The sequence below is a fragment of the Methylomicrobium sp. Wu6 genome (genome assembly GCF_035916875.1).
GTDB lineage: Bacteria > Pseudomonadota > Gammaproteobacteria > Methylococcales > Methylomonadaceae > Methylomicrobium.
In genome coordinates this window covers 1-57671 of record NZ_JAXUHN010000077.1, presented here as the reverse complement: position 1 = coordinate 57671, position 57671 = coordinate 1, and the positions used below count along the sequence as shown (strand labels likewise).

Here is a 57671-nt window from a genome sequence, read left to right as displayed (position 1 = left end):
TTCTGGATCTCGATAAAAACCTGACGCGAATGGTATTTGCTGTAAATCGCAGCTAGCGCCGACGCAAGCAGCAGCGCGAATAACGCGCCCATTGCCAAATTTTTGAATGCCGCCACTTATTACACCCTCTCCGCCGTCCGCATCACCGCGCTACGCGCTCTGGGATTTTGTCCGATCTCTTGTGCACCGGCCTTGATCGAAGCGCCGATTTTTTTCAATGCGCCTTTTTCGATTTCGCTCTCCCTGATCGGCAACTTGCCGGGATCGTATTTGCTGCCCGACTCTCGGCGAATAAATCGCTTCACGATCCGGTCTTCCAGCGAATGAAACGAGATCACGACCAAGCGCCCGCCAGGTTTCAATACCTGCACCGCCTGCCGCAACACCGCCTGCAATTCGTCCAGCTCATGATTGATTTCGATCCGTATCGCCTGAAACGCGCGGGTCGCGGAATGTTTGTGCCGCTCCGTGGACGGCGACGCCTCGGCAATCAACTCGGCCAGTTGCCGAGTCGTTTTGATCGGACTTTCTTGCCGGCGGGCCACGATCGCCTTCGCAATCCGCCGCGCATGACGTTCCTCGCCATATTCGAATAACACCCGCACCAATTCTTTTTCGGAGACCGTCGCGATCCAGTCCGCCGCAGAAGGGCCGATGCTGCTGTTCATCCGCATATCCAGGGGACCGTCCTTCATGAAACTGAAGCCTCGATCCGGATTGTCCAGTTGCGGCGATGAAACGCCGAGATCCAGCAAAACGCCGTCGATCTGCCCGGCCAAGCCTTCCTGCTCGACAATCGCAGTCAATTCCGAAAAGCAACCGTGAAACAATCGAAAACGGCCATCCCGCAACAACTCCTGCGCAGCGCTAGACTCGACCGCTTCCCGGTCTCGATCGATGGCCAAGAGACGCCCTTTCGCATCCAACCTCTGCATCAACGCACGACTATGCCCGCCGCGCCCAAACGTACAATCCAAATAAATCCCGTGACGCTTGACCGCCAATTGCGCAAGCGCCTCTTCCAGCATGACCGGTAAATGCGACACCGCTTTTCTCTTTAAAATGATAACGCGCCGAGCTCGTCCAATCCGTCGTTATCATCGCCGGCCAGCCATTCAGCTTCCTTGGACGTCCAGGCGTCTTCATTCCAGATTTCGAATTTGTTCAACTGTCCGACTAAAACGATCTTCTTTTCCATGTTGGCAAAACGTCTAAGTTTTTCAGGCAGCAATAACCTGCCCTGTGCGTCCATTTCACATTCCGAGGCGTTACCGATCAGAAAGCGCCGCAATTTGCCGGCCATCTTGTTCAGCGTCGGCAATTTACTGATCGTTTGTTCGAGTTTTTCCCATTCGGGCATGGGATAGAGCCAGAGGCAGCCGGCTTCGCCGACGCACAGTTCGTTGACCGCGACGGTTACGACCAGTTGACGATCGCAACACTCCTGCAATTCGTCCCGATAACGGGTCGGAATCGCCAGGCGTCCCTTATCGTCAAGATTGAGCGAACTAATGCCCCGAAACAAGCCCCCCCCCCAAAAAACTAAAAAAAAACCAAAATTTTCCACTCTCTCCCACTTAGGCTCCACTATAGATTTCTAGTGAACCAGAGTCAAGAGCCTTTACAACAAATTTCTTTCTTTTTTGACAATGACTTAGACAGGCATCGCTCGGACGCCTAAAATCAAAAAATGACAGACATACCAACAACATTGGATTTCATGAGGTTATAACAAACTAATGACAAATTACTTTAATAGCGCCCCAGAATCGGGCCGACAGGAGAAATCGCAAACAGGAAGGAAGAAAAATACAGGGGAAACGATTGACGCAACAAAAAAGATAAAGACTAGACGTTTGGCACGACCAAACAACCGAAAGCAAGGAACGTAAAAAACTGAAAGAGCCAGCCTGTAAGCCGGGTTCTGTCTTGAACAGCCATTCATCTAGGTTGCAAGTTACCTTGCAACTCAAGCAATCTACCCAGGAACCGCGCGGGCCGCGCGTTTGTTCCTCTATTTGATCTTGCTCCGGGCGGGGTTTTCCATGCCGCCTCTGTTACCAGAGACGCGGTGCGCTCTTACCGCACCTTTTCACCCTTACCCAGCCCCTAAATTTCCTGAAGACTTGACATCGATCACGCATCGGTCAAACTTTCAGGAAATTTAGGAGATGGGCGGTATATTTTCTGTGGCACTTTCCGTAGACTCGCGCCTCCCAGGCGTTACCTGGCGCCCTGCCCTATGGAGCCCGGACTTTCCTCCATTTTATCATTACGATAAAACAGCGACTGCTCAGCCGACTCTTTCGACGCGAAGTATATCACAGTTTTGTCATAATCGCCGATCGGAATCTATTAGCGCCTATTTTCATTCACTTTTCGCAGACCCAAGAACCAACGCCGCAGGATAAAGCGCTTTCTTGCGCGCGCCGGTTAGCTGCACCGCCAGTGCAACAGCGGTTGAAATCGAACATTCTTTCAGCAAAATTCGGAGTATTTTTTCCTGCTCATCCGTAATCTCCACCGGATGAACTCCTTTCGGCGCGCCCTCGACGATAATCACAAACTCGCCCTTCTGCATGTTGTGATCGGATTCGACCAAAACCAGCGCCTCGGCCAGCGATGTTTTGACGATTGTTTCATGCAGCTTGGTCAATTCCCGGGCAATCACGACCTGCCGATCCGGCAGCATTGTCTCACTCAAATCCCGCAGAGACGCCAGCACCCGGTGGCAAGACTCATAAAAGATCCATGTGTCGGGGGATGCTGCTTTTGCCTTGAAAAAAGATTTTCTTTCCGCCGACGCTCTTGGCGCGAAACCTTCGAATGAAAACCGCGCGGTCGGCAAGCCTGCCGCCGACAAGGCCGCAATCAGCGCACAGGCGCCCGGCAGCGGCGAAACCTCGATGCCTGCCTCTTTAACCATCCGCACCAGCGGCATGCCGGGATCGCTGACCAGCGGTGTCCCCGCGTCCGACACCAACGCAATCGACAGGCCCGCGCGCAATTTTTCCAGTAACTCCGCCGATGCGCGTTCTTCATTATGCTGATGCAACGAGATGACTTTCTGATTGATGCCATAATGCTGCAACAAGGTTTTGATATGGCGAGTATCCTCGGCGGCAATCAGATCAACCTGCCGTAGCGTCTCCACCGCCCGATAACTGATGTCGCCGAGATTCCCTATCGGAGTTGCTACCACATACAATTTACCGCGTTCATTCATCATGCATCCGCCCTAAGCAAGCTTTCATCAAGACAGACCGGAAAAACTGTGCCAAAATCATTCCACCTGCCTGAAATGCCTGTTAATCGTCAAAGCCCTCGATTATAACCCGGCGGAACCGCAAAAATCCTACCCGATATGAAGAATGATAAACCCTCCCTCTTGACTCTGCTGACCGGCATACCCTTTAGGGCGCCCCACCTATTGCGCGGCGACGACGCGGAAGAAAAAGCCCGGAAATTTCTGCGCAACAAGGGCCTGGTACTGGTCCGCAGGAATTTCCGCTGTAAACAGGGCGAGCTTGATCTGGTCATGAAGGACGGCCGGACCCTGGTAATCGTCGAAGTCAGATTCCGTCAATCAAACCGACACGGCAGCGCCTTGGAAAGCATTACCCGCGCCAAGCAATCGCGTATAATAGCCGCGACCCAGGTCTATTTATCCAAGCAAAAACTTGACTGCCCGCTCCGTTTCGACGTGGTGGCAATCAGCGGCGACGGCGGCATCGAGTGGATAACCAATGCCTTTTCATCGCAAAACTAGGACATGAGTTTACAAGAACGCGTCATCATCCATTTCACGAACAGCATAGATATCCAGCGGGAAGCGATGGACAATCTGTCCGAGTTGATCGGCTTCGCCTCGCAACGCCTCGTTCATGCACTGCTCAACGACAAGAAAATCATGACCTGCGGCAATGGCGGATCGGCCAACAACGCGCAGTTGCTGGCCGCCTCGCTGGTCAATCGTTATGAACGCGACCGCCCCTCACTGCCCGCCATTGCGCTTGGCAGCAGCATGACCATGCTGACCGCGATCGCGAACGACATGCAATACGACGACATTTTCGCCAAACCGCTACGGGCACTCGGACACAGCGGCGACATTCTGGTCGTATATACGATCGGCGGCCATTCCGCGAACACGCTGAAGGCGGTCAACAGCGCGCACGACAAGGGCATTTCGGTAATCGCGCTAACCGGCCAGGACGGCGGCAGCATTGCGCCGCTGCTGCATGAAAACGATCTGGAACTGCGCGTGCCGTCGAACTCCGCCGCGCATGTCTTGGAAACCCACCTGATGATCACGCACTGCCTATGCGACCTGATCGACTATCAAATTTTCGGCGGCTGAGCCGCCAGCATGACTAATCGACCCAAATTGGCGGCCGGCTTTTTATCCGGGCTCCGATCAATTCTGCCGCCGATGGCCATTCTGACCGATCCCGAAGACTGCTGGGCCTATGGCTATGATAACAGCCGCCGCCATTCCCTGCCGCAAGCTGTCGCGTTTCCGACCAGTCATGAACAAGTCGTCCAGATAGTTAACGCCTGCAACCAACACCAGACTCCCCTGACCGCGCGCGGACGCGGCACCAACACCGTCGGCGCGACCGTTCCGCTGCAGGGCGGACTGGTCGTCTCGCTCGAACGGATGCAAAAAATAATCGAATTTTCGCCCGAAAACCGTTTACTCATCGTCGAACCGGGGCTGACCAATCAGGAAATCCAAACGCTTGCCGGCAGCCGAGGCTTTTTCTGGCCTCCCGACCCGACCAGCGCTGCCTATTGCAGTCTCGGCGGCAATCTGGCCTGTAATGCGGCGGGACCGCGCGCGGTCAAATACGGCACACCGAGAGAGAATACGCTGGGACTGCGTGCCGTGACCGGCGCAGGCCGGGAAATCCGCACCGGTGTCCGCACCAGCAAGGGCGTGGTCGGCTATGACCTGACGCGTTTGCTATTGGGCTCGGAAGGCACGCTCGCGATCATAACCGAAGCGACATTGAAACTGACGCCGCTGCCGGAAGCGGTCCAAACCCTCAGGGCCATCTACCGTAGCGTGCTGGATGCGGCAATAGCCATCTCAACGATCATGGCGCAGCCGATCGTGCCGTGCGCACTCGAATTCATCGACGGCAACGCAATTGAAATGATCCGGCATCATTCCGCCTGTGACCTGCCCGCACAAGCCGGCGCACTGTTGATGATCGAAGTCGATGGCCCTCGCGAAGGCCTGAAAAGCATAGCAGCCAAGGTCGCCGATGCCGCTCGCAATGATGGACTGCTCGACATTCGCATTGCTAATACCGCGCAGGAAGTCGACGCGCTCTGGCAAACCCGCAAGGCCTTGGCCCCGGCCCTGCGCAGGGCCGCGCCAAAAAAAATCAATGAAGATGTAGTGGTGCCGGTGACCGCGATTCCTGATCTAATTGAGGGCCTCGACCGGCTGTCGGTCAAATACGACTTGCCGATCATCAACTTCGGCCATGCCGGCAACGGCAATATTCATGTGAACTTACTGCTAAATCCCGACACGCCCGGTCAAAGCCAAAAAGCGCAAAACTGTATGGATGAAGTGTTCACGATGGTGCTTAATCTCGGAGGCACCTTGTCCGGCGAACACGGAGTCGGTCTGGAAAAGAGGGATTTCATCGACCGCGAACTGGATGCAAATGTACTGGAACTGATGCGCGCGATCAAAAGACAATTCGATCCGAACGGGATATTGAATCCCGGAAAACTATTGCCGCCGGATTGACGCCAATGCGACTATAGAGTGAGTATTGCTTCGTAAAAGAAAACTGCCTACAAGTAGAAGAGAGCGATCAACAGGCCGATTTTCTTTGTTTGGAAAGATTGGCGACTGCAAAATCACCGAGTCCCAAACACCACGATCGTCTTGCCGTGCGCGGTAATCAATTGTTTTTCTTCTAATTCCTTTAACACGCGCCCGGCCATTTCCCGAGAACAGCCGACCAAGCGGCCGATTTCCTGGCGGGTAATATGCAACTGCATCCCGTCCGGATGCGTAATCGCATCGGGCTGCCTGCTCAGATCGAGCAAAGCCCTTGCAATCCGCCCTTCGACATCCATGAAAGCCAGATCGCAAAATTTGCGACTGGTCAGCAATAACCGTGACGCCAATTGATCGCCCAGCATATAAAGCAGGTCTGGTGCAAAGTCCAACAGCTCTTTTTTGAGCGCCTGTTTGAAACGCTCATAGCCGATCTCGGCCAAATGGCAAGCACTGCGCGTTCTCACGCTCACTTTGCGCACCTCGCTGCCCTTAAAAACACCGACTTCGCCGATGAACTCATTTTTGTTCAGATAGGCAAGGATGATTTCCTGACTGCCCTCTTCGTCTTCGGCGCAGATACTGACAGAGCCTTCGATAATGAAATACAGCCGGTCGCCGACATCGCCGGGCCTAATCACGGTCGCTTTGGCCGGATATTTTTTTTTATGGCATAAGTGCAAAAATGCGCTCAGTGCGCCTTGATTCAACGGCGTTGTGTTTTTTAACATGATGCTCCCGTCCACTGCGATCCCTCCTGACAATTGATTTCTACTCTATCGAGTTTAGCAAAAACTGCGCCCGCCAGGACAAAACATGAATATTTTTCTACGTGGTATATCGATTTTCCGAAAGGCACCGAACGCACAACATCCCGGATACCTGCATTTTCCACACCTGCCGCAGCGGCAAGCGCGGAAGAGCGGTTAATACCCTCTGGCCAAACTTGCAACCGCAACCGCCGGCGCGCAATCGGCGGCAGTCATGCCGTTTACATTTGTCATTGCAGGGAATAACTCCGAGAAATCGAGATAAGGATAGCCGATCGAATCAGCCAAGCACTTGACTAGAAAACGTCCTACCCCGGCACCGACGAAAGGTATCGATACAGCAAGACTCCCGCGCGCCAATTGTTTTTCACAGCCGCGGCGAATTTTTTGCAATTGCCTCGCGCGCAGATTTTCAGCCAATCTTTGCCACCGCGGCAATTCGACGGGATCGAAATCGCAGCCGACCATCCGCGACAAGCGCCTGGCACTCGCGAACACGGTTTTTTCGGCGCCGTCGGCCGTATCGGCCTGATCGTGAGCCTCGTTCAATTCTCCGGTCAGCCGGTACACATCCGCCATCGTCGCGAAGTATTCGGCCATCAGACCCACTTCACCGTCCCGGTCCTCGACGCACTCCGCAATCGCCATCACCGCAGTTCTGACGATGCCGGTATAGATCAACTCCTGAGTCACCAGGCGTTCATAATCGCTGTAGCCTTCGGCCTTCACCCTGCCTTTATCGAGCAGCAAAATATCGGTCGTCGTACTGCCGATATCGATAAACAGGCCGCGGCCGATTTTCTGCGCGGCATAACTTGCGCTTGCCAACCAGTTTGCCGAGGCGATCGATTCATAATGGCGGCTATCAAGCTTCGACGCATTCAAAAATCCCAGTTTACCGGCATAAATCAATAGATCGGCGCCCGGCAAAAGCCCAATCATCGTCTCGATGATCGTTTTGACGCCGTCATCGCGGCCCGCAAACAAATCGACCAGTTCGCCGGTCATCGTTATAGCATGACGATAAGGCGCGGACGGCAATTCGTGCATAATCGAATCAACCGCAGACCGGAGTTTGTCGAGGCCTTGCCACAACGGGCATGGTTTCTGCCTGATCGCGGTCAATTCGCCCCGCGCGTTCAACACGGCGGCTTTGATATGCGCACCACCGATGTCCCATCCGATTATTTCAATCGCCATCTATTTTCTGTTTGATCTGAACGGTTACCATTTTATTCATCGTGCGGTGAATAACTGGATCGCCATGCAATAACTGCAGTACCAGCGCGGCGGCATTAACTCCCAGGGCCGCATTCAGCCCCGCGAAGGAAGACGTTAAGCGGGGGTTGATTTCCAAAACCAGGGCTTGCGCGGGCGTTTCGATCAGGTCGATGCCGACGCAGCCCCATAAGCCGGGCACCGCCTTAGCAATGCCGGCAACCAAATCCTGATAAAGACTGCAATCGAAGCGATGATTGACCCGAATTGCGGAAAGTTGATACTGGTTGTTAACAATCTCGAATTGCTGCAAATTGACGGACAAAATCCAGCCCCGACCGTTTCTGAATAAACAGGACAGACTGGTTTTCTCGCCGCTCAGATGAGGCTGAATGATAAAGCGACCCGCACCCTGCCGGCACGCCGCGAGCCTGTCAAAATCAACCGAGTCCCGCACGAGATAGCTATCGCCACAGCCCGCTCCGTCTATCGGTTTGACGATACTCTCGCCCGGGAAAGAAGGGCAATCGGCGAAAAGTCGGGTCGCAACGGTCGGAATCTGCCGGCCTACCAAGCATTGGAAAGTCTTGAATTTGTCCGCAGTCAGCCGCACCGCTGCCGAAGCGGGCGCCAGCAAAGTTTTGCCAAGCCGCTCGACTACCCGGCACAACTTGAATAAAATCGCATCGAACTCCGGCGCAATAGGCCAGATCGCATCGTGCTGTTCGACCAGTTGTTCAAAACGCTCGAAACAGTCGTCTTGCGGGCCGATCAAGGCTATCTCGATAGCTGGCGACTCAACTTGAGCCGAAAGACGCGCATCGAGCATCACTGTAACGTCCAATTCCGGAATCTCGTTCAGCCCACCCAGCAACGCTTTAAGCATCAATAGACCTTCGCCGGCCAGTGACGCTGGCAACTCGTCTCGATTGAAGCCGCCGCCGCTAATGTATTCGAACACCAGAATTTTCATTGCGCGTCCATTATCATGCGTTTTTTCACCGCCTCATCGAAAGAGCATCGATGCAATCAAACGGAATATTGTATCATTGCTGTAACACGCTTTTGGATGAAGTCACTAAATCATGCAAGTTATTCCCGTAATCGATTTGAAAGACGGTTTAGTCGTACACGCCAGGCAGGGTAGGCGCGATTCTTATTTGCCGATTCATACCGCCTTATGCTTATCCGCAGATATTTTCGACGTGATCGACGCTTATCTGAATTTATATGATTTTCAGACTTTTTATATCGCCGACCTGAATTCTCTGGAGCAAAAAGGAGAGCATCAGAACTTGATCAACGCGGCGGCAGAGCGTTTTCCAGAACGCACCTTCTGGCTTGATAGCGGCTTCCCCCCCCCGCCGTCGCACAACAATACGCTTAAAAACATTAAAACGGTGCTCGGCAGCGAATCTTTTCGGGATGATACCGTGAATCTACTTGAAAGTTGCGCGAAGGATTTTATTTTGTCGCTGGACTCTGTCGGCACAAAACGCCTGGGAGCCGATAGCCTCTTTACGACACCCGGCTATTGGCCGAACGATATTATCATCATGACACTGGAGCGCGTCGGCAGCGATTCAGGACCCGATTTGGAAAGATTGGCGGCGTTTTATGGAAATTATCCCGACAAAAATTTTATTGCTGCCGGAGGCATCAGAAACTTGGAAGACTTGCTGGCGTTAAAAAAAGTCGGCATCGCACAGGCGCTGATTGCCAGCGCGCTGCATTCGGGTGCGATCGGACGCGCCGAACTCGCCGCGCTTTAGGCAAAAAAATACCCCAACGAGTGGGGTATTTTTTTGCTCCTAAAAAGCTAAAAGCTGATTAGTTGGCAGCGAATGGGTGTTTCGCAGTGCCTTTGGCGGCAACAACTTCAGCAGCGGTAGGAGAACCGGCAACAGCGCGAGCGATTGCTTCTTTGGTTGCTTTATAGTTGTATTCTTGGATTTTTGCGTCGTCTTCAGCAGCCCAGTGGATGAAAACGCCAACGCTGATGAACAGGTCATCGGCTTCGTCGGCTGGGATGGTGCCGTCTTCAACGCTGTCAGCAACAGCCATCGCGACGCCGCGTTGCGCTGGGCCAAACATTTGCACGGCTTGTTTTGCACCTTTGATGGTTACTTTATTGAACAAAATAGTTGCAGGCTTAACCATCAGGTTAGGCGCAACAACCGCCAACAAAGTAGAAAAACCGTCTTTGTTATTTGTCAAGGCGATAGCGAATGCGCTTTCAGCAGCCGAACCTCTTGGTCCGATGATCAGGTCGATGTGCGCAACTTCGTTGCCTTCGCCAACTAAAGATTCACCAACGCACAATTTATTGATTTTAGCCATGCTTGTTTTTCCCCTGTGAAGAAAAAAGTTAAAAAAAATGATTCCAGTTTAATATCGACTGTCGACTTATATCCGTGCTTGGCAACTCGCCGCTGTAGCGCTCGCCTCGCTCAAAACATCTTCCAACAATACGGTAAAAAGTGTTGCCACGGTTAGATCGGCCGTCGTACCGGGATTAATGCCCTTGGACTTGAATTCCTGATCTATTTGATAAAGCAACGGCAACATTTGCTCGGGACTTTCTGCTTTCAAAAGCGCATCACCAAGCCCAGCCATCCTGGCCGCTACCATCCCGGTGAATTGATCACCATACTTCCTTTCGATATGGCTATCGGGAAACCGGCTCAGCAATCCGGCATAAACCATTAGAGCCGCCCAATTACGACCAATCCTTCCACTTATAACATTGTAATACAATTTTGTGGAGAAATCGAATATATCTTGATAATTTGAGCTATATTGAAAGGCTATGCGGTCTCTCGAGGCCGCCAAACGCATCGCTTCGAGCAGGTTAACGGTCGCTTGTTGATGCACATCCTGCTCGCTCGCGCTGCCGAGTCCGCCGGGAGCGGCCAGCGTGATCGCCTTGAAAACCCAGTCCGCATCGTCGATCGTGGTCGAAGACAACACCCGCCTCAAAGCCTGCCGCAATGGCTCACCCAGCACCTGATACGCCGCCTGCACCAGCGGCGCGCACAGCAATATAATTCCGAGGTTCGTATTGCAGCCGACCGCCTCGCGCGTCGCCTTGACCGCGTAATAGATTTTCTCACCGAGGGAATAAGCGGGATTGCACAACGGCCCGGCGCTGGCTTCGGCGCTGCGTCGAAAGTCGGCTACCGTCATGTCGTGCCCGTCCGCATAGACGCTGATATTGCCCGGCTTGAACGCCTGCAATTCGATTTCGCAGGCTTCACGAAACAGCGCTTCGAGTGTTGACGGCGCTATCATGAAATTTCGGCGGGCGCCCCGGAGCGGGTCAATCCCAGATAGCGCCCGACCAAATCCTCGACCAGCAGCGCCGCGACATTCACGTCACAAACGCTTTCGAGCCCCTTCCAGGCAGGCACGCTGTTCACCTCGATCACCGTGTAATGACCGTCCCGATCGAGCATGATGTCGACGCCCGCATAATCCATCTCGAGCGTTTGGGTCGCCTTGATCGCCAGCTCGGCCAACTCACTGCTCGCATCGATCCATTCGCAGTCCGCACCCTGCGCGACATTATTCAACCACGATTTTCCGCGCCGCCGCATCGCGGCGACAGCACAGCCGTCGATTACGAACACGCGGTGATCGTGGTACCCCTCTCCGGCCGCGTGCACGAAGCGTTGCAGATAATAAACGCCGCGGCTCGAGGTCAACCAGAACAGATCGGTCATTTTTTCGATCCGGCGAATGCCTTCGCCCTGCGAGCCGAACAGAGGCTTGCTGATCAGCAAATGACCGTTTTGCAATTCGCTCCCGGCGATCCGCTGCGCCTCATCGGGATCGCGCAGCACCCAGGTCGGCGGGGTCGGCAAGCCCGCGCGCTGCAACAGAAAGCTGGTCATGCCCTTGTCGACACTGCGCTCGATCGCGCGGCCGTCGTTATAAACCGGAACACCCAAGAACTTCAAAGCATGCAGAATATCCAGATACAAGACGACTTCTTCGAGCGAACCGCCCGGCACGCCGCGTACAAACACGGCATCGGGAAGCACCTGTTCAAATCCCGGAATCCATATCGGCAGCCTGCCGGACGCCAGCGTAAGCCGGCATTCGGCCAGCGAAACGAATTCCGCGCTATAGCCGAACTCGGCAAACGCCAGGCTGAGCTGTTTGCCGTGCCACCCAGGATCGTCGGTAAAAATTGCAACGCGGCGCACGAATGCCTTTTACGCGCCGAAAGACTGATCCAGCAACGCATTGTCGAGCTTGCCCGCGCGGAAGCTCTTGCCCGACTCGACCGCGGTAACAATCACGCTGGCCGGACTGAACAGCATCGGATCGATCTTGAAGAAATCGTATTCGTATTGCTTGAAAATATCCGCAAACGGCTTGCCGTAATCTTTAGATGTCGAACTCGGCAATTCTTTCGCAAGCTTTTCGGCCGCCTCGTCGCTGCCCTTCACGAATAAATGCACCTGACCCGCGAATAGAATCGCGTCATTCGTGCGCCCCATAGCCTTCACGAAGTTCGGATGCGGCGGGCAAACCGGCGCGCTGCCGGAACCGTCGATGATGTTTTCAAGCGGAAAATGCAACGCGTGCGCCTTGTGCATAGCAACCTCGAGCACACGGGCAACGACCTGCAAACCGCCAGCCAGCGAACTGGTCGGCGTCACAATGATCGTCAGTTTGGACGGCTCGACCTTGCAGGCGCCGGCGACTCTTTCAACGATTTCCAGCGGCGGAATAGCATCGTTTTCGATCACCAGCGCGGTCGAATCAAAGCTGTCGCGGTAACCCAGTTCCTTATACAATTCCTCGACCGACTCCTCGCGACCCTCCTTCATCTTGGTCGCCAGCGCGCGCGCCGGGCCCGAGCCGAGCGCGTAATATTTCTCGTGCGACAGGCTCCAGCCCGCATACTGGCTGCCGAGGCAACCCAGTACCGGATTGCCGGTATGCACATTCACCGTCAATGGCCAGTTCGCGGTGTAAGGGCTGTGGCTCAGCGTGACCGTGCCCATGCCGCCGAGACAGATCTCGGCGATGATACGGCCGGCTTCGAGTCCGCCCGGCACCTTGATGCCGGCATCGATGATCGTGCAACCGTTATCGAGAGTCTCGACCGCCACCCGCAGTTTGTCCGCATTCGCGATCAAATGCCGTACCAGGGGCTGGGTCAATTTATTCACACTCGCTTGATATTCCATCTCACTGAACCTTAATTAATTGATTGAAAATTTGTTGCTGCCTGGCCGCAAGCGCCGCCAACACTTGCCGCGGCTCACTCCGGCGGGCGATGATGCTGCACACGGGCTGCCCCGGGCGACAAACAGCACCGGGTTCCGACCTGTCCCGAGCCCAATCGGGCCAGTGGAAAGCATCGGGAATCCGAAGGTCCGCATCAGCGTAAACGACTCGGAAGCCTGCAAAACTTTTTTGCTTCGGCAACGCATCCGGCAAGCTGCCTCGGCAGACTTCGATATGACGAGTCAGCAAATGGCCGTATAACTGCATGCTAGCGGACGGACGCGGATTGATCTCCAAAACATGGACTTGCTCGCCGTGTTGTATGAAATCGAGCGAATTCAGGCCTTTCAACGCAAACGCCTGGACGCATCGCGTCAACCAGCCGGAAATCAGCGCTTTCTGCCTGCGGGATAAAGTTGAATGATTAATAAGGCCGGAAAACGCGAATTCAAGGCCGGTGTTTAATTTGGCCGTAAATTGCGTGTTGAAACCGATCACACGCGCGCCTCTCGTGTCGGCCAAAAACAGCACGGAACCTGCCGTTCCAAGCTGGAATTTTTGCCAATAAGCGCATGAATCGATTACGCAATTCGCGTTATGACGGCGAATCCCCAAGCCGCCCTGTCCTTGCATCGGCTTGACCAGCCAGTCACAACCCGTATCAGGCGCGGTAAATGAGACTTCTGGAAAAGGAATGTTTAACGCGCCGAGGGTTGCAAAAAACTCGACCTTGTTTTGGAGCCCGCGAAAAACCGCAGGCGTGTTGCCCAGAATCGTGACGTGATGATTGAGGTAATCCAGGGTTTCCGGATGTGCTTCAAGGCCGCTGCCGTAAATGACTTGAGCGACTCCGTATCGCTCGATCAAATCATCCAGAACTGGCGCGACATGTCCGATCGCCAATGACGGCACCCGGAAGAACTCAACAGCATGAAGCCGGGTATCCAGGTCGGCATAAAGATCCAGCACCAATACCCGAAAACCGGCTTGGCGCGCGGCTTCGGCCAGCATACGACCGGAACCGGCGATGATCAGCAACATTTCGGAACGATTCGCCGGCACATGCACGGACACGCGGTCGGAGCCCGTCTAATCGATTATTCCACGACAACCAGGCCGCCGCTGTTGCGGGCGCTCGCACTGATAAACGTCAACGTATCGCCGGCCGCGAATTTATGCCTGGCCTGCTCGACCAGAACAGCCGCCCGCTCGATTCCATTCACCATGCAAAACCCGGTCGGCCCCCAGGAGGTTTGCCCCACCGCGACCGCGCCCTGCTCGGCCAGCCATTGCATCGCCGTGGCCACCTCGGGACTGGTATAAATGCCGCCTTGCACCGCCGCGAAATGCTCGCCGACCGCACGCTGCAAACGCGTAATCACTTCTCCAAACCTGACGATGTCATTCTCGGCTAGCGCCGGCAGCGCTTGCATCAACAGCAGATAACTCAATTGCTCTGCCTCGCGCCGGGGAAACGGCGGCAGCTCCTGAAACGCCTGAATCTCCTGCAAACCGTGCAGGCCCTGGCCGCGCTTGTCGAACACCAAAATAAAACGCCAAGCCTCAGGAATCGCCATTCGCGCCAACAACGGCGGCGTAATCGTATGTTCGCCGCGCCCGCCGTCCACAACCAGACCGCCCTGCTCGAACACACCGATGCCGATGCCGGAGCGCTGTCCCCTGACCATCACCTTCGCAATGTCGCGTATCGTCAAACCCAAATCATAAAACGCATTCAGAGCCGCCCCGATCGCGAGCGACATCTGTGTGCCCGACCCCAGACCGACATGCTCGGGTATCGCGCTTTCGATATTGATTCGGAGGTTATCCGGAATGTTAAATGCTTCGCACAACATCGTCAGACATTTTTCCGCGCGCACAACGGACGGCCCCGAAATACTGCGCCGGTCCGCGCCTGCAACCGTCAAACAAGTCGCCTGCTCGTTCAGCGCCACGCCGATGCTGCCGAAATGCCGGCCCAGGGAGCCGCTCAAATCGATAAACCCCATATGCAGCCGGGCCGGCGCGGTCACCGATACTTTCTGATGTCGAAATTGCAATGGATTATTGTCAAAGACTGCCTTGAAAAACGGCCGATTATACACGATCGGTTTGACAGCGGCGATCTAGCAGTTCATCACGCCCAACAACTCGCCCAAATCATTCAGCACGAACTTGCAGCGTGCAACCGTTGCCGCATCCACCGGCAAGGCCGACGGCGCCATCACCGGCAAAGCTCCCGCATTAAATGCCGCCTCGATGCCGGCGGACGAGTCTTCCAACACAATGCAGCGGTCGATCGAAACGCCAAGCGCGGCCGCGGCTTTCAAAAAAATATCGGGCGCCGGCTTGCCGCGTTCGACTTGGTCGCGCGTGATAATCGTCGAAAAGACGCCGCCGAGGCCGGCCAATTGCAGGCATTCTTCCGCATTGGCCGCCGCGCTGTTGGTCGCGAGACAATAAGGGATGCCTTCCCGATCCAGATAATCCCGAAGCGAATGGAAGCCGCGCTTGACCTCGATGCCGCGCGCCGCCACATAATCACGCCAACATGCCGCGCTCAAGCGATTGAATTCACTTGGATCGAAACCGGGGCCGCAAAAGCCTTCGATCGTCCGCAGAACCGCATCCATCGACAACCCGGACAACGCCTCCAGGAATACATCCGGTAAGTCTTGATGCATCGCCCGCCCGGCTTCGCGCCAGGCCATCCGGTAAGTCTTTTCGGTATCGAGCACCAAGCCGTCCATGTCGAAGATGACCGCCGCCACATCGGCCCATCTAAGCATCGATCACCTTAATATGTTCGCCGTGCGCCTCCCGACTGGAGCCGACCACGATCTGTTGCACGCCTTGCGCGTTCTGTTCGAGCATGCCCGACACTTCGACCCTTTCGCCATTGAACGCCTGACCCGCATAAGTTGCAGTAAAGCAAACGATCGCGGCGATCGAATCATGATCGATTCGATAAACGGACGGATAATCGAACGCACGCGTATCATCCGCGATCCGGCAGATCAGCGTAATCGGACCAAGCTTTTGATAGACGGCCTTTCGGCCCGGTTCTTCCTGCTCGATCAGACTCAGGTCGAATTTGCGGCCATTCACCAGAGCCTTGTTGAATTTACGCTTCTCGTGCCGGACATATTCGTCATAACTCAACGAACAGTTCCGGCGCTGATACGATTCCCGCCAATCACTGTCGGCCAGATCTTGCAGGTGGTTCTGTTCGATCAGAGTCCTCACGCCGGCACGGCAATGATGAAACGACCCGCGCCCGTAGCTGACCAGATCAATATCCGAACTGTCTTTTTGTGCTCCGACCAGTATCGATCCGGTAATGCCGACCGTATCCAAATCCACACCTTGCTGCATCAGCAATACGCCGAGCGCAACCACATCGCGCTCGATCGGATCATGATCATGGCTTTGCATGATATGACGCAAGCGATGCCGCGGCTGGTGGCATCTGACGATCCGCTCGACTTCAACCGCATGCAAATACGCATCCAACACAGGCGAATAATGCAGATAATCGGGATGATGCCGCCGCAAATATGCATTCGCCTCGGCGGTCGCCTGCTTGCGCCACTCCCCGCCGTCTTTCACATAACGCAAAAAACACAACGCCTTGCCCTGCTCCAGACCGGGGTTGACGACCGCAAACAACAGACCTTCGGCGGTTTCGATAAAGTCTTTGGGGAAAAACATGAATAGATGCGAAGTAAAAAACAGAAAAAACAAGGGCGGCAACTTTTGACGATATTAAAGCATCGCCCTTCAACTGACTTCATTGAAGAAACAATCAGAGGAATTTATAAAATTCTTATATATCAGCCCAGATTTTACCGGGCATGAGCCAACTTGTCTAATCGATTGATTGGCAACCCGGAACAACCATGCGCCTCATTTATTTCATTTATCCGCGTATTGTCGTAGACCTGCTTGGCCGCCATTCAAAACGTCGAACGACATCCCGCGACTACTCGCCGAAATAGACCACGGCGTTTTGGGCAATCGTAGGAGTTGTCCACGAAGATCTTCTCGCATTAAATTCGGCAGACTGCTCGGCATAGATAATCGCCTTCCTTGGCAAATATCTCAGAACTACCGGCTCGTATCGCGCGGCACCGGTATTAGAGCAATCCCAACAATCTCTGCGCCTCGTCGTGGTTATGTTGGGAACCATTTTTTCCATCCGGCGCCTTGATCTTGTTCCAAATCAGTTTCTCGCTGTCTTTCGACAGCACCCAACCCAGCGCGGGCGGATTCTCGCCCTTGTTCAAATCGATACGGAAATGAAAAAATTCCGGCTTGGCGCTCTCCGATAAATGACAACCCTGCGGCCAGCGGCCGCACTCATCGACCCAGGCGATCAGGTTCTTCACGCCGGCTATCCCATGGCCTTCGCGCGAGTTCAGAATACCCAGGATCGGCCCCAGCGTTTCATTCGCGCCATTATTATCGGTCAGGCGGGTGAATTTACCGTTGAAATCGGTTACCGCCGGCTGTGCATCGGCCACTTCCGGTTGCGGCTTTATCCACACATCCTTAGGACATTTGACCAAACCGTCGTCGCCTTTGCCGCAAACCAGTTGATTGTCATTCGTGATCACCACGACGATCGGCTTGATCGCATAGCGTTCAAAAAAGGATTTCCCATCGCCGCCTTTCAGAGTCTCCAGTGCTTGCAGCAACTCTTGCAACGTGATCGCGCCATTGTTTTCAAAATAACCGCCGTCGAGCACATGCCCATTATCCTCGCGCATCTCGAACCAGCCACCGTCATAAGGCAGCGTGCCGGGCGGGCTAACATAAGTAAAGCGCGCGCTATTGCCGGCCGCCACCGACAGCGGCATATCGCTCCCCTCAAGCAACTCGATCAAATCGACATCGTCCGCGAAGGTTGTTGAATCGAGCGGAAAAGGGCTGGTAATCATCTTTCTGCCGGTTTCCATATGCGTATTGTTCAGCAGCAGTAAGGGCAGCCATTTGTTCGCGCCGCCGGGCTTGTTCCAGGTACTCGAATAGGGCTCCGCCATACCCGCGCTACCGTCGAACGCCCTCGACCAGGCTTTCTCCCACCCGGTTTCCAACGCTTTTTGCCGGTCGGGCAAAATGCCGAAAGGTAAAAAGCGCTGCAATAGATCATTAAAGAGCAGCGCGGAAATGGTCGGTCCCAGGAAATCGTGAGACAGCATATCGCGCGCGCGGCTTTGCAGACAATCCTTGCCATCGGCTTTCGCGCAATCGATGTTTTGTTTCAGCAATGCACTGTAAAATGCCGCCCCGACGCTGCCTCCGGATACGCCGCTGATCGCAAACACCGACTCGGCAAATTTCGGATTGTTGTCGGCCAAATACGTCAGCACTGCCGCGGTCCAATGCGATGCGCGAATGCCGCCGCCAGCCGCCGCGACGAAAATCATCGGCCTGACCTGGTTTGCCCCGGGCTGATTGCGCTGAGCCCATTGCTCGGCAAACGCTTCCAGTTTGGGCCGTTGCGGCATAGGGTCCAGCAGGCGAAGCCCGTGGTTATCGTTAAAGAAACTGAACACGGCCGCGACAATGAATAATATCGATAGCACCGGAAACTGCGTCGCCTCCCCATAATCCAAGTGGCTGTTGCGGGTGACAATGCTGCGGATGATGAAATTGCCGGAGGCGGTCAGCGATCCGAAGCCCAGCACCGCAATGCCGGCGGCGCCGAAAGTGAAGCCCAGCCAGACCGGCGCGAAGGTAGCCAATATCAACAGGACCAGCACATAAACGATCGTAAAAGCGCCGGACGACGCATGCAAGTTGTCCAACTGCGCCCAATGCTCCTCGATGCGAATGCCTTTTTTTGCGCACACTGCTTGAATCCATTTACGCCGGCCCATCGTCAGCGCGTAAAACAAAATCGCCAGGCCGAAGTCCGCTGCGATCAAGAGTCCGTGCGGCGAGAAAAACGCGATCCGGCCGTGCTTGACAGGCATCCATAACGCCAACAGGGAAACCAAAAAAACCAACATGCCTAGAATTCTCGGCCAATGCTCGACCCAGCCCGATTCAGACTCCATCGCCTTCGCGCAGCAATTCTTGCCTTTAGTCAGACGGCCGAGCCATGTTTTTTCCTGCAGCGCCGCGCTGAGATAATGCCAGCCGCTTAATTGCTCGCCGGTCGGATCGACGCGCTTCTCGACCATTTCAAGCACCTTGCGGGTCCCGATCCAGGCTTGGAATGCCCACAAGAACACGCCAAAAAGAAAAACCAGCGCATGACCCAGGCTGGTGCTGAGACGAATGGTCAATTCAGCCCCCTGGCTGTTGGGCAGAAACAAAAAGACCGCGGCGAAAGCCAGAATGAATAAGGTGACCCGGCTGCACTTTATCAAATCGAAGAAAAAATCATATTTTTGCCAGATTCCGGACAGTTTGGCCAGCCAGGCGCCAAATACGAGAATCCCTTCATTAATACATGCCCAAAACGGCAACGGATTGCCCGGCGCCGGAAGCAAGCATTGCTTGAGCCTCGGCAACAGGTTTTTGATGAACTGTAGCTGCATGAATCCCCCCAATAGACTAGATGAACAGGCGCGATGCCTGCCGTCAATAAATCCGGCGGAGATGCCATCACAGAGAAAATGAAGTTGATCCGCCGTATCTGGCCGCCATTATTCCCGGCGGCCTCGCGTTCATGCTCCCTGCGACTTTCAGAAACCTGCCGAAAAAAATCAGCGGTTCAGGCTGCCGAACATAGACTAACAAAATTTACAAGTCAATATCTCATTACGACGATTCACACATTTTAAAAAAAGCCCGTCACAATAGATTGCGACGGGGTTGGCCTGGCCGCATTAGACGCCTGATCTTAGACAACTTGAAAGTCATCTTGTCAGGGAGCGCCAGCACACCCTGACCTACACGACCGCCAAAATAGAATTAAGTTACAATTAAGTATGACTTAATGAAAACACTAGATAATATTTTTACCAAAATCCATAAGGTTTTAGCCCATGCAAAAAACCGTCAAGCTGATTTCTCTGGCACCAGAAAGCCATCAGGGCTCCGTGACCCTCATATTGCAACGGCTGGGTTTTGATTTCACAATCATCGATCCTGTCGTCTGGCTGCAACAAAAATTTCAGGAACACGGCACGCGCATCATTCTGCTTTTACCCGAAACCGATTTTCCGATCGAAAAGATCGCCAGGGCTATCCTGTCCACCCCCAATTCCGCTTATCTGCTGATTTATTCGTCGCCACTGACCGCTGAACTTAACCCGATCCTGCAGGCATGCGGCGATTGTTGCCGGTGGCCTTGCAGCCCCTTCGAACTGGATTTCCGTTTGCAGCGGTTGCCGACTGGACAAAGCACGGCACTCGATTTGAACTCACTGGATTTGGAAGCGGCGGCATGGAAGAATTTGAACCTGATTGGCCAATCGACGTTATTTCTGAATACCCTGGCTTTCATCAAGAAAGCATCTCATTGCGACGCGCCGGTGCTGATCGAAGGCGAAACCGGTTGCGGCAAGGAAGTCGCCGCGCGGGCAATTCATTATCTGGGCAACCGCAAGGATTATCCATTCGTACCGATGAATTGCGGCGCGATACCCGATCATCTGTTTGAAAACGAACTCTTCGGCCACGAAAAAGGCGCCTATACCGACGCCAAACAAAGCCAGCAGGGCCTAACCGAGCAGGCGCACCGCGGCACGCTTTTTCTGGATGAAATCGAAGCGTTGCCGGCCAAGGGGCAAGTTACCTTGTTGCGCTTCATCGAAGACAAAATGATTCGACCGTTAGGGTCGAAAACGAGTAAGAAGGTCGATGTCAAAGTCATTGCGGCCAGCAATCTCAACTTGTCCGAACTGGTCGCCAAAGGCCTGTTCCGCCAGGATTTGCTGTTTCGTCTGAATCTCTTGCATTTGCAACTACCGCCGCTCCGGGAACGCAAGAGCGACATTCCGTACCTGGCCGAACATTTCATCGAAAAATATCGCCGCCAGTACCAACAACCGTTGAAACGCCTGCATCCCGAAACGCTGGCCTGGATGATCGCGCACCACTGGCCCGGAAACGTCCGTGAACTGGAAAATTTTGTGCACCGATCTTTCTTGCTATCGCAGGATGCGGACATCATTCTTAGCGAAGCGTCGCGCCCTGACAAGCAGGCGGAAGAGCGCCGAAAATTATTTGAACGTCGCCAACATTTCGACTTCGACGCGCCTTTCAACGAAGCCAAGAACCATGCGATCGATCACTTCGAACAACGCTATCTGACCTGGCTGATCTCCAGCGCCAAAGGCAATGTCACACAGGCCGCCGGCATTGCGCAAAAAGAACGCCGTGCCCTGGGCAAACTGCTCAAAAAGCATGCAATCAACCCCATTTTATATCGCGGCATCTGAAGCGGTCATTTCTTCAAGCCCTGATAGATGTCGCCGACCGCTCGCAACTACGCGTGCGTTGCTTTATCTTCCGATCCATAAATAGCTTACTTCTTGCAAAGCTTAACGGCGTAGTTATGGGTCAAATTTAACCCATAGCACTGCTTCCCTGCCGAAATAAAACTCATTTGTTTTTCATAGGGATAAGTAGTTTTAAACGGAATAGACCGGGTCAAATTTTACCCTGCGCCACTGTCTGTCAGTTTTTTATTGATAATTATCAGTCAGATAAGAATTGGCACGCATATTGTTGCCGCATGGACAAGATTCAAGGCGAGGCAGAATATGCCCGACACAAACGATTCCGAGGTCCGGCGGATAGCCGAGAAGATTGCGTGCTATCTGCGCGCCCATCCTTATGCGGCGGATACAATCGAGGGCGTTGCGGAATGGTGGCTGCCGAGCAAAGGAATTGAAGTATCGGCATCGACGATTCAGCAGGCGCTGGATGATTTATGCGCGCAATCGGTCGTTGTCTGTCATGCCCATCCCAACGGCAACAACATTTATTCAAGTCAGCAAGCGCAAGACGAATAGTCAGCAAACAGGAGACTCAACATGCCAGTATCACCCACTTACCCCGGTGTCTATATCGAGGAAATCCCAAGCGGCGTGCGCACCATTACGGGCGTCGCCACGTCGATTACCGCCTTCATCGGCAGAGCCAAGCGGGGGCCGGTCAACAAAGCCACCGTGATCAACAGCTACGCGGATTACGAGCGGATTTTCGGCGGTCTGGATTTGAATAGCGCGATGAGCTACGCGGTCAGGGATTTCTATCTTAACGGCGGCGGTCAAGCCATCATCGGCCGGCTTTTTCAAATCAATGTGGGTGAGGAGCCGCTGGCTGTCGTCACGGTAGGGACATTGTTATTGGCTGCGGCGAATGAAGGCTCATGGGGCAATAAACTCAGAGTCCGGGTGGATCATAATGTTTCTGCCGATGTCGCTGCCGCACAAGGTCTGACTGTAAACGATCTGTTCAATATCACGATCCGTGACACCGGCACGGGCGCGACCGAAACTTATTTGAACGTATCGGTTGCTAACGGCCCAAGGCGCATCGACAGCGTTCTCGAAAACCAATCCCGGCTGGTCCGGGTGCAAGGTGCGTTACCCATGGCCCGACCGGCTCCCAGTGCCGACCCGATGCCGGGCCAGGACCCGTTCGGCATCAATGTTCCGGCTACCAACTATCCCGCCACAACCAATGCGATCGATAGCCAGGCACTGGCGATAGCCTCTTACACCGGCGCCGGTCTCAGCGACGCCAAGCAGGGGCTTTATTTATTGAAGCAAGCCGATCTGTTCAACCTGCTGTGCCTGCCTGTCGAAGGAACGGCGAATTATCCGGCCGGTTTATTGTCCGCAGCGACCGCCTTGTGCGAGCAATGCCGAGCACTGCTTCTGGTCGATCCGGACAGCACCTGGACAAACAAGGATGCCGCGCGTGACGGCGTCAGCACCTATATCGGCACGAGAAGCCGGAATGCCGCTTTATTTTTTCCGCGACTGCAGCAACCGAATCCGCTCCGCGATAATCAGATCGAAGAATTCGTGCCCTGCGGCGCGGTGGCCGGCGTGTTTGCCCGCACCGATGCGACGCGCGGCGTCTGGAAGGCGCCTGCCGGCATCGAAGCGACGTTGAATGGCCTGTCCGGCTTGTCGGTCAATTTGAACGATGCCGAAAACGGCGAACTGAATCCGTTGGGCATCAATTGTCTGCGCAATTTTCCGGTGATCGGCAAAATCGTCTGGGGCTCGCGGACCTTGCGCGGCGCGGACATTCTGGCCGACGAATGGAAATATGTCCCGGTGCGCCGACTGGCGCTGTATATCGAAGAAAGCCTGTTCCGCGGCACGCAATGGGTCGTTTTCGAGCCGAACGACGAGCCGTTGTGGGCGCAAATCCGGCTGAACGTCGGCGCGTTCATGAATACGCTGTTCCGCCAAGGCGCGTTTCAGGGCACCACCGCGCGGCAGGCTTATTTCGTCAAATGCGACAGCGAAACCACGACTCAGAACGACATCGACCGCGGCATCGTAAATATCGTGGTCGGCTTCGCGCCGTTGAAACCGGCCGAATTCGTGATCATCAAACTCCAGCAAATCGCTGGCGAACTGCAAGTTTAACAGGAGAAAATCATGGCTCAGTTTAGTGTCAACCCGCAACGATTTGATCCTTACAAAAACTTCAAATTCCGCATCAAGTGGGATGGCCGCTTCGTCGCCGGCGTCAGCAAAATCGGCGCGCTGAAGCGTAGCACCGAACTGGTCGAACACCGCGAAGGCGGCGATCCGAGTTCCTCGCGCAAATCGCCCGGCCGCACCAAATTCGATGCGATCACGCTGGAGCGTGGCGTCACCCACGACACCGAATTCGAAAAATGGGCGAACAAGGTGTGGAATTTCGGTTCCGGCCTGGGCGCGGAAGTGTCGCTGCAAGACTTCAGAAAAGACATCATCATCGAGGTCTATAACGAAGCCGGCCAACTGGCGATTGCCTACAAGGTTTATCGCTGCTGGGTTTCCGAATACCAGGCGCTGCCGGAACTGGACGCGAATGCGAATGCGGTCGCGATTCAAACGATCAAGCTCGAAAACGAGGGCTGGGAGCGCGATTTGGATGTGACCGAGCCCAGCGAGCCGCAATTTACCGAGCCCGCGTGATTCCTGATGAAAGACCTGAGTGCCGCAGAGATGTTGACTGTCTGGGAGCAAGGCTTGAACCGTCCGCTGTCGCAGAAATCGCTGATGCTGCTGGCGGCCGCCTACCCCGAATTGGCGGTCGGCACGATTGCGGAGCTTAGCATCGGCGCACGCGATACCTGTCTGTTGTTTATACGCGAACGCCTGTTCGGACCGCGTCTGGTCAATAACGCGGCCTGCCCGAATTGCAGCTCACGCATCGAATGGGAACAAAACATTGCCGATTTGCACGTTGCTGGCGGCTGCGAAGCGCCGGCGGAGCAAGCGTTCAGCCTCGATACCCCGGATTGTTACCGCTTACGTTTCCGTCTGCCGAACAGCCTGGACATGGCCGCGATAGAAGGCAGCGAGCCGGCGGTCGCGATGCGGCGGCTACTGCAACGCTGCATCCACTCCGCCGAATACCGGGGCGCCGAATGCGCGATCGAACAGTTGCCGGAAACAGTGATTCAGGCCTTGAGCCAGCGTATAGAAGCCTTGGACCCGCAAGCCGAAATCCGCATTCAACTGACCTGCCCGGATTGTGCGCACAAATGGGAGGTTTTTTTCGATATCGCCGGCTTTCTCTGGACCGAAATCGACACCTGGGCGGAACGAATGCTACGAACCGTGCATAAGCTGGCCAAAGCCTATGGCTGGTCGGAACGCGACATCCTGAATCTGAGTCCGGTGCGCCGGCAGCTTTATCTCGGGATGGCAGGGTCATGAACGGCTTTTTGCAAAATATGATCGATCGCCATCAGGGCGTGGCCTCCACGGTGCAGCCCCGGCAACGGGCCATGTTCGAGCCGGAAGCGGCCGTAGCGGACCACCCGGCGGTTGTCGTCGAAGCCGGGCTTGCGGAATCCTATCCGGCCGCCGCAACGGCGACCGAACGAACCAACATAGCCGTCGCCGAGAGGATAAAACCGTCCATTCAAGAATCCCGCCCGGCCGCCATTCAAGCAACCACCGACGCGCAAAACAAACCTGAATCGCTTCGGCACCCTCTGCCGGAAGATCATCGGCACGATCAAACCGATCTACGTATACAAGACATTCTGTCGCGAGTGCCGACGAATCAGTTCACTGACAATCCCCACAGCGGTCTCGATACAACCGCCGAATCACGGGACCTGACTGGTCGAATAGAAGAAATCCTGGACCGATTAGTAAGCCAATCCGCTGTTACCGAACCTATGGAGCGAGGAAACGAGGATGTTCCCCGGCTCGCGCCTGCGGCTCTCGTTGGCAACGAAAACGCGCTTTTTTCGCCCTTCTCTTTCCGCCCGCCAAGCCATCGCAACGAAACGAGCGTCGCCTTAACCGAAACTTCAACCGCTCCGGCGCAAACGCCTGACAAGAACCGACAAGAGCCGGGCACGCTGCAAATCCCAACCTGGTTGCAGGATCTGCAAACGAGCCTCGGCGAGCGGTCGCAAGAAATAAGCGGCAAAGCGGAAGCCGAACCGGTGATCAACGTCACGATCGGCCGCATCGAAATCCGGGCAACAAAGGCCGATGCCGCGCCGCCCGCGCCGAAACCCGGCAAGCCGTCCGGCTTATTGAGCCTCGATGACTATCTGAAACAACGCAACGGCGGGAGGCGGTCATGAGCGGCCCGAATGCGCTGGCGACCGTGACCGCAACCTTGCGCCACATCCTGTTAGGCGCGGCCTCGGCGGTGACCACGAAGCCTCCGAGCCTCGCGCGGGGCGACGAGGTTGGCTCGCAATTGAACATCTTTCTTTACAGCACACAGATCGATCCGGCATTCAGTAATTTCCCACTGCCCGGCACGGCCAGAAGCGGCGAAAATTCGCCGCCGCCTTTGGCGTTGGTTTTGAATTACCTGATCACCGCCTACGGCGCAGCCGACGACGATATTTCCGGGCAGCAGGTGATGGGCCGAGCGATGAGCACACTACACGATCACCCGTTGCTGAGCCAAGCCGATATTAGCGGCATCGTGCCGGATTCCGGTCTACAGGACCAGATCGAACGGGTGCGGATCACGCCGCAGCCGATAAGCCTGGACGACATGTTCAAGCTGTGGAGCAGCTTTCAATCGGCAGAGTACAGGCTGTCGACGGTCTATCAAGCGTCGGTGGTGTTGATCGACAGTACGCTGGCCGGCCGCGCGGCGTTGCCGGTATTGCGGCGCGGCGAACAGGACCGCGGCGCCATGGTGACCGCCGCGCCGTTGCCGGCCCTGACCGGCATCCGCTTTCTGAATCAAAAGCCGGCCGCGGAACTCGGCGACCGGATTGTGATTCTTGGCGAACGGCTGGCGGGGGACAATATGACCGTCCGGTTTGAACATCCGTTGTTGGTTGATCCGACGGATCCGTCGAAGAAGCTCCCGATTGATATTGTCCCCGCATCGGACGGCACCGAAACCGAACTGCAGGTGGCGCTGCCGTCACAAACAGGCGACACTGATGTCGGATCGAAATGGCCGGCGGGATTTTATCGGGTCTCGTTAGTGATCGCCCCTCCAGACAGCCCGGTATTGGCCAGCAATGCACTGGCGATGCCTTTAGCGCCGAGAATCCTGACGGTCAACCCGTCAAATGCGCCCGCAGGCGATGTGGTATTGACGATCGAATGCCTGCCGCAACTGCGGAACACCCAGCGGGTGTCATTACTGTTCGGCGATCGACTCGTCAAACCCGACAGCGCAGCGACACCGGCCAACCCGGCGCTGCCGACGACGCTGATATTCACCGTCGCCGGTGCGGAAGCCCGGCCGCGCCCTTATGTCCTCCGTCTGCGGGTGGACGGCGCGGACAGCATTCCGGTGGATTTTTCCGGGGCCGTGCCGCAATTCTCGGTCAATCAGACGGTAACGATCGCATGAGCACGCAACTCGGCTGGATCCAAATCAACGAACAGTATTTGGCGAGCGCGGTCAACTGGGTACGTTTGCGTTTGCAGCAACTTGCTCGTGCGGACGACGATGAGTCCGAGAAACCCGGTTGGTTTAAACGGTCTGAAAATGCGCAACTTCACTCCAAGGCGGCCGACAGCCGGGAAATCGAACAGCTTCGCCAGGACTTGAGCAAACTGGAAAAGAACACGCCACCGCCCGCATTGATCCGGCTGACCTCCATATTGGGCTTGTCGGCATTCGAGCGCGATGTGCTGACCTTGTGCGCGGCGGTCGAACTGGATACCCGCATCGCTTCGCTGTGCGCGAAAGCGCAGAATAATCCGGGCAAACCGTATCCGACCTTCGCGCTGGCCTTCGCCTTATTCGACAATCCCGACTGGAATGCGCTCGCACCGCACCGCCCGCTTCGCTATTGGCGGCTGCTGGACATCAACCAGCCCAATGCGCAGGCCCTGACCGCCTCCGCATTATCGATCGACGAGAGAATTCTGAATTATCTGAAAGGCCTGGACTATCTTGACGACCGCTTGCTGCCGCTGCTGGATCCGGTTACCGCCGTAAACCAGGATACGGATCTTCCGCCATCGCAGCAACAGGCAGTCGATCTGATTATTGAGCGCGTTACAGCGTCCAACGGCAAGGAAAGAATCCCATTTTTCGAGCTGTTGGGGCCTGATTCGGCCAGCAAACAACTGATCGCCTGCAAGGCTTCCGCCTCGTTCGGCTTAAATCTGCATGCGATCGACTTGAAGAGCATGCCCGCCCACATCAGCGATTTCGAAATCTTCTGCCGGTTATGGCAGCGGGAATCGGCGCTGACGCCGTTGGCGCTGTATATCAAAGCGGACGGCGCCGGCGATGCCGAAAAAATTTTGTTGAAGCGCTTTCTGGATCGCAGCGGCGGCGTGGAGTTTCTCGATGTAAAAGAAGCCAACACCGAATCGCCAAGACCCCGCGTCAGTATGGAAATCTATAAACCGCGCCCTGAAGAACAACAACGGCTTTGGGCCGTGGCGCTTGCGGAGCGTGCCGAAAGCATGCCGCAGTGTTTATCTGAACAGTTTTCTTTCAGTCAGGACGAAATTCAGCGGCTCGCCGCGATGATGCTTTCCCATAGCGCAACTCCGGGCAATGCTCCGTCCGGCGCGTCTCTGCAAAGCGAGTTATGGCAAGCCTGCCGTATTGCCGCGCGAATCGGCATGGAGCAATTGGCGAACCGGATCGAGGCGAAGGCCGATTGGGATCAACTTGTGCTGCCTTCAACGCAGATTGCGTTGTTGCGCCAAATCACCGATCAGGTTTCCCTCCGTAGCCGGGTCTATGACGCCTGGGGCTTTCGCGAACGCATGAATCGGGGCATGGGTATCAGCGTACTGTTCGCCGGCGAAAGCGGCACCGGCAAGACGATGGCCGCGGAAGTGATCGCCAATGCGCTGCGGCTCGATCTGTTCCGGATCGATCTCTCGGCAGTAGTCAGTAAATACATCGGAGAAACCGAGAAGAACCTGCGAAAACTGTTCGACGCAGCCGAAGACAGCGGAGCAATCCTGTTCTTCGACGAAGCCGACGCGCTGTTCGGCAAACGTAGCGAAGTGAAGGATAGCCACGACCGCTACGCGAATATCGAGATCAATTACCTGCTGCAACGCATGGAATCCTACAGGGGACTGGCGATTCTGGCGACCAATATGAAAACCGCGCTGGATAAGGCATTTTTACGCCGGCTACGCTTCGTCGTCGATTTTCCCTTTCCCGGCATCGAGGAACGTATGCAAATCTGGCAGAAAGTCTTTCCGCCCGCGACCCCGGTCGATCCGTCTATAGACTACCAACGGCTGGCGGCACTTACGCTGACTGGCGGCAGTATCCAGAACGTGGCGTTGAATTCGGCATTTCTGGCTGCCCAACAGCATGACGGGAGGGTGACGATGCATTTGATCCTGAACGCGGCGCGCACCGAATTTAAAAAACTGGAGCGGCCAGCGAAAGAATCCGATTTTCGCTGGCTGGATGCGACAGAGGCCAAATGAACATTAATCTACATATCGAGCGGCTGGTTTTGGACGGCGTCACTATCGCACCCGGTCAGCATCAATTGTTGCAAAGCATCGTAGCCAGCGAACTCATACGGATGCTTAGATACGGCGGTTTTTCGCCCAGTCTTGCTCAGGGCGGGTCTTTGTCGCGTATTTCCGGCAAGGACATTCTATTGACCGGCAACGATCCGACGCACCTCGGCCGGCAGATCGCCTACTCTATATCGGGAAGCATCGGTCATGAATAACCTTATCATTGCCAGGCCTGTCAAGGCTAAAAAGCAAGAGGAAAGATCGTCATGCCATTCAATCTGATCAAAGGCACATTTCATGTAATCGGCTACTCGCCTGACGGAGACTCGATCCGATTTCAAGCCGATGATCGCGATAATTGGAAATTACTTGCGGGTCCTCCCGTCCAGTTGAATGCCAAGGGGCACGCCCAATTGCGGATCGAAGCCATCGACACGCTCGAGACACACTATCAAGGCCATCATCAACCGCTGCAACTGGCCAATGCGGCGATGCATTTTCTGCTCGATGAACTTGGGATCAGGAAGGTCAAGTTCAATGATGCAGGCACCAGAATTGTCTCCGCGGAGGACGGCACAGCCGGCTATATCCTCTCGCGCACGACCGAAAAGAATCGCCGGCCGGTTTCCTTTGTTTTTGCCGGCGCGGCCGAAGAGAGCGACGGAGCTCCAGTTTTTCTAGACCCAGGCCGTTTGAAATACAGCATCAACTATCAATCGGTGCTGGCGGGCTTGGCCTATCCGACCTACTACAGTGGACTGTTTTCCGATCTGAGGAAAACAATCACGCGCGCTGCGGATAAGGCTCGGAAGGGCGGAAAGGGCATCTGGCCCAAGGATCAAACGACCCATGGCTTCACCGTCGTAAGTCTCGCGTCCGTTACCGACGACGAAGTCATCCTGCCAAAGCTTTTCCGCCGTATCATCAATTTCATGGGCGACGGCGGCGGTATCGACGGATTCAAGGACTATCTCGCCGCCAACCCGGAACCGGTGCTGGAATTGAAGGCCGGCCACTTCTCCAACCTCGATACATTCGTCGAGGTCACGAGGAACAAGGTTAGACTCACTGTCGAACCTGAAGATTTGGTATTTGTCGAGAAATAGAACAATGCGCGGGGGAACCGCATGATCGAGGCCGTATATGAGCGAAATAGCGCATAATCCGTTGAAGTATAGCAATCCCGTATTCGTCGCGCCGCTCTCGAACGGCATCTTTCGGCGTAAATGCGCTTGCGGCAATCATACATTTGCGGGCGGCGAGTGCGAGGAATGCGGCAAAAGAAAGAGACGCGGTCCGCAAGCCCAATTTAGAGTGAGCTCTATTGCTTTGGATAGTAGCGCATTTCCGGCCGGTGCACCGGTTCGCGCCGAGCAGGTCAAGGATAAGGCATTGCCAAACGACAAGGCGGATGCGGAGGCGGCTGCGGAAATCAAGGAAGCAATCCCCGCCCAGGCCGATGCCGAAGAAGACTCTGTCTTGGAAGACGAGGAAGAACAACCCGCACCGGATTCAGCGATATCTGAAACCGAGCCAGCCGCCTCGGCAGAGTCGGCTCCATCGCCCGATGAGACAGAAGAGCAGGGACCCAAGGCCAAGGTCGAGTTCATGGTCCTACAGACGGCGCTTCCCTTTGGGGGGCCAGGAGAGGTGAAGACCCTATGTCCCGCTCCCCGCAATGCTCCGGTCGGATTTTCCGTGGGTCGGAGTACTGCGGCACAGAGAGCGGCGATCGGCGCTTGCACGTGGGGCATTACGTCTCCGGATCCGTTACAGGTGGCAACGCGCACCTGCCGTGATGGCGCCAACTGGCGGTTGCGGGTGCGAAGAGTGCGTTCGGTGGTGCGCACCTTTAGCCGGCAACTGGCTGGCCAGCGTGAGCCGACTGTTGGCAATAGCACCGCAGCCAACTTTTGTACCCAGGTTTCTGACCTCGATGCCTTGGGAAATTGCCCCGGCAACTTTTACATGCTGGCTGCCGTGCGCGCGCACGAACAAGTGCATGTGGACGAATGGCGGACGAGCATGGGGAGCGACTGGCCGGCGCAACAGGCCATCATCGACGGGCTGAGTGTTCCGGCCGCCGGTGCTACTCGGCGTCGATCGGCGGCGACCGCGGCCATGCGCTCATCGGCAGCGTTTACCAATGCCATCCAGACCAGCAACGCCAGTGGCAATTATCCAGCCTTCTGGGGAATCCCAGACCCCAATATCAATACCCAAGCCGCCGAACGCGTTGTCGTGGCACCGCGCATTCGGCAGCTTTGTGTCAACGCGCGAAATCGGGGATGGGGACCGGCAGCCTGTCCGGTGTGCGTCAATAATGGCATTACGTGATTTGACTGTATGAGAAACTTAAAATGACCGCATCCGTACTTGCTCTTGAACTCAAACTCCCGGCCGAAACCTCCGCAGGCGCGCCGGTCGGCGGACGTTTGTTTTTAACCAATCGCGGCGAACAGCCATTGTCATTGACGCACCCATTCTATAACTCGGCCCTGAATCTAGTGGTTTTCGATCGACTGTGGAATATCGTCACGCCCAAGGCCGCGAGGAAAGCGCATATTGCCTATAGCACCATCGACTTAGCCCCGGCCGCAACGGTTGTCGTAGATCTAGCGGATCTATGCTATGTCAGCGGCACGGCGTCTAAAGATTATCAGCTAGACGCGGGTCGCTATTATATCTTGGCGGTCTTTCATCCGGGCACGAGTCGGCTGCCGGCAGAGAGTCTGTATCCACTTGTCATTGCGTCGAATATCGTTCAGTTGGTAGTGCGCTGACTGCTTAAAACGCACTCTTCTAGGAGAAGATTAGAATGACCACATTCCCCGGCTCGCCCAAACTGATCAAAGGCGGCATTGTGTTGCTGAATCCCGGCACCGGCGCGGTGTTGCGCATTATTGCACTGCAATACAACGCAGATTCGCTGAATCGTTCTTTTCAGATTCAGAGTTTTACCAGCGGCGGCGACCGCTCGGAAGCGTTGCGCTTGAAGGGGCCACCGATTGAAACAATCAAATTGGAGGCCGAAATCGATGCGGCCGATCAACTGGAGTTTCCCGACCAGCATGACGAAATCGTGCAAAACGGCCTGCATGCCCAACTTGCCGCGCTGGAGACGCTAATCTATCCGAGCAGCAGCCAGTTGCAGGCGAATGACAACCTGGCCAATTCGGGAACGCTGGAGATCGTGCCGGTCGAAGCGCCGTTGACATTGTTTGTCTGGAGCAGGAATCGGATCGTACCGGTTCGGCTGACCGAATTCAGCATCACCGAAGAGGCCTTCGACCCCTCATTGAACCCGATCCGCGCCAAAGTCAGTCTCGGCATGCGGGTGTTGAGCATCGACGACTTGGGGTTTTCGCATAAAGGCGGAACGCTATTCATGCGCTTTTTACAAAACAAAGAACAATTATCGGCAAGGCACCGGAGCGGTGGCTTTGCCACACTCGGCATCAATGGCATTCCTTAACGCCTGGACGGGAGAAAAAGATGATAGATCCTATGAGCATGATGATGCAGGCAAATTCGCCGGCCAGCGCGCTGTTTCCGCCCGGCAGCCGCTATCATGGCCTCGACACGTCGACCTTGACCTTGCCGGACGGCAGAGAGGCGATTTATCTGCAACGCCGTTTTGTGCCGCAACCTGAACAATATGCGCTGTTGCAAGAGCATGTCGTGACCCAGGGCGAGCGGCTGGATAACATTGCTGCTCATTATCAGGGCGACCCCGAACAATTCTGGCAACTCTGCGATGCGAACCGGGCGCTGCGTCCTGCCGAACTGACCGAAACGGTCGGACGCAGGCTCCGCATCACCCTACCGCAAGGTATTCCGGGGGCGTCGGATGCATAAAGGCGTACATCTGACCTTGCTGGTCGGACCGGTGGTGCCGATACCGGTGCCGAGACCAGTGCTCGATGCGCTGACCGGCGTCGAAGTGACCCAGGATACCGGCGCAGCCAGCGGGTTTAAACTGACATTCACGTTGACCAACCGCTCGCCGTTGCAAACGATTTTTCTGGTAGCGGCAGGGCAGACGCCGATGCTGCGCGTGATCATTATCGCCACGATCGACGGCACGCCGCAGGTGTTGATGGACGGGGTAATGACCCATAATCAGATCGCGCCGGGCAGCGAACCCGGCAAATCGACGCTGACCGTGATGGGCGAGGATTTGACCAAGGTGATGGATTTGATCGATTTCAGCGGTTTTCCGTTTCCGGCGATTCCGGTCGAAGGCCGCATTGCGCTGATCATCGCCAAGTATGCTGTGTTCGGCCTGATTCCGTTGATCATTCCGAATCTGTTCCCGGACGTGCCGATTCCGGTCGAACGAATACCGGCGCAACAAGGCACCGATTTAGCCTACATCAAAAAGCTCGCGGAGGATGCCGGTTATGTGTTTTATATCGACCCCGGTCCCGCGCCGGGCACGAACATTGCCTACTGGGGCCCCCAAATCAAGGTCGGCCCGCCGCAACCGGCCCTGAATGTCGACATGGACTCCTATACCAATGTCGAGTCGATCCGTTTCAGTTTTAAGACCTCCGAAACCACGATCCCGGTCGTGCTGATTCAGAATTCGCTGACCAAGATACCGATTCCGTTGCCGATTCCGGACATTAACCCGCTGCAACCGCCGTTGGGGTTGATACCGGCGCCAATCACGAACGTGACCGTACTCAGGGACACCGCCAAACTGTCGCCGTCGCAGGCGATCGCCAAAGGCGTCGCCGCTGCCGCGCGTTCGGCGGATGCGGTCGAAGGCGTGGGCGACTTGGATGTGACGCGCTACGGACGGATTTTGAGAGCCCGGCAGTTGGTCGGCGTAAGAGGTGTGGGGCTCGCTTATGACGGCTTATATTTTGTCAAGAAGGTCACCAGCACGTTGAAACAGGGCGAGTTCAAACAGAACTTCACCCTGACCCGAAACGGCCTGGTCTCCATTACGCCGAGGGTGCCGGTATGACTCAGTCTTACTACGGAAAATACCGGGGCACCGTGTTGAACAACGTGGATCCGTTGCAAACCGGCCGCTTGCAGGTGCAAGTGCCAGATGTCGCGGGGCTGGTGCCGACATCGTGGGCGATGCCCTGCTTTCCGAGTTCGGGCAAACAAACGGGCGCTTATCTGCTGCCGCAGATCGGCGCGGGGGTCTGGGTCGAATTCGAACAGGGCGATCCCGACTATCCGATCTGGAGCGGCTGCTGGTATGGCTCGGCGGCCGAGGTACCGGCGTTGGCGTTGGCCGGCAATCCGGCCAGTCCGAGCATGCTGCTGCAAACCGGTCTGCAAAATACTTTCGTGATCAGCGATCTGCCGGGGCCGACCGGCGGCATCATGCTGAAAAGCACGACCGGCGCATCGATCATCGTGAACGACACCGGCATTTATATTCAGAACGGCAAAGGCGCCAGTCTGATCATGACCGGCCCGACCGTCACGATCAATAACGGCGCATTGGTGATTACCTGAGGAGGCGCTATGCCGGGATTTTTAGTTCATGTTGGCGCGCAGGTGCTGTGTCCGCATGCGGGACAGGCCCAGCCGACCGTGCCGAACCCCAGGGTCATGGTCAGCGGCCAGCCGATCGTAACGATCGCGGCGCCCTATGTCGTCGCCGGATGCACCTTGCCCCCACCGCCGGCCGCGAACGGCCCCTGTGTAACCGCGCAATGGATCAGCGGCGCGACGCGTGTATTTTCGAACGGTCAGCCGTTGGTCGTGCAAAGTAGCCAGGCCATCTGTGCGCCGACCGGCGCGCCGCTGCTGATCGTCGCGATGCAAACCCGCGTCAGTGCGCTTTAGGAGACGACAATGTTCAATATCGATTTCCCGTTTCATTTCGACCATCGCGGCCGCACCGCGACGACCGATGACGACGATCATGTCCGCGACATGATCGAGCAGTTTCTGTTCACGAACGTCGGCGAGCGAATCAACCGGCCCGATTTCGGCAGCGGCATCCTGCAATTGATCTTTGCCCCGAACAGCCCGGAACTGGCAGCGACGTTACAATTTACTATTCAGGCCGGTTTGCAGCAGTGGCTCGGCGACCTGATCGAAATTCAAAACCTGGAAGTGACCAGTGCAGACGCGGCCCTGCGCGTTGATTTGAGCTACCGGGTACGCCGGACCGGTCAGATCACCGCAGCCACCTTCACTCGGAGTACCGCCGCATGACGATTTGTTCTACGACAACTCTGCATTGCAATAGCCGGCTTCGCCGCCAGAAGGTGCGTAGGCAGGCGACGCTGAACGGCCTCGATTATCTGGAAGTCGGCTCGATCGGCACGCCCGAACCGATATTGGAAAACCAGCGCCATCTCCGGGTTTTTTTTCTCGGCAAGGCCGCAGTCGAACTCGACAAAGCCAATATTGTGATCGACGGCGGCCGGCGCATCCGCAACATCCAGGTGACCGGCATCGAAATCCACCGTTCCGATAGCGCCGACTTCGACGATTACATGGAGGTCGCAGTCGACAAGGCAGGCGATCATTCGACCTACACCTTGCGAGTCGTCGAAAAAGACGACCAGAATCGTTCGCGACCGCATCCGGCGTTCGATCCGCGTTACAACCGGATCGATTTCAGCTTCAAGATCGACTGCCCGAACGATTTCGACTGCCAAACGCCGGCAGTCTGCCCCCCCGAAACGGCCGCCGAACCCGACATCAACTATCTTGCGAAAGATTATGCGAGCTTCCGACAGTTGCTGCTGGACCGCCTGGCGCTGTTGCTGCCCGACTGGAAGGAACGGCATGCGCCTGACATCGGCATCGCGCTAGTCGAAATCCTGGCTTATGCCGGCGACCATCTGAGCTATTACCAGGATGCGGCCGCGACCGAAGCCTATCTGAATACCGCGCGCCAGCGCATTTCCGTGCGTCGTCATGCGCGCCTGGTCGATTACCCGATCCATGAAGGCTGCAACGCGAGAACGTGGATCTGCGTCGAAACCGAGAACGATTTACCGGAAATACCTCTGCGGGAACTCTATTTTGTGACCCGGCTAAATACGCTGTTGCCGTCGGCGGACGGCCTGATCAACGAAGAGCAATTACAAAATCTGCCGGCCTCGCAATACGAAGTCTTTGAACCGGTCATCACACCGGGCTACAAGGATCGGATCAGCTTTCACCGGGATCATAGCGAGATAAATTTTTATACCTGGGGCGAGCAGGAATGTTGCCTGCCGCGCGGCTCGACCGGTGCGACCTTACTCGGAAAATTGATCGAGCCGGAGAGTTCCCAGACAAACCCTGAGTGTGGAGCCGATCAAAAACCGGCGCCGAGCGAAGATGCTCCGGCTGCCGCGGCAGTGGCAGCGAAAATCCCCAAATTGCATCTGCAAGCAGGCGACGTGCTTGTGCTCATCGAAGTCAAAGGCCCGAAAACCGGGCAGGAACAGGATGCTGACCCGCTGCATCGCCACGCGGTGCGACTGATGCGGCTCGAAGCCGATGTCGATCCATTGACCGGGCAAGCTGTCGTGAATATTGAGTGGGCCGAAGAAGACGCCTTGCCGTTTCCTTTCTGCCTGTCCTCCTTGGGTTCGCCACCGGACTGCAAGATTTTCGACAAGGTCAGCATCGCCCGCGGCAACGTGCTGCTGGTCGATCACGGCAAGTCCGGCGAGCAGGAATTGGGCGTTGTGCCGAAACAATCCGAACAACAATGTTGCATTGACGAAGAAACCGCGTCGGACAACACTGCGGTGTCCGGACGTTATCAGCCGATGCTCGAAAAGGTTCCCTTGACCTTCAGCCAGCCTGCGTCCGCCGGCACTCCGGCCAGCCTTGCCCTGCGCCAGAATGTCCGGCAAGCCCTGCCGCAGATTATGCTCCGCAGCATCCCGCCCGGCGAGCGCGGCGACGAGCCGTTGTTCTCCTGGCAGGATTTGAATGATCTCTTGGCCGTGGCCAACCGCCTGCAAAATCCTGCCGACGGTTCGGCGCGGATGTTGCTAAGCCGCCTGTCCGCAACGACCCGAAAACATCTTAAAGAACGGGATAACCCGGCCGAATTGCCGGGCGCCTTGGCGTCTGCGCTGGCAAACGATTTGCCGGCATTGCTGAAAGCGTGGTCTCCGCAGCCCGATTTATTGGCCAGCAACGTCGACAACCGGCACTTCGTCGCCGAAATGGACGATAACCGGGTCGCGCATCTGCGTTTCGGCGATCACGGCCTCGGCCTCAAACCGGATGCGGGAACATCTTTCCAAGCGCGCTACCGGACCGGCAACGGCTTGGCCGGAAACGTCGGGGCCGACATCATAAAGCACATGGTCCGGAAGAATAATGTGCTGGACGGCAGCGGCATCACGATAAGCAATCCTCTGCCCGCGCAAGGCGGAATGGAGGCGGAACCGGTAGCCGAAATCAAATTGTACGCGCCCGGCGCGTTTCGCAACATCTTGCAACGCGCGGTGATTGCGCAGGATTACGCCGACATTACGGTGCGCGACTTCAAGGACAAGATACAAAACGCCGCCGCAAAATTACGCTGGAACGGCAGTTGGTACGAGGTGCTGACCGCGGCCGATGCGTTAGGCAGGGAAAGCGCAGATGACGCATTATTGACGCAAATCACCGAAAGGCTGCACCGTTTCCGAAGGATAGGCCATGATCTGACGGTCAGAAGCGCCGAGCGCGTGCCGCTGGACATCACAATCCGGGTTTGCGTGTTGCCGAATTTTTTGCGCGGCCACGTCAAAGCCGAATTGTCCGAGGTCTTTAGTAATAAACTGCGCGCTAATGGCAAACGCGGTATCTTCCATCCCGACGAATTGACCTTCGGCGAGGACGTGTATTTAAGCAGGTTGGTCGCCGCCGCGCAGGCGGTTGAAGGCGTCGAAAGCGTCGAAATCACCCGATTCCAGCGGCTTAACGAACTGCCGAACGATGAGATCGAAAACGGCGTGCTGCGGCTTGGACCTTTTGAAATCGCCCGCCTCGACAACGATCCGGGCTTTCCCGAAAACGGCAGATTGACACTCGATATGCGGGGGGGACGATGAAAGAACCATGCGATTGTTGCCGGGAAGCCGATAACGCTCCCTGCGGCTGCTGCGAAGGTATCGAAACCGTGACGCCGCTGGCCGTTTATAACCGGCCGGGTCTGAGCCAGCTTTTCTACCGGATCGGCACGCACAGCGCTTTTTTTACGAGCATGAAGGCGAGACTAAGCGGGTTTTGTCTGGAAAGCCAGGACGCGGAAGGCAAACCGATTAAATCGTATCCGCTGTCAGGATTGACCACGCGCGATTCGAATGACCCGGCGATTGCGCTGCTCGACGCGTGGGCGACGGTCGCCGACGTGTTGACCTTTTACCAGGAGCGGATCGCGAACGAAGGATATCTGCGCACCGCGACCGAGCGCCGCTCTATCATCGAACTGGCCGCGTTGGTCGGCTACAAACCCCGGCCCGGCGTCTCGGCGAGTGTTTTTCTCGCCTACAACATCGACGCGAATACCCAAGAAGAAGTCGTGATACCGGCCGGCAGCCGCTCGCAAAGCATGCCGGGCCCCGGCGAAATGCCGCAGGCTTTCGAGACCAGCGACGATTTGAAGGCGAGGGCTGCATGGAACAATCTCAAGCCCAGATTGACGCGGGCGCAGACGCAAGCGGCGATCAATTCGAACAACAGAATTTACTTGAAAGGCGTCAATACCGGCCTCGGCAAAAATGATGCGCTGCTGATCGATTTCGGCAACGGCGTTCCGGTTTTCAAACGCGTGGCGGAAGTATTGCCCGATAACAAGGCGGACCGCACCCTGGTCAATTTCATCAAACCGTCCGCCGTTCCGCTGAACGTGCTGCCCGCTTTCAATCTGATCTATCAACTGGTCCAGCCGGCCTCGATTCAACCGGCCAATCGCTTTCAACTACGGCAGGATCTACGGAGCCAATTTGCGTTGCCCGTTGGCGCGGTCTTTCGATCTTCCGGCTCGAGTTTCGACGCAACATCTACGATTCCTCCGAGCAATACGATTTTCCGGCCTGCGGCCCAGGCCGGCTATGCGGTGTTGAACGCTTTTTCGCCGGTGTTGCGCCAGCATCTGGGCGCCGCAGACGCCAGCACCCAACTGACCGACAATCCGGTCAAGGTCTATGCGTTTAGAGCCAAGGCGTCGCTGTTCGGGCACAATGCGCCGAGAGAGCCGCGTTACGAGCCAAGAACGTTGGGTGGCGGCGAATTTCCGCCGCCTAATCCGAATGCCGGAAATCCGCTCCCGCAACCTTGGCCGGAATGGCAGGTCGATCTGGGGATCGACAAAGATGGGATAGATGAAGCAGGCGATACGCTTTATCTTGACCGAGCATACAAGGAAGTCGCCGCCGGCGATTTTATCGCGATCCAGCAGGATGGCGCCGAACCCACGATATCCAGTATCGGCACAGTGCAAAACATTTCCCGAAGCGCCTATGGCATCAGCGGCGAAACCACGCAGATCACTCTGCAAGGTGCGACCTGGTGGGATCCTTCGCATGAACCCGATATACGCAAAATCCGTACTACCAAGGTTTATGCCCAGCCCGAAGCCCTGGATATGGCCGAGGAGCCGATCACGAATCCGGTCTGCGGCGACGCCGACGACCCGATCGAACTGGACGGCTTCTACGAAGGGCTCGAAGCGGGACGCTGGGTGATCGTATCCGGCGAACGGGATATTGAAGGGACTAACGGCGTCAGATTCAGCGAACTGGCGGTGCTGGCGTCCGCAAACCAAAACATTGCCCTGAACGGAAGCAAGTCGACAGCGCTGCCCGGCGAGAAACGCCATACCTTCATCAAACTGGCCGAAAAACTTGCTTATTGTTTTAGGCGCGATACGGTCACGATCTACGGCAACGTAATCAACGCAACCCACGGCGAAACCCGGATGGAAGTCCTGGGCAGCGGCAACGGCGCTAGGACATTGCAGAAGTTCACCCTCAAGCAAGCGCCGTTGACCCACGTTTCAGCATCCACGCCTTCCGGCACCGACAGCACCTTAAAGGTGTTCGTGAACAATATCGAATGGCGGGAAACCGATTCTCTGGCGGGCCTTGAGCCTAGCGACCGGCGTTTTGTGACCCAAACCGGCAACGACGATAAAACCACGGTAATCTTCGGCAACGGCATTGAAGGCGCAAGGCTTCCGAGCGGCATCGAAAACATCCGCGCCGAATACCGGAACGGCATCGGCAAGCCAGGCAATGTCAAAGCCGAACAAATTTCGCTATTGTTGACCAAGCCGCTCGGCGTCAAGGAAGTGATCAATCCGCTACGCGCATCGGGCGGCGCGGACAGGGAAAGCCGCGATCAGGCTCGCAAGAACACCCCGCTGGCCGTTAAGGCGCTGGACCGGCTGGTGTCGACGCAAGATTACCTGGATTTCTGCCGCATCTATGCAGGCGTCGGCAAGGCCTATGCGGTCGAACTCAGCGACGGGCGGCAATCGCTGGTGCATGTCACGATTGCCGGCGCAAGCGACAGCCCGATAGACCGCAATTCCGACTTGTACAGAAACCTGCGCCAGTCTCTGCATGATTTTGGCGACCCGTTCCAGAAAATCCGGTTGGCGGTGCGCGAGTTGCTGCTGATCGTAATCGAAGCCGGCATTTCGATTTTGCCCGCCTACCGCTGGGAATCGGTGGTAGCCGAGGTGCGCGCCGCCCTGCTCGATGCTTTCAGTTTCGAGCGCCGCGAACTCGGCCAGGACGTTATGCTCAGCGAAGTGTTCAGCGTGATGCAAGGGGTGGAAGGGGTCGCATACGTCGATGTGAATGCTTTCGGAGGCGTGCCTGAAAAACAGCCGCTGACCGAACAGGAGATCGAAGAAGTGACCCATGACGGCGAGTTGCCGCTGACCGACAGCCGCCGCTTGCTGACCCCGGATGAGATCGCCGACGAAGTCGCGAAAATCATCAGCCGGATACAGGGCCGCAATGAGGAGCAACTGAAAAAGCTGTCCGGCAACGGTGCGCTTCGTGTGCCGCAACGGCTCGCGGTCAGTTTGCCGGTCCAGGGCGATCTCCGTCCGGCCCAGCTTGCTTTTTTGAGCCCCGATGTGCCGGCGACGTTGATCCTGAATCAGATCAAGTGAGAAAGTCATGAACGATACCCGAATAGACCGCTTATACGAGTTGCTCCCCGCCATTTATCGAATACGCGATGCCGAGCAGGGCGAGCCTCTCAAGGCATTGCTCCGTGTGATCGCCGAGCAGGTCAACCTGGTCGAGGACGACATTGCCGGTCTGTACGAAAACGAATTTATCGAGACCTGCGAAGATTGGGTAGTGCCCTATATCGGCGACTTGATCGGCTACGAGCCGGTGCATGAGGCCGGCGAGCCTTCCACAGGGTCGAGCCCTGAAGCACAGCGCCGCAATCAAATCCTGTATCCGCGCCGGGAAGTCGCGAATACGATCCGCTACCGCCGTCGTAAAGGCGCACTGGCCTTGTTGGAGTTATTAGCCAATGACGTCGCCGGCTGGCCGGCGCGGGCGGTCGAGTTTTATCGCCTGCTGGCCTGGAGCCAACCCATCAACCACCTGCATCTTGACCGCGGCCGCACGGTCGATGTCCGCAACAGCGCGGCGCTGGATTTGCTGGACGGTCCCTTTGACCAAAGCGCGCATACGGTCGATATCCGCCGGATCAATTCGCGGCGCAGTGAGGGCCGTTACAACATCCCGAGCGTCGGGGTCTTCGTCTGGCGCTTGAAGTCGTATCCGGTCACGCAAACGCCGGCTTATTGCGTCGAGTCGGTCGGGCCGAACGTGTTTACTTTCAGCGTGCTCGGCAATGACAGCCCGCTTTACGTCAACCCCGAACGCGAAGCCGATCCGACCACGATCGCCGGCGAACTGAATCTGCCGGTGCCGATTCGGCGGCGCCTGTTGAAGCAACAAAAAGCAGCGCTTTACGGCGACGGCAAGAGCCTGCAAATCTGGCTCGGCGTGAGCGGCAGAAAGTCCGCAAAACCCATCCCGGTGCCTGCCGAACACATCATCGTCGCCGATTTGAGCGACTGGACCTACCTCCCGAAAAAGGGCAAAGTCGCGGTCGATCCGGTACTGGGCCGCATCTCCTTCCCATTGCGCTCGCCGCCGAAAAACGGCGTCTGGGTCAGTTACCATTACGGCTTCGGCGCCGACATCGGCGGCGGCGAATATGAGCGGCCGATCAGCCAACAGCCCGTTTATGCGCTCTATCGGGTCGGCAAAGGCGGCGAGTTCGACTCGCTGGGCGACGCGATCAAGCAGTGGCGCAAAGACGCCAAGGAAGATGATGCCCCTTTGCACTCGGTAATCGAGATCGTCGATAGCGGCGTCTATGTCGAACCGGTCAACATCCGCTTCAGCAAAAATCACCAAAGCCTGCAACTCAGGGCGGCCAATCGCCGGCGTCCGGTGATCCGCCTGCTCGACTGGCAGACCGACAAACCCGATGCATTGACCGTGATCGGTTTCAGAAACAGCCGCTTTACGCTGGACGGCATCCTGATCACCGGCCGCGGCATGCAGGTATCCGGCGACATACGCCAGTTGACGATTCGGCATTCGACGCTGGTGCCAGGCTGGTCGCTGAATTGCAACAATGAACCGCAGCGGCCGACCGAACCGAGCCTGGAAGTATTCAGTCCGAAAGCCTGCATCAAAATCGAGCACTGCATCGTCGGTTCGATTGAAATTTATCCGAGCCTGGCGGACGTGGAAGAAAATGGCGAAGCGCCGGCCATCAAAGAATCAACATCCGATACGGCGCCTTGCCTGGACAACGAACGCAGCGTCCGCCTCGATCCGCTGCGTGTTTGCATCAGCGACAGCATCATCGATGCGACCGGACAGGATCTCGAAGCGATCGGAGCGCCGGACTGCACCGTCGCGCATGTCTGTCTGACGATACGGCGCGCGACGGTGTTCGGTTTGGTGCAAGTGCACGCGATCGAACTGGCCGAAAACTGCATTTTCGACGGCCGGATCACCGTAGCGAAACGGCAGCAAGGCTGCGTGCGTTTCTGTCATGTCGCGCCGGAATCACGTACCCCGCGCCGCTACGAATGCCAACCCGATCTCGTCAAAAGCGCGATTGCGGTAAAGCTCAAAAACGACAGCGTAACCGACATGGCGCTGATTGATGCGGCAAAACAACAGGAAGCCGACCGGGTTCGCCCGATGTATAACAGTCTCCGTTACGGGGCGCCGGCCTATTGCCAACTCGCTGCTTGCTGCGCCGATGAAATCAAGTCCGGCGCGGACGACCAGGCCGAAATGGGCGTGTTTCATGATTTATTTCAGCCGCAAAGGTTAACCAATTTGCGTGTCCGCCTGGACGAATTCTTGCCTTCCCGACTGGACGTGGGCATCATCTTATCGAATTAGGAGTGCAACATGAAAAATTTTGAAAACAGCATCATGCGCGGCGAATTTCGAGGCGACTTTACTCGGGACACCTTTCACCCCGAAAAAACCTACTCTCGCGTATTGATGCAGCAGGGACGCGTGCAACTGGATGCGGACTGGAACGAACAGGTGTCGATCATTGTACATCATCTGCGCAGTCTGGCCTGCGATGTCGCAGGTCCGCATTGGGGACCTGCCGAAGGCAACGGCTTTGAAATCAAACTAACCGAAAACAAGGACTTTTCAATCGGCGCCGGGCATTATTATGTGAACGGCATCCTTTGTGAAAATGGCGACGGCGTGACCTATAAAAATCAGCCGAATCTGCCGAACCCCGACGACATACCGGCGAATCCAAATGAACGGCAAGCCTTGCTGGTGTATCTTGACGTATGGGAGCGGCATATCAGCGCTGTCGAAGATGATGCGATCCGCGAAGCCGCCCTCGGCGGACCGGACACCGCAAGCCGGGCAAAGATCGTCTGGCAGGTCAAGCTGAAGACGGTGCCGTCCGGTAACATCATTTCCAATGACAACACTCACCCGTTCAAGGAAAACTATACGGATTTTTTGGCTGCGATCGCCGACGACATCAAAACCGGTTCCGGCAGGCTTGCCGCGCAGGCGAAAGACCGGTCGAAAACCGATACCGAGCCTTGTCTGGTCGAACCCAAGGCTCGCTATCGCGGCGCCGAAAACCAGCTTTACCGGGTTGAGATCCACCGTCCGTCCAACAGCGACGGCAAAGGCGCGACGTTTAAATGGTCAAGGGAAAACGGCGCGGTTATTTTTCCTATCCTGGAGCGCATCGCTGGCGGCGCCACTCTGACGCTCGAGCATCTGGGCCGGGACGAGCGTTTCGGCCTGAAACCCGACGATTGGGTCGAAGTGCTCGATGACGATGCCATTCTGAATACCAATAAGGTAAACCTGTTCCAGATCATGATGATAGACCCGGAAAACCGGCAAGTCACGCTGAAAGGCATTCCCGTCTCCACGGCCGGAGAAGACAGCGCGAAGCACCCGTATTTACGCCGCTGGGACCAGCACAATGGCGATCAGGACGGCATCCCGATCGAAATCGGCATCGGCAATAACGTTCAATGGATCGACCTCGAAGACGGCATCCAAATCAGCTTTCCCCAGGACGAGGCCAAAATAAACGCATACCGCTCCGGCGACTACTGGCTGATACCCGCCCGGCAAATCACCGGCGACATCGAATGGCCGGAGCAGGACGGCAAGCCCAGCCCTATGCTGCCGCATGGCGTGCGCCATCACTATGCGCCATTGGCCATTATTGCTTCGACAAGAAGGCCGACGACAGGAGCCGCCGGCGCCAATACAGTGATTGATTTGCGGCGGATTTTAACTCGGATTTGGGTGTAGGCCACCGAATCGGGAATTTAAATCATCCGGCAGCGGTCTTTGTTTCATGGCTTTTGGCGCAGGCAACTGAACGGTTGGCCGCCTGCCGTTGTAAAAATTGAATCGTGGCCGCGCTGTTCGCGTCCCGCTCGTTCAACGGCCCCCCTCATCGATGCGCCAATCGCGGCGCGCCTGTTTTGTACTTTAAATTGCATCAATTAGGCCTCTTAAAAGGCAACGGAGATCCGAATGCTTTGTTTTAATGTCATGCTGGCTACTGCCAAAATTCGAGAGCACATCGACAGAGGCTCCGGAACGATTCAGTACATCCTGGAGGATGCGGAAATCTTAGTGCGTAACGAGACCTATAACAAGGAAGTCGGGTTTCACATCAATGTGGATGGCGTGTGGAAAAATTTCCATGCCTCCTATTCACATTCCCTGATGACAGGAGGAGGCACGATTGTCGAGGTGTGGAAAATTAGAGAGTTCGGAGAGTTGTTGAAACAAACCACCGTTACAACGCCAATGCCCCCGAAACCGGTGTTTCAGTTTGCCGTTTTTTACCACAATCTCGACTGGGACACTTGGTATTGGGACAATAACCATGGCCAGGATTACTTCCTGTAACTGTGTCGATTTAGATTAAACCGCTACAGAATGTGCCGGATAGAATTTAGATTTATACAAAATGCATGCTGCCAGGCCGCCTTACCCTAACAGGAAGTGTAATTACATTGACAACCACAGATAAAGCCGGTACGGTGCAAATTAAATCTATTATTGTTTGAAAAGTGTTTTGAATTCCCTGTCTATCAGTAGAAAAGGCAGGGTTTTACTGTCTGTCCGTTTATCTGTATGGAAGCGTGCCCAGTTATAAAAATCCAATAAATATTAAGGGGTAACAGCGATGAAAATACCAAACCTGACTGCGACAAAGAAGAAGAAAATTGGCCTTGCATTACTTGGATGGATGCTGATTTCCGGTGTAAGCAGTGCTGCCGACCATAACGATCCTAACGCGATCAACTCGATTTTTTCCGATATACCGATAAGCCCTGCGGATTTATACGATATGTTCGGTTTTCCCAGTGAGAATAAAACGGACGGGGAAAAAGTCGTGGCGGCCTTAACGTTCGCAGCGATACCCAAGGCCGGGGTATTCGATCCCGACCTGCTTTACCGTATCCAGTTCGATCCCGATCCCAGAATCGGGCCATCAATGGGAAACGAAGTTTCCTTGTCGGCACTGTTCGATTACGCCAAGGCGGTAGGTAAGAAATATGTCAATTTCAAACCTTCCGAAGTCAGAGTGACTTTCAACAAAGACAATCAGGCGAAAGTCGATTTTATCGGTTTCCCGGGCGGCGATTTTTCCAAAGTTATCGATACCAACAAGGTGGTCGACATCAAATCCACGGACGGAAACACCATCAAGGCTTTTATCGGAGGCAGGGATGATGCTTTCTTCAACGATCTTCCGGGATTTTTCAGATCCATCAACTACGCACCGCAGTTTTATCATGTTCCCAATGCAATGAAGGATAAAAGGGAGTTGCCCATACCCAAAACGCTGATAGAACTGGAAGGCAACACACTATTCAATTTCGACAAAAACGATCCCGACTTGGGGATCAAAGTTAAAAAGGACCTTCCTAAAGGCCCTCTGACCTGGAATGGCAACAAGTTTCTCAAGGATGAAAAAGGTAACTTCCGTTTTGTCTATAGCGGAATAGACGCGCAAGCCGGCAGGAACATCAATGCCATCGTACTGGAAATGCCGCTGAAGTTGCTGACCAAAACGCCCGAGACGGATAGAATCGTCAGAACCTGGGGCGAGAGCTGGGTATTGAAGGCTTCCGCCAAGGCCAAAGCCATTCCCGATCAAAAAGAGCTTTCTTTCTTCGGCCTGTTCAAAGGGATGAAGGCTACGAGTCCCGCGGAAGCAGGCTTTAACGATGATATCAGCGATTATAAGAAGGTGGATCTGGATGGAGTCCCCTTTCTTGATGCAGCGCTGAATGAACGTGCCGACGACAGACAGTTGGCGAACAATATCAAGCTCTCCGAACATTATGTCACGCGTTTCGCCCATCTGGGCTGGGGATTCGGTCCTTCCATCAGTGCGCTGGGTCTGGGGACTTGTTTCGATCATTCCAATTCTCCGATCTCGGTACACAAAACCTATAAACTCGCGATTGAAGCGTTTCCGCGTGCGAAGAAATGTTTTTTCCAGCGCGTCAACATGCCGGACAATTCATGGAATGTGAAAGGGCTGGACATCAAGCCGCCCCGGACCTTTGAGATTTTCATACCCAATGTCGCGTCGATAGACATGGATACCAACGGTACCTGGCCATTCGGCCGCCGGTTTGAAGATCAGGTGGCGACCCGATTCCTGAGTCTGTTTCTGGACATGGAAAAGGGTTGCGGCGGAAAACCCTGCAACGTGGAAACCTTAGGTAGTCAGGCGTTGTGGGATAGCGCTCCGATCTTTCCGAAAACACCGCCTAATCCACTCAGGAACGATAAAGAATTCCTGAAGGAGTTTCCGTATCTGGCGGAACCCTGGTAATTTTCAGTCGCCATTGTTAACGCTGCTATTGAAGGATGAGGGGATTTAGAACTTTTCCTATTGAGTTTATTTCCCCTTTCCCTATTTTTGAGTATTTATTAAGTCATCGCACACCCAAGCCGTGGCATTAAAACACCTTGTTAAAATCATTTTTTGTATTGTTACCATCAGCTTGATTACCCTTCTGGCCGGACTGAACGGAGTAGCCACCACGGACTACCAACAGGAATTAGGCAAGATTGAGTCCGCTGCTTCAAACCCACAGAATCAACCAGGTTCGGCACTTACCGATCCGAAAGCCTTATTTAGAAACGCCTATTTCTTGTTCCAAAAGAGCTCCTTGACGGGAAGGCGACAAGATATGGAAAAAGCAGGGGCGGCTTTTGAAAAAGCCCTGGCCAGCCTTCCTGAGTCGGTTGACCTTTATCTGTTGCACGCTTCGTACAACTTGAAACTTCATCGCCTGGAGGCGGCGAAATCCGAATTGGCAAAGCTCTCATTCATGAACGAGGACCCGAAAGTCCAAGTATTGAAGGCGGATATCACCGTGCAAGAAGGCAACTACAACGCCGCAGCCACCCGCTATCAGCACATTATCGAGAAAAATCGGACTTGGGATAATTTGAGCCGTCTGGCTTATTTGCAAGCGAAACTCGGGGATTTTGACGATGCGGACCGGTTATACCAAGAGGCGGAAGAAGGAATTTCCGCCAAAGACATGCGTTCATTTGCCTGGGTGGAATTGCAAAGAGGCTATTTAGCCTTGAGCCAAGGCCAATATGACGCGGCATGGAATCATTATCGGCAGGCCGATCAAGCCTATTCCGGCTATTGGCTGACCCAGGAATATATGGCCGAATGGTTGGGCGCGCAACGGAACTTCGATACGGCGTCAGCTTTTTACCGGCAGATTATGGCCTGTACCCAACGACCAGAGCTTTATCATGCGCTGGGCGACTTGTATTTGTTTATGGGCAAACCCAAACTCGCCGCCCCCTGGCATGACAAGGCGCTTACCGTCTACCTGGATTCCGCGCGGCGCGGCGAGGTTCAGTATTATCACCATCTTGCCTCGTTATATGCCGACGCGCGCTTGGATGGCGCGCAAGCCGTCAAATGGGCGCGAAAAGACATACAGTTGCGGCAGAATGCGACAACCCGGGATGCACTGGCCTGGGCCTTATTCCGGGATGGCCAATACCCGGCGGCTCTGGACGAAATCAAAAAGGCCTTGTCGTATAACTGGCAGGATGCGCACCTGTTTTTTCATGCCGCGATGATTCACTTAGCCGCCGGGCAAACGGAAGAAGGAAAACGTTATTTGCAAAAAGCCGTTTCAATCAATCCGCATTACGATACTTTTCATGTTCATCGCTGAAGCTTTCGGGTTCACAGGCTCGGAGTTAGAAAGAAGGTTTATTTTTAGTTCGATGAAATGTTTGAGGCTCTCCTGGTTCTTGCCTGGCCTGCTCCTGTCAGTGTTCATCGGCGTGCGTCCAGCGCTGGCACACCCGGTTTCGCAGGGCGCCATGGATGTGATTGTCCGCACAGATCGACTGGATGTGCGAGCCACGGTTTCCCTGGAAGAAGTCCTGGTTGCTACCGCTTTGAGCGGAGATAAGAATGCCATAGGGCCGGAGGCGCTGCGCAAGCATGGCGACTATTTACTCAACCACCTCCATGTTTATGCGGATGGCCTACCCCTCACCGGGCGCTTACTGGAAATTCCCCGTCAGTCCGCAGGCCAACTGATCTATCGGCTGGATTATCCGCTGGAGAGAACGACGACCAAACGCATCGAGTTTCGCCAGGATGTGCTTCGAGAATTCCTGTTTGCACCGGGAAATCCGTGGGAGGCAAGTTATATCGTAAGGATCGGTTTGGCGGAGCAGGCGCCCCTAGAGGGCTTGCTGTTTACTTTTCGGGAGCCCTTGGTTTTTGATGGCGGCGCTGACGCCGGACTGGACCGGATGCGAATGGCTGGGACGTTCGTACGCCACGGGATCGCTCATATCATTACCGGCTACGATCATCTTCTTTTTGTGAGCGCGCTCGTGCTAGCGGTGACCGGTTGGCGTGATCTGATCAAGGTGATCGCCGTGTTCACGCTGGCCCATACGCTGACTCTTGCCCTTGCCGTGTTGAATATCATCCGCCTGCCGTCCAGTATTGTCGAGCCGATGATAGCGGCGAGCATTGTGGCTGTCGCTATTCAAAACATCTATTGGCCCGAACGTAGCCATGGCGGCGCGCGTCTTGTTTTGGCATTCGGCTTCGGGTTGTTTCATGGGCTCGGATTTGCCGGCGGACTGCTCGATGCGATGTCCGGTATGGCATTTGCCAGTGTTGCATTGGCAATTATTGCCTTCAGTGTTGGCGTCGAAATCGGCCACCAGATTGTCGTTCTGCCGGCCTTTGTCGGACTCATTCTGTTGCGTAGAGTCGATGCCGGGACACCTCGTTTTAGCCAAAAGGCGCGACGCTATGGCTCGGCGATCATCTCCTTGTTCGGATTGGCTTATTTTTATTCGGCCTTGCGGTGAAGCCACCATCATGAACCTGGTTACAAAGAACAGTATCCCTTCAATATTAAGGCGTAGGCGTTGTCTTGCCCTTGTTTTAGAAAATAAGCACTATAAAGTGCAAAACTCTGAACTTGACAGACAATTTGAAGCATTAATTTAGATTGAACCTGGCATTGACAGCCTCTTTTCGGCCAAAAGCTGACAGAGGTAAACTTAGCCCTTAGCCGTCGTTCACCGACATTCCGGCCATCGGAGGCCCTTTGGTGCTTCGGAATAGGTTAAAAGTTGGGATCAGAATGAGCGACCTGGATAAGCAACTGCCAATGCGGCTTGGTGCTCAGTTGTAATTGCTTGCTCAAGGCCATCAAGCCATTCTAGAAACTCAGGCCAATTATTCAAACTAAATACCTTGGTTCCATAGCGCTCCTCCAAATTTACAGTCGGTTTCCGAACCAAGTCGGCCATCAGTTGATCCATTACAAAGGCATCGCAATACGGTGCGTACGTAGATATATGCTCTACATCGTAGAAATAACCACTGAATTTTCTGAGCGCGATTTCCTTGTTCGTGAAATTTCCGCTTTTGACCATTGACTTCATCGTGGCGTGCATGCGAGCTGACAACAACTGATGCGGTGTTTGCTTAAGGTGCTCTGATTGCATTAGGAACTGAGCGCATATGCGCAGACAGTGGCCCGCCGGTGTACCTTGTTGGAGAAGTCGACTCGTCATTGACTCGACAACCATAGTAATGACAGGCGCATCCAGCATCGCTGCATGGTCTCCGGAAGCAATTCGAGCTATGTATTGGAGGTAAAAGTCAAGGTGAGCTTTGGCTGCAACTTCATATTCCGCAAGCAGGTCTTCCTCGAATGTCGTCCCGAGTTTCCGCCAACCGTCGAATAAGCCTATGAGTCCCTCGATCGACTCTTTCTTGAGCGAACGAATAAGGTTCACATCACCTATATATCGCCCGACCTCAATCCGAAAATAGCTATCCCAACTGTGAATGTCTCCATGTAACGCATCTTTCTTTTCGCATTGATAACCAGCGGGGCTATTTTCACGCCACGCCTCAAAAGCTCGCAGTAGCTGCACTCTGTGCACTTCTTGGGCGTACCGGAATGTATGTCCGCGTGAGACAGATTTCATGAAGCGGAAAAGTTCGTCCCGACCTGACCATAGGTGAGTTTCGTCCTCATGAATTGACGAATACGGTGCTACAAGAAGTTGTAATGACGCCGCTCGCTCAATCCGAGCGGCGGCATCTAGGAAGCGTTTTTCCTGACCACGAAAGGCGTGGCTAAAAAAAAACTGGTCGAGATAAACGATTTTTTTCTTTAACTTGGGCAGCGGAACACGCAAGTGGTAATCGCACGCCTTGCAACCTTGAAACACCACCTGGCCGCCAAACACATCAACATTTCCGAATGAGTCTTTACGACCGCATCCAGGGCAATTGCCAAGCACATAAGAAACTATTGCCATCAGATTCCCCTAGTCAGCGGAAGTGTACCAGAGTTGATGCCCAATACCTGATAGCACTACGGCCAGACTTGAATTCGGTGATTGAATGTCTGCTGTTTCCAGCAATGAACTTCTGCTTTGGGTCGGTTTTACTCATTCACATCTGAACGTGTTAATCGGCTTCGAAATTTTTCCGCTTTTTAACGAAATGGGCGTTGAATTTTTCCAGATCATAACTCAAGCACCTGTTATAAAATGAATTTTTTCAAATTACCAACTAGCCAATCGCTGGAAAAAATTCAACGCCTGCTAAGACCCCTGTCCATTAAAATGCAAAAGGCTTCCGGCTTGTTTAAGTTCCAACAAGAAATCAGCCAGATATCGTTATAAGCATATTTTCACTACCCTGATTTTTATTAATTTGGTGATTTTTATTAGAACGCACATCAATCAAGTGGGTTGTAATCAATCCGAATGCTTATCTGTATGCACTTTGCCACGGAACACCAGATACTGATAACTGCTATAAATCAACATAACGGGAATCAGCAGGCCGATGCTGGCAAGCATAAAAATCAGCGTTCTGCTCGAAGAAGCGGCTTGCGTCAAGAGTACGGATGCAGGAATCATATACGGATAGTAACCGATGGTCATGGCCACGAGTGAAGCCAGTGTAATGATGGCACTCCAGAAAAACGCACTGAGTTCGCGCTTCTTGTGCAATGCTCGCATTACCAGCATAAAGGCAATAACGGCGAGAAGGACAAAGAGGTTCAAATAAAATCCGCTTTCGCTAGCGGCCCAGCGCGCGGCAAAATGAGAGCTGAAGCGGGATGCGGAGAAAAGCGCCGCCGCCAGCAGCGTTATTTCCAGAATAGCGGCCACATAGGATTGATTAATGCTGACAAGCTGAATCGCGCCTTCTGTCTTGATTATCAGATAGGTGGCGCCGAGCAGGGTATAGCCTGTGACTACGCCGAAAGCCACAATGGCCGAAAAAGGCGTCAGCCAGCCCCATATGCTGCCCTGATCGCCGGCTTCTTGAATGTCCAGACCGCCGATCATGCCGCCAAAGGCAAAACCCTGGGCAAGGCCCGCAAATAAACTGCTGACTCCAAAGGCAAGATTCCAGGGAACTTTGTTTCGGGCGTGATGGCGAAATTCAAAGGCGACACCGCGGAATATCAAGGCGAATAACATGATCATGACCGGGATATACAAAGCCTGCAAGGCGATGGCATATACCATCGGAAATGCGCCGAATAGGGCGCCGCCCAGCAATACCAGCCAGGTTTCGTTGGCATCCCAAATGCTTTCCAGGCTTGTCATCATAATTGCGCGATGGGAGTCGTTCCGGGTAAAAAGAGAAAGGATACCGACGCCCAAGTCGAATCCGTCCAGAACGACATACAAAAACAGGATCAATCCGATGATGAAAAACCAGATATTAGCGAGCAGTGTATGAATTTCAGTGTCCATAATCTAGAATCTCAATCGTTATCAGCCGTTTCCCGCAGGTGCTGTGATGAAGGTGGCATAAAGCTCAAATCAGGTCCTTTTCTGATGATGCGTGCAGCGAAGATCATAAACAGAATCAGTAAAATGCCGTAAACCGCGATAAAGCCGCCAAGTGTGGTGGCCACCACGGATGCCGGTAAATTCGAGGCGGCATCGTGGGTGCGTAACACGCCGTAGATTACCCAAGGCTGGCGGCCGACTTCCCGCACAATCCAACCGCATTCAGTGGCCAGATAACCGAGCGGTATTGACGCTATCCAGGCACGCAGCAATAACCGATGGTTGCAAACGCGCTCCAAAGACAGCCCGCCTTTCCACCATGCAACCGATGTTACCGCCAGCAGCCCCAGAAAAGCCAGTCCGCTGGCCACCATGATTCGAAAGCTGTAATAGATAAGTCCAATAGCCGTCGGCTGATCCTCCGGCGGAAAAGAGCTTAACCCTTCCACGCGGCCATGGCGGCTGCCGGTCGCCAGCAAACTTAACACATTCGGAACAGTGATGGCCCAGTCGTTTTTTTGCTCGGCCTGATTGGGCCAAGCCAAGACATTCCACGACGCGCCTTGGCCTTCTTGATTGGTTTCCCAATGCGCTTCGACCGCAGCCGCTTTTGCCGGCTGATTGATAAAGATATGCATCCCGCTGAGATGCCCCAGTACGATCTGAGCAGGGACCACGAAAATGGCGCCTAACAGGACGAGTTTGAATGATTTCAGAAAAAAATCCGTGTACTTTCTTTTCTGAATATACCAGGCAGACACCCCGCCGATAACAAAAAGGCTGGTGGTCATGCAGGCAAACCACATGTGCAAAACGCTCCACACCATGCTTTTATTGAAGATGGCTGCCATATAACTGTCTACCACGACCCTGTGGTTATCCAGGTGTATACCAGCCGGCGTTTGCATCCATGAATTGGCAACCAATATCCAGAAAACGGAAAGCGAAGCCCCCAGTGCCACCATGCAGGTTGCCAGCCAATGAATGCCCGGCGGGACCCGCGACCAGCCGAACAGCATGATGCCCAGAAAGCCGGCCTCCAGCATGAATGCCATGGCGCCTTCATAACCCAGAATATTACCGAAAAATTCCCCGGTTTCCGTGGAAAAGCGTGACCAGTTGGTGCCGAACTCAAATTCCAGGGGAACGCCGCTAATGACTCCTATGGAAAAATTGAGCACAAATAATTTTCCCCAGAAACGTGCATGCCGGTAATAGTCAACATCGCCCGTTTTCAGCCATAACCCTTCGAAAATCACCAGGGCAACAGAGAGCCCGACGGTCAAGACCGGCCATAATATGTGGAACATAGCCGTCACGGCAAATTGAAAGCGCGATAAAACAACTGGATCCTGGAAAATTTCCATAAGCATCTTTCTCCCGCTTACCCCTTTCCGGATAAAACTGAATCAAATTCCGACGTGATCAGCATCGTTACGAGCCCCAAAAAATGGTTCTTAAAAATCACCTGCTCTTCCTGTGGGCCTTGTGTATAAAAAACTTAGATCAATTTCAACAGCCTATTATCCCTTTGCCGCCTGCCGATGCTGCTGATTGTAGTCAAACCTGTTAAAAAGAAGCTCTATGAATGAATTGGCACTTTCGGCCGAGGCTGTGTCAAAACTCATCACTAAACTTGCCTGACATGTAAAATGTTCCACCGATCAGCCTGAGAGGAGCACTAGGTCAATGATTAGCTCCACTAAGGCTAATGTTTTGCCCGTAATTAGGCATTATCAAACCACAGGCTTTTCGAGGTTTGCGTTTTGACACAGCCTCGGCCATAACCGGCCTTTGACTTATTTCAGTTTTGCGTCTGCAAGTTTGATCATTGCAGTTGTTCAAAGCATACAACCAGAGTGGGGGCTAATTTTTGACTCTTAACGGCATGATTGGGTAAAAATACCTGATACTGGGTGTTTTCCTTAAAGTAATTCAAATCATGGGATTTCTTATTTCGGTCGGCCGTTAGACCCGTCAAAATAATCAGTGCCTCACTAGATTCATATTCCTGGTTATGTATCAAGACGATTTCCGACAGATGATGACGTGATGATGTTTCCCATTAATTGATCTGCACGACAGTACTTATTGGGGAACGGGGTATCACAGAAAGCCGTTAAAAAGCAGCTAAACAAGCCCAGTTGCTTCCATTTTATCGCGACTTAAACTAATTGCCACCGGATTTGCTTTCCAAACCACTTCCTCGGGTAACCTGCCTAGTAGGCTATAAACTAGATGAGAAAGAATGGCTTGCTTAAGGGATTTGGTGTCCAAGCAGGCACGGGTATTTCTTTTTGTCTCCATGATTGCATGGGGTTGAGCCCTTGAAGAGCCCAACCCTTCTTTCAGGACTTATGGTTTTGGTGCCAAAAGGACTACGGCGGCTCTTTGCGCCATGATGCCATGAACCACTTTGGTGGGGTGTATGCCATCCCAAAACAAATAAGTATCTGGTTTTTGGCATTTGTATGGCGGTAGATTCGGCGTTACACAAGCATCACTTGTATTGGTAATTCCAAATGATGCTGGATCGGCAATGATTTCATTAAGCAACGCATGAAGATCCAGCATCCTTATATCAGCACCCGGCAAAGCATTCAATCCCTTTTGTAAATCAGCAAGACCACCGTCGAATGCTTCAGCCAAACTATTTGCAGCAGCAATAATAGCGCCTGTGCCGCCAAATTTATCATCAATGATTTTAACAGCGGGTGTTGCGCCAATGGCCGGAACATTCACTAATAGAAACTTTCTAGCGCCTTGTCCATAAAGCGTTTGGATAGCGTTTCCAATATTTGTAAGCGCCGCCACAATAAGCGTTGGGTTTTGAGTAACCAAAGCATCCCGAACATCGTTGCCCCCCATTTCAATCACGACCAAAGCATTAGGGGACGTTTCAGGAAAATCGCTCATGTAGGTATTCAATTGATCGGACAAATTGAAACGGCAAGGATAATCCCCTGCACGGGCGCCGCCTACTGCATAGTTCCTAGCCTTTGTCGTTGTGCTTTGTAATGCAGGCCGGGTGTAACCTGACAAGCCTTTGCCCTGTGCAAACTGTTCAATCCATGTGGCGCCATTAGTTTCATGGTGCCCCCCTCGTGCATAGCTGCCATTAGGAACGAGGAACTCATCCAATTGGTCGTAGGGCGGTACATTAGCTGATACTCCCATTTTCCCAATGCATTCAGTGCTAAAACCAAATGCAGCCGGGTCAGAGAGCAAAACAAAAGCATTGCCAGAATCGCTTAAACTGGTGCCTAACACTACAATCCCATCAAAATTTTTTACTTGGGAAAAAGCAACCGATGAAAAAAATATACATGACGCCGTCATGATCCAAATTATACATTTAAAATATTTTACGGATTTCATATTAACCTCTCATTTTCACTTTCCACGAAATTAGTTTTTTACTTTCACATAAGCGAAAACAAAACCGATCATCGTAAGGATGGACAATCGCCTCTGAGATCATAACGAGACTAGGTGCTTTATCTTTCTCAGCCTACCTTAGGAAAATATTGCTAATTAACCCAGGTGCTTATTTACCACATAAACAAAACGTTTTCTACTGAGTATTTTAATCAACATTTGATTATTTCTAGTAAACAGGAAAATGATGTGGATTTAATGTTGCAAGGTGAATCTATTTTCCAGATGTGTAAAGAACATCCGTTGTTGACTCCTGCCTGATTGAAATTAGTTGTCTGCTATTTGTGGTTATGCTGCTATCTGGTATTAGCAATTGGATGTCGCTGTGGGTCTTTTTTTGCCAGTCAATGTAAGATTCTCAATCGAGATTTATTTTTGAAAGCATCAGATCAAGCCCAAAATTTACTACTATCCAAATTATGTATTTCATTTTTCCTCGTGGAAACTAGCGATCATTTTTTATCAAAATACACATTATCAACTAGTTTTTTAAACCAGATAGGTCGAAATATCAGTATAAACAACCCTATCGCAACTGTGATAGGAATTACAGGTATCAACATAAAGATAATAAGGACGAGGGCACATTTGATTCTGACAATGAGGGAGCCGGCTATCATTTTTCATACCTTTTTCAGATTTTTTGAAATGTCAAAAGAATGTTTACCAATTGCATGAGGTTTTTTCACCAATCTAAAACTCGCGACCGGCAATTAAAGATGTAAATTGATAAGCTGGTTTGGGTCGAACCCAGTTTGCTCATTACGTAATTTAAAAATTCATCAATTGCTTAGACTATTGGCAACTACGATGTCAGAGTGTTAACTGGCGTTGAAAATTTTACAATAATTGGCGTGATAGTAATTTTATAAATACATTCTATAACAAACACTTGACTAGTAGGCTGAACAAAAATGGACGCCACTTTTGTTCAAAAGCTGGCAAAACTTCAACGCCTTTTTACAGACAATGACGCTCTCGTGGGACACTTAAGGAACAGTCCCCATAAAATTACACTCATTTCAGTTATTTTTCTTGCTCAGTATGGATGGCAATCAGTGCGGATTTTGGTGAGAGACAGCGGAAGGAACTAGCGTCTAATTGTATAAAAATACGATAGATATATAATCCTCTGAAAATTACAGAGGAGTTATCGATGGGGCGTATTGCTAAGGTGGTTAAGTTGAGCCAACAGGAGCGCGTAGAGTTGGAAACTATCGTATCAAACAAAACCAACGAAGCGCGTCTTGTTCAGCGAGCC

Annotated in this window: 50 protein-coding genes and 1 other RNA gene (1 of these 51 running past the window's edge); 30 read left to right on the top strand and 21 right to left on the bottom strand. The window is 54.2% G+C overall.

What is annotated here, in order from left to right; translation table 11 throughout:
* The 5 genes from ftsL to rsmI all read right to left on the bottom strand — a co-directional run.
* On the bottom strand, window positions 1-92 hold the start of the coding sequence (gene ftsL, locus U2W12_RS11060; protein WP_326500764.1) for a cell division protein FtsL. Its footprint begins 157 nt before the window's first position; only the first 92 of its 249 coding nucleotides appear in the window; the start codon lies at window positions 90-92; the stop codon falls past the left edge of the window.
* 27 nt (window positions 93-119) lie between these two features.
* The gene (gene rsmH, locus U2W12_RS11055) at window positions 120-1046 is read right to left on the bottom strand and encodes a 16S rRNA (cytosine(1402)-N(4))-methyltransferase RsmH (RefSeq protein ID WP_326500742.1); all 927 of its coding nucleotides are present in this window, start codon (window positions 1044-1046) and stop codon (window positions 120-122) included.
* Between the two features lie 11 nt (window positions 1047-1057).
* Window positions 1058-1525 carry a division/cell wall cluster transcriptional repressor MraZ gene (gene mraZ, locus U2W12_RS11050; protein ID WP_326500741.1) on the bottom strand — a complete coding sequence of 156 codons (468 nt, stop codon included), beginning with the start codon at window positions 1523-1525 and terminating at the stop codon, window positions 1058-1060.
* 372 nt (window positions 1526-1897) lie between these two features.
* An RNA gene (gene rnpB, locus U2W12_RS11045) (RNase P RNA component class A) lies at window positions 1898-2305 on the bottom strand.
* Window positions 2306-2368: 63 nt separating this feature from the next.
* The gene (rsmI, locus tag U2W12_RS11040) at window positions 2369-3229 is read right to left on the bottom strand and encodes a 16S rRNA (cytidine(1402)-2'-O)-methyltransferase (RefSeq protein ID WP_326500740.1); all 861 of its coding nucleotides are present in this window, start codon (window positions 3227-3229) and stop codon (window positions 2369-2371) included.
* A 135-nt stretch (window positions 3230-3364) separates the two neighbouring features.
* Here rsmI and U2W12_RS11035 point away from each other — a divergent pair, with 135 nt between their 5' ends.
* The 3 genes from U2W12_RS11035 to U2W12_RS11025 are packed head-to-tail and all read left to right on the top strand — an operon-like array spanning window position 3365 to window position 5767.
* Complete coding sequence (locus U2W12_RS11035) at window positions 3365-3769, top strand: YraN family protein (RefSeq protein WP_326500739.1); 405 nt, start codon at window positions 3365-3367, stop codon at window positions 3767-3769.
* A 3-nt stretch (window positions 3770-3772) separates the two neighbouring features.
* Entirely contained in the window at window positions 3773-4360 is a 588-nt protein-coding gene (locus tag U2W12_RS11030) for an SIS domain-containing protein (RefSeq protein ID WP_326500738.1), read from the top strand.
* A gap of 9 nt (window positions 4361-4369) precedes the next feature.
* The gene (locus tag U2W12_RS11025) at window positions 4370-5767 is read left to right on the top strand and encodes an FAD-linked oxidase C-terminal domain-containing protein (RefSeq protein WP_326500737.1); all 1398 of its coding nucleotides are present in this window, start codon (window positions 4370-4372) and stop codon (window positions 5765-5767) included.
* A 113-nt stretch (window positions 5768-5880) separates the two neighbouring features.
* On the opposite strand, the gene crp is transcribed toward U2W12_RS11025, so the two are convergent.
* From crp to U2W12_RS11010, 3 genes are all read right to left on the bottom strand, one after another.
* Complete coding sequence (gene crp / locus U2W12_RS11020) at window positions 5881-6534, bottom strand: cAMP-activated global transcriptional regulator CRP (protein ID WP_326500736.1); 654 nt, start codon at window positions 6532-6534, stop codon at window positions 5881-5883.
* A gap of 195 nt (window positions 6535-6729) precedes the next feature.
* Window positions 6730-7773, bottom strand: coding sequence for a hydantoinase/oxoprolinase family protein (locus U2W12_RS11015; RefSeq protein ID WP_326500735.1), 1044 nt, complete (start codon window positions 7771-7773; stop codon window positions 6730-6732).
* Window positions 7763-8764, bottom strand: a complete 1002-nt coding sequence (locus tag U2W12_RS11010) for an ATP-grasp domain-containing protein (RefSeq protein WP_326500734.1) — start codon at window positions 8762-8764, stop codon at window positions 7763-7765. Before U2W12_RS11010 ends, U2W12_RS11015 begins: the two co-directional genes overlap by 11 nt.
* Before the next feature lie 112 nt (window positions 8765-8876).
* Between U2W12_RS11010 and U2W12_RS11005 the strand changes: the two genes are divergently transcribed.
* Entirely contained in the window at window positions 8877-9563 is a 687-nt protein-coding gene (locus U2W12_RS11005) for a HisA/HisF-related TIM barrel protein (protein WP_326500733.1), read from the top strand.
* Between the two features lie 58 nt (window positions 9564-9621).
* Here the strand turns inward: U2W12_RS11005 and fae are convergent, their stop codons facing one another.
* The 9 genes from fae to U2W12_RS10960 all read right to left on the bottom strand — a co-directional run bounded on the left by fae (window position 9622) and on the right by U2W12_RS10960 (window position 19580).
* Complete coding sequence (fae, locus tag U2W12_RS11000; RefSeq protein WP_326500732.1) at window positions 9622-10131, bottom strand: formaldehyde-activating enzyme; 510 nt, start codon at window positions 10129-10131, stop codon at window positions 9622-9624.
* A 66-nt stretch (window positions 10132-10197) separates the two neighbouring features.
* Entirely contained in the window at window positions 10198-11082 is an 885-nt protein-coding gene (locus U2W12_RS10995; protein ID WP_326500731.1) for a triphosphoribosyl-dephospho-CoA synthase, read from the bottom strand.
* Window positions 11079-11999, bottom strand: a complete 921-nt coding sequence (locus U2W12_RS10990) for a RimK family alpha-L-glutamate ligase (RefSeq protein WP_326500730.1) — start codon at window positions 11997-11999, stop codon at window positions 11079-11081. Before U2W12_RS10990 ends, U2W12_RS10995 begins: the two co-directional genes overlap by 4 nt.
* A gap of 9 nt (window positions 12000-12008) precedes the next feature.
* On the bottom strand, window positions 12009-12992 hold the full coding sequence (gene mch, locus U2W12_RS10985; protein ID WP_326500729.1) for a methenyltetrahydromethanopterin cyclohydrolase: 984 nt from the start codon (window positions 12990-12992) through the stop codon (window positions 12009-12011).
* A gap of 1 nt (window position 12993) precedes the next feature.
* Window positions 12994-14106 carry an ATP-grasp domain-containing protein gene (locus U2W12_RS10980; RefSeq protein ID WP_326500728.1) on the bottom strand — a complete coding sequence of 371 codons (1113 nt, stop codon included), beginning with the start codon at window positions 14104-14106 and terminating at the stop codon, window positions 12994-12996.
* Between the two features lie 23 nt (window positions 14107-14129).
* Window positions 14130-15092 carry a beta-ribofuranosylaminobenzene 5'-phosphate synthase family protein gene (locus tag U2W12_RS10975; protein WP_326500727.1) on the bottom strand — a complete coding sequence of 321 codons (963 nt, stop codon included), beginning with the start codon at window positions 15090-15092 and terminating at the stop codon, window positions 14130-14132.
* A gap of 66 nt (window positions 15093-15158) precedes the next feature.
* On the bottom strand, window positions 15159-15821 hold the full coding sequence (locus tag U2W12_RS10970; RefSeq protein ID WP_326500726.1) for an HAD family phosphatase: 663 nt from the start codon (window positions 15819-15821) through the stop codon (window positions 15159-15161).
* Window positions 15814-16743, bottom strand: coding sequence for a hypothetical protein (locus U2W12_RS10965; protein ID WP_326500725.1), 930 nt, complete (start codon window positions 16741-16743; stop codon window positions 15814-15816). Before U2W12_RS10965 ends, U2W12_RS10970 begins: the two co-directional genes overlap by 8 nt.
* A gap of 425 nt (window positions 16744-17168) precedes the next feature.
* Window positions 17169-19580: a hypothetical protein gene (locus U2W12_RS10960; RefSeq protein ID WP_326500724.1), complete on the bottom strand. Its 2412-nt coding sequence runs from the start codon at window positions 19578-19580 to the stop codon at window positions 17169-17171.
* Between the two features lie 450 nt (window positions 19581-20030).
* Between U2W12_RS10960 and U2W12_RS10955 the strand changes: the two genes are divergently transcribed.
* The 26 genes from U2W12_RS10955 (at window position 20031) to U2W12_RS10830 (ending at window position 50005) form a co-directional block, all read left to right on the top strand.
* Window positions 20031-21428 (top strand): sigma-54 dependent transcriptional regulator, encoded by a 1398-nt coding sequence (locus U2W12_RS10955; RefSeq protein WP_326500723.1) that lies wholly within the window; start codon window positions 20031-20033, stop codon window positions 21426-21428.
* 324 nt (window positions 21429-21752) lie between these two features.
* Window positions 21753-22004: a hypothetical protein gene (locus U2W12_RS10950; RefSeq protein ID WP_326500722.1), complete on the top strand. Its 252-nt coding sequence runs from the start codon at window positions 21753-21755 to the stop codon at window positions 22002-22004.
* A gap of 21 nt (window positions 22005-22025) precedes the next feature.
* Window positions 22026-23600, top strand: a complete 1575-nt coding sequence (locus tag U2W12_RS10945; protein ID WP_326500721.1) for a phage tail sheath C-terminal domain-containing protein — start codon at window positions 22026-22028, stop codon at window positions 23598-23600.
* A gap of 12 nt (window positions 23601-23612) precedes the next feature.
* Complete coding sequence (locus U2W12_RS10940; protein ID WP_326500720.1) at window positions 23613-24137, top strand: phage tail protein; 525 nt, start codon at window positions 23613-23615, stop codon at window positions 24135-24137.
* Between the two features lie 6 nt (window positions 24138-24143).
* The gene (locus tag U2W12_RS10935) at window positions 24144-24884 is read left to right on the top strand and encodes a hypothetical protein (protein ID WP_326500719.1); all 741 of its coding nucleotides are present in this window, start codon (window positions 24144-24146) and stop codon (window positions 24882-24884) included.
* The gene (locus tag U2W12_RS10930) at window positions 24881-25771 is read left to right on the top strand and encodes a hypothetical protein (RefSeq protein WP_326500718.1); all 891 of its coding nucleotides are present in this window, start codon (window positions 24881-24883) and stop codon (window positions 25769-25771) included. The genes U2W12_RS10935 and U2W12_RS10930 overlap by 4 nt, the downstream gene beginning before the upstream one ends.
* On the top strand, window positions 25768-27015 hold the full coding sequence (locus tag U2W12_RS10925) for a DUF4255 domain-containing protein (RefSeq protein WP_326500717.1): 1248 nt from the start codon (window positions 25768-25770) through the stop codon (window positions 27013-27015). Before U2W12_RS10930 ends, U2W12_RS10925 begins: the two co-directional genes overlap by 4 nt.
* Window positions 27012-29078 (top strand): ATP-binding protein, encoded by a 2067-nt coding sequence (locus U2W12_RS10920; RefSeq protein WP_326500716.1) that lies wholly within the window; start codon window positions 27012-27014, stop codon window positions 29076-29078. Before U2W12_RS10925 ends, U2W12_RS10920 begins: the two co-directional genes overlap by 4 nt.
* Window positions 29075-29332, top strand: coding sequence for a hypothetical protein (locus U2W12_RS10915; RefSeq protein ID WP_326500715.1), 258 nt, complete (start codon window positions 29075-29077; stop codon window positions 29330-29332). Before U2W12_RS10920 ends, U2W12_RS10915 begins: the two co-directional genes overlap by 4 nt.
* Before the next feature lie 51 nt (window positions 29333-29383).
* Window positions 29384-30223 (top strand): hypothetical protein, encoded by an 840-nt coding sequence (locus tag U2W12_RS10910; protein ID WP_326500714.1) that lies wholly within the window; start codon window positions 29384-29386, stop codon window positions 30221-30223.
* Window positions 30224-30260: 37 nt separating this feature from the next.
* Window positions 30261-31454 (top strand): hypothetical protein, encoded by a 1194-nt coding sequence (locus U2W12_RS10905; protein ID WP_326500713.1) that lies wholly within the window; start codon window positions 30261-30263, stop codon window positions 31452-31454.
* A 23-nt stretch (window positions 31455-31477) separates the two neighbouring features.
* Complete coding sequence (locus tag U2W12_RS10900; RefSeq protein ID WP_326500712.1) at window positions 31478-31900, top strand: hypothetical protein; 423 nt, start codon at window positions 31478-31480, stop codon at window positions 31898-31900.
* A gap of 35 nt (window positions 31901-31935) precedes the next feature.
* Window positions 31936-32592 carry a hypothetical protein gene (locus U2W12_RS10895; protein ID WP_326500711.1) on the top strand — a complete coding sequence of 219 codons (657 nt, stop codon included), beginning with the start codon at window positions 31936-31938 and terminating at the stop codon, window positions 32590-32592.
* Between the two features lie 20 nt (window positions 32593-32612).
* Window positions 32613-32975 (top strand): LysM domain-containing protein, encoded by a 363-nt coding sequence (locus U2W12_RS10890; protein WP_326500710.1) that lies wholly within the window; start codon window positions 32613-32615, stop codon window positions 32973-32975.
* Complete coding sequence (locus U2W12_RS10885) at window positions 32968-34092, top strand: hypothetical protein (protein WP_326500709.1); 1125 nt, start codon at window positions 32968-32970, stop codon at window positions 34090-34092. Before U2W12_RS10890 ends, U2W12_RS10885 begins: the two co-directional genes overlap by 8 nt.
* The gene (locus tag U2W12_RS10880) at window positions 34089-34598 is read left to right on the top strand and encodes a phage baseplate assembly protein V (RefSeq protein ID WP_326500708.1); all 510 of its coding nucleotides are present in this window, start codon (window positions 34089-34091) and stop codon (window positions 34596-34598) included. Before U2W12_RS10885 ends, U2W12_RS10880 begins: the two co-directional genes overlap by 4 nt.
* 9 nt (window positions 34599-34607) lie before the next feature.
* Entirely contained in the window at window positions 34608-34931 is a 324-nt protein-coding gene (locus U2W12_RS10875) for a PAAR-like protein (RefSeq protein WP_326500707.1), read from the top strand.
* 9 nt (window positions 34932-34940) lie between these two features.
* Window positions 34941-35306, top strand: coding sequence for a GPW/gp25 family protein (locus U2W12_RS10870; RefSeq protein ID WP_326500706.1), 366 nt, complete (start codon window positions 34941-34943; stop codon window positions 35304-35306).
* The gene (locus tag U2W12_RS10865; protein ID WP_326500705.1) at window positions 35303-38143 is read left to right on the top strand and encodes a putative baseplate assembly protein; all 2841 of its coding nucleotides are present in this window, start codon (window positions 35303-35305) and stop codon (window positions 38141-38143) included. Before U2W12_RS10870 ends, U2W12_RS10865 begins: the two co-directional genes overlap by 4 nt.
* Window positions 38140-41217 carry a putative baseplate assembly protein gene (locus tag U2W12_RS10860; protein WP_326500704.1) on the top strand — a complete coding sequence of 1026 codons (3078 nt, stop codon included), beginning with the start codon at window positions 38140-38142 and terminating at the stop codon, window positions 41215-41217. The genes U2W12_RS10865 and U2W12_RS10860 overlap by 4 nt, the downstream gene beginning before the upstream one ends.
* 7 nt (window positions 41218-41224) lie before the next feature.
* On the top strand, window positions 41225-43498 hold the full coding sequence (locus U2W12_RS10855) for a hypothetical protein (RefSeq protein WP_326500703.1): 2274 nt from the start codon (window positions 41225-41227) through the stop codon (window positions 43496-43498).
* Between the two features lie 9 nt (window positions 43499-43507).
* A complete protein-coding gene (locus tag U2W12_RS10850) occupies window positions 43508-44908 on the top strand; it encodes a DUF6519 domain-containing protein (RefSeq protein ID WP_326500702.1) in 1401 nt (466 codons plus the stop codon).
* 228 nt (window positions 44909-45136) lie between these two features.
* Window positions 45137-45517, top strand: coding sequence for a hypothetical protein (locus U2W12_RS10845; protein ID WP_326500701.1), 381 nt, complete (start codon window positions 45137-45139; stop codon window positions 45515-45517).
* Between the two features lie 280 nt (window positions 45518-45797).
* Window positions 45798-47462, top strand: a complete 1665-nt coding sequence (locus U2W12_RS10840) for a hypothetical protein (protein WP_326500700.1) — start codon at window positions 45798-45800, stop codon at window positions 47460-47462.
* A gap of 361 nt (window positions 47463-47823) precedes the next feature.
* Window positions 47824-48840 carry a hypothetical protein gene (locus tag U2W12_RS10835; RefSeq protein ID WP_326500699.1) on the top strand — a complete coding sequence of 339 codons (1017 nt, stop codon included), beginning with the start codon at window positions 47824-47826 and terminating at the stop codon, window positions 48838-48840.
* Entirely contained in the window at window positions 48827-50005 is a 1179-nt protein-coding gene (locus U2W12_RS10830; RefSeq protein ID WP_326500698.1) for a HupE/UreJ family protein, read from the top strand. Before U2W12_RS10835 ends, U2W12_RS10830 begins: the two co-directional genes overlap by 14 nt.
* Before the next feature lie 273 nt (window positions 50006-50278).
* Here the strand turns inward: U2W12_RS10830 and U2W12_RS10825 are convergent, their stop codons facing one another.
* The 4 genes from U2W12_RS10825 to U2W12_RS10810 form a co-directional block, all read right to left on the bottom strand.
* Window positions 50279-51475 carry a hypothetical protein gene (locus tag U2W12_RS10825; RefSeq protein ID WP_326500697.1) on the bottom strand — a complete coding sequence of 399 codons (1197 nt, stop codon included), beginning with the start codon at window positions 51473-51475 and terminating at the stop codon, window positions 50279-50281.
* Between the two features lie 444 nt (window positions 51476-51919).
* Entirely contained in the window at window positions 51920-52933 is a 1014-nt protein-coding gene (cydB, locus tag U2W12_RS10820) for a cytochrome d ubiquinol oxidase subunit II (RefSeq protein ID WP_326500696.1), read from the bottom strand.
* Window positions 52934-52944: 11 nt separating this feature from the next.
* Window positions 52945-54339, bottom strand: a complete 1395-nt coding sequence (locus U2W12_RS10815) for a cytochrome ubiquinol oxidase subunit I (protein ID WP_326500695.1) — start codon at window positions 54337-54339, stop codon at window positions 52945-52947.
* A 988-nt stretch (window positions 54340-55327) separates the two neighbouring features.
* Entirely contained in the window at window positions 55328-56350 is a 1023-nt protein-coding gene (locus tag U2W12_RS10810; RefSeq protein ID WP_326500694.1) for an SGNH/GDSL hydrolase family protein, read from the bottom strand.
* Window positions 56351-57671 lie beyond the last annotated feature (1321 nt).

Coding starts and splice junctions, on each gene's coding strand:
- U2W12_RS10895 (WP_326500711.1), top strand. CDS start 31,936: ATGACCACATTCCCCGGCTCGCCCAAACTGATCAAAGGCGGCATTGTG.
- cydB (WP_326500696.1), bottom strand. CDS start 52,933: ATGGACACTGAAATTCATACACTGCTCGCTAATATCTGGTTTTTCATC.
- U2W12_RS10845 (WP_326500701.1), top strand. CDS start 45,137: ATGCTTTGTTTTAATGTCATGCTGGCTACTGCCAAAATTCGAGAGCAC.
- U2W12_RS11010 (WP_326500734.1), bottom strand. CDS start 8,764: ATGAAAATTCTGGTGTTCGAATACATTAGCGGCGGCGGCTTCAATCGA.
- U2W12_RS11025 (WP_326500737.1), top strand. CDS start 4,370: ATGACTAATCGACCCAAATTGGCGGCCGGCTTTTTATCCGGGCTCCGA.
- U2W12_RS10950 (WP_326500722.1), top strand. CDS start 21,753: ATGCCCGACACAAACGATTCCGAGGTCCGGCGGATAGCCGAGAAGATT.
- U2W12_RS10935 (WP_326500719.1), top strand. CDS start 24,144: ATGAAAGACCTGAGTGCCGCAGAGATGTTGACTGTCTGGGAGCAAGGC.
- U2W12_RS10890 (WP_326500710.1), top strand. CDS start 32,613: ATGATAGATCCTATGAGCATGATGATGCAGGCAAATTCGCCGGCCAGC.
- U2W12_RS10810 (WP_326500694.1), bottom strand. CDS start 56,350: ATGAAATCCGTAAAATATTTTAAATGTATAATTTGGATCATGACGGCG.
- U2W12_RS11035 (WP_326500739.1), top strand. CDS start 3,365: ATGAAGAATGATAAACCCTCCCTCTTGACTCTGCTGACCGGCATACCC.
- U2W12_RS10945 (WP_326500721.1), top strand. CDS start 22,026: ATGCCAGTATCACCCACTTACCCCGGTGTCTATATCGAGGAAATCCCA.
- U2W12_RS10875 (WP_326500707.1), top strand. CDS start 34,608: ATGCCGGGATTTTTAGTTCATGTTGGCGCGCAGGTGCTGTGTCCGCAT.
- U2W12_RS10960 (WP_326500724.1), bottom strand. CDS start 19,580: ATGCAGCTACAGTTCATCAAAAACCTGTTGCCGAGGCTCAAGCAATGC.
- U2W12_RS10905 (WP_326500713.1), top strand. CDS start 30,261: ATGAGCGAAATAGCGCATAATCCGTTGAAGTATAGCAATCCCGTATTC.
- U2W12_RS10815 (WP_326500695.1), bottom strand. CDS start 54,339: ATGGAAATTTTCCAGGATCCAGTTGTTTTATCGCGCTTTCAATTTGCC.
- U2W12_RS10835 (WP_326500699.1), top strand. CDS start 47,824: ATGGAAAAAGCAGGGGCGGCTTTTGAAAAAGCCCTGGCCAGCCTTCCT.
- U2W12_RS10955 (WP_326500723.1), top strand. CDS start 20,031: ATGCAAAAAACCGTCAAGCTGATTTCTCTGGCACCAGAAAGCCATCAG.
- U2W12_RS10825 (WP_326500697.1), bottom strand. CDS start 51,475: ATGGCAATAGTTTCTTATGTGCTTGGCAATTGCCCTGGATGCGGTCGT.
- U2W12_RS10860 (WP_326500704.1), top strand. CDS start 38,140: ATGAAAGAACCATGCGATTGTTGCCGGGAAGCCGATAACGCTCCCTGC.
- U2W12_RS10940 (WP_326500720.1), top strand. CDS start 23,613: ATGGCTCAGTTTAGTGTCAACCCGCAACGATTTGATCCTTACAAAAAC.
- U2W12_RS10930 (WP_326500718.1), top strand. CDS start 24,881: ATGAACGGCTTTTTGCAAAATATGATCGATCGCCATCAGGGCGTGGCC.
- U2W12_RS10920 (WP_326500716.1), top strand. CDS start 27,012: ATGAGCACGCAACTCGGCTGGATCCAAATCAACGAACAGTATTTGGCG.
- U2W12_RS10865 (WP_326500705.1), top strand. CDS start 35,303: ATGACGATTTGTTCTACGACAACTCTGCATTGCAATAGCCGGCTTCGC.
- U2W12_RS10970 (WP_326500726.1), bottom strand. CDS start 15,821: ATGCTTAGATGGGCCGATGTGGCGGCGGTCATCTTCGACATGGACGGC.
- mch (WP_326500729.1), bottom strand. CDS start 12,992: ATGGAATATCAAGCGAGTGTGAATAAATTGACCCAGCCCCTGGTACGG.
- crp (WP_326500736.1), bottom strand. CDS start 6,534: ATGTTAAAAAACACAACGCCGTTGAATCAAGGCGCACTGAGCGCATTT.
- U2W12_RS10840 (WP_326500700.1), top strand. CDS start 45,798: ATGAAAATACCAAACCTGACTGCGACAAAGAAGAAGAAAATTGGCCTT.
- U2W12_RS11015 (WP_326500735.1), bottom strand. CDS start 7,773: ATGGCGATTGAAATAATCGGATGGGACATCGGTGGTGCGCATATCAAA.
- U2W12_RS10830 (WP_326500698.1), top strand. CDS start 48,827: ATGTTCATCGCTGAAGCTTTCGGGTTCACAGGCTCGGAGTTAGAAAGA.
- U2W12_RS10965 (WP_326500725.1), bottom strand. CDS start 16,743: ATGTTTTTCCCCAAAGACTTTATCGAAACCGCCGAAGGTCTGTTGTTT.
- U2W12_RS10915 (WP_326500715.1), top strand. CDS start 29,075: ATGAACATTAATCTACATATCGAGCGGCTGGTTTTGGACGGCGTCACT.
- U2W12_RS10900 (WP_326500712.1), top strand. CDS start 31,478: ATGACCGCATCCGTACTTGCTCTTGAACTCAAACTCCCGGCCGAAACC.
- U2W12_RS11005 (WP_326500733.1), top strand. CDS start 8,877: ATGCAAGTTATTCCCGTAATCGATTTGAAAGACGGTTTAGTCGTACAC.
- U2W12_RS10885 (WP_326500709.1), top strand. CDS start 32,968: ATGCATAAAGGCGTACATCTGACCTTGCTGGTCGGACCGGTGGTGCCG.
- U2W12_RS10880 (WP_326500708.1), top strand. CDS start 34,089: ATGACTCAGTCTTACTACGGAAAATACCGGGGCACCGTGTTGAACAAC.
- U2W12_RS10925 (WP_326500717.1), top strand. CDS start 25,768: ATGAGCGGCCCGAATGCGCTGGCGACCGTGACCGCAACCTTGCGCCAC.
- rsmI (WP_326500740.1), bottom strand. CDS start 3,229: ATGATGAATGAACGCGGTAAATTGTATGTGGTAGCAACTCCGATAGGG.
- U2W12_RS10850 (WP_326500702.1), top strand. CDS start 43,508: ATGAAAAATTTTGAAAACAGCATCATGCGCGGCGAATTTCGAGGCGAC.
- U2W12_RS10855 (WP_326500703.1), top strand. CDS start 41,225: ATGAACGATACCCGAATAGACCGCTTATACGAGTTGCTCCCCGCCATT.
- U2W12_RS10910 (WP_326500714.1), top strand. CDS start 29,384: ATGCCATTCAATCTGATCAAAGGCACATTTCATGTAATCGGCTACTCG.
- U2W12_RS10870 (WP_326500706.1), top strand. CDS start 34,941: ATGTTCAATATCGATTTCCCGTTTCATTTCGACCATCGCGGCCGCACC.
- fae (WP_326500732.1), bottom strand. CDS start 10,131: ATGGCTAAAATCAATAAATTGTGCGTTGGTGAATCTTTAGTTGGCGAA.
- U2W12_RS11030 (WP_326500738.1), top strand. CDS start 3,773: ATGAGTTTACAAGAACGCGTCATCATCCATTTCACGAACAGCATAGAT.
- U2W12_RS10995 (WP_326500731.1), bottom strand. CDS start 11,082: ATGATAGCGCCGTCAACACTCGAAGCGCTGTTTCGTGAAGCCTGCGAA.